The sequence below is a fragment of the Micromonospora sp. CNZ280 genome (genome assembly GCF_011759515.1).
Genome location: NZ_JAAOYP010000002.1, coordinates 737,097 through 794,767, shown reverse-complemented (window position 1 = coordinate 794,767; position 57,671 = coordinate 737,097). Strand labels below are relative to the sequence as shown.

Genomic DNA, 57,671 nt, shown 5'->3' with positions numbered 1-57,671 from the left:
GGCTCGGTCCAGCTGCGCGGCCGGGAGCTGCTCACCCTGCCGCGCAGGCAGCGCGAACGGGTCAGCGGTGAAGAGATCGGCATGGTTTTCCAGGACGCGATGGCCGCGCTCAACCCGGTCTTCACCGTCGGGCACCAGATCATGGAGGTGCTGCGGGTCCGGCGGGGCATGTCCAGATCCGACGCCCGCCGCCGGGCCATCGAGCTGGTCGACCGGGTGCGGATCCCGGCGGCCAAGGACCGGGTCCGGGACTACCCGCACCAGTTCTCCGGCGGCATGCGCCAGCGCATCATGATCGCGTTGGCCATCTCCCTGGAGCCGGACCTGCTGATCGCCGACGAGCCCACCACCGCCCTGGACGTGACCGTGCAGGCCCAGGTGATGGAGTTGCTCGCGGAGATCCAGCGGGACAGCGGGATGGGCCTGCTGCTGATCACCCACGACCTCGGGGTGGTCGCCGAGGTCGCCGACGACGTGGCGGTGATGTACGCCGGCCGGATCGTCGAGCGGGGCACTGTCGAGCAGATCTTCGCCGGTCCGGCGCACCCATACACCGAGGGGCTGCTCGCCTCGATGCCCCGGGTCGACCGGCGCGACGACCAGCTCTACGCGATCCCCGGCGCCCCGCCCAACCCGGCCCGGCTCCCCGCCGGCTGCCCGTTCCACCTGCGTTGTCCAAGGGCCACCGACGAATGCCTGGTGACCCTGCCGCCGTTGCGGGCGCTGCCGGCCGACCGGGCCAGCGCCTGCCACCACCACGAGGAGGTGCTCGGTGCCACCCAGCGATGACGTGGTGCTCAGGGTCGAGAACCTGGTCAAGCACTTCCCGCTCAAGGGCCGGATCCCGTTCACCACCGGCGGGGTGGTCAAGGCTGTCGACGGGGTCTCCTTCGACCTGCGCCGGGGCGAGACGCTCGGCGTGGTGGGCGAGTCCGGCTGCGGCAAGAGCACCCTGGCCCGGATGCTGGTTGGGCTGGAACAGCCGACCTCCGGCGCGGTGCGCTTCGGCACGTCGGTGGTGCACCAGGCCAAGGGGCGGCAGTTGCGGGCCCTGCGCCGGCGGATCCAGATCGTGCTTCAGGACCCGTACACCTCGCTGAACCCCCGCCGCACCATCCGGGAAATCCTGCTCCAGCCCTTCGAGATCCACTCTGACGTGCCGGACCGCCGGCGCCGGACCGAGCGGATCAGGGAACTACTCGATCTGGTCGGCCTCGACCCCAGCCTGCACCTGGACCGCTACCCGCATCAGTTCTCCGGCGGCCAGCGCCAGCGCATCGGCATCGCCCGGGCGCTCGCGCTGAACCCCGACGTGATCGTCTGCGACGAGCCGGTTTCCGCACTGGACGTCTCGGTCCAGGCGCAGGTGGTCAACCTGCTGGAGCGGCTCCAGGAGGAGCTCGGCGTGGCGTACGTCTTCATCGCCCACGACCTGTCGGTGGTACGCCACATCTCCGACCGGGTCGCCGTGATGTACCTCGGCAAGCTCGTGGAGACCGGCCCCGAGATCAACCTCTACGAGTCGCCCCGGCACCCGTACACCAGGGCACTGCTCTCCGCCGTGCCGGTGCCCGATCCGGCCGGCCGCCGACAGCGACAGCGGATCCTGCTGGCCGGCGACCCGCCCAGCCCGGTCGACCCGCCCTCGGGCTGCCGGTTCCGGACCCGCTGCTGGCAGGCGACCGAGACCTGCGCCACCACCGAACCGCCGCTGGCCGCCGGTGCGCATCCGGTCGCCTGCCACTACCCGCTGGCCGCGTGACGGCCGGCGACCCGTCCCAAAGGAGAAGGTGTCTTGCTGCAAGAACCCGCCCCCCGGTACCAGGGCCACAGGTCGTACTCGTACCTGGAGCCGCACTCGGACTACCGGGTGTTCACGTTGGCGAAGGAGATCGGTCGGGTACCGGAGCACGACCTCGGACTGACCGACGCCCAGCGTGAGCGGGTGACGCGGCTGCTCACCGAGCACGCCGCGATCTCGCTGCACGAGCACCCGGTGATCCTGCCCGAGGACGTCCGCGAGTTGCGCGCCTACAACCGGACCGCGCGCCAGCGCACCGGCTACGAGGGCCTGGCCCGCTCCGGTCTGGCCGCGGTCTTCGACAACTTCATGGCCGGGGCCTCCTGCGTGACCAGCGAGAACGGCTGGAAGTGGAACGACCTCATCTACGCCCTCGGGATGCGGATGAGCGATCTCTACAAGCAGGACCACGTCTTCCTGGCCACCTCGCTGGCCGACATCCACACCGCGAAGCGAGACGGCCGGCTGGCCCTGGTCGCCGGCCTGGAGTGCAGCAGCCCGATCGAGAACGAGCTGGACCGGATCGACATCCTGTACGGCTTCGGTGTCCGCCAGCTCGGTATCGCGTACAGCCAGGCGAACATGCTCGGCGGCGGCCTCTCCGAGAAGCACGACGGTGGGCTCACCCACTTCGGTCGGCGCGCGGTGGACCGGATGAACAAGCTCGGCATCGCCATCGACATCTCGCACTCCGGCGACCAGACCTCGCTGGATGTGATCGAGGCAAGCCGGGTCCCGGTGTTCATCACCCACGCCGGTGCCCGTTCGGTCTGGAACACCTCCCGGATGAAGCCGGACGAGGTGATCCGGGCCTGCGCCGAGCGCGGTGGCGTGATCGGCATCGAGGCCGCCCCGCACACCACCCTCTCCGAGGCGCACAAGCACCACTCGATCGAATCGGTGATGGACCACTTCACCTACTGCGTCGACCTGGTCGGTATCGACCACGTCACGTTCGGCCCGGACACCATGTTCGGTGATCACGTCGGGGTGCACAACACGTACGCCGGCAACTACGCCCACGACGCCGGCAATCGGCCGGAGCACCCTCGGGTGGAGTACGTGTCCGGGCTGGAGAACCCGGGCGAGGCGTTCGGGAACATCGTCGGCTGGCTGGTCAAGCACGACTACTCGGACGACGAGATCGCCAAGGTCATCGGCGGGAACACCATCCGGGTGCTCGAACAGGTCTGGTAATGCCCTCCCGGCCGTTCGGCCGAGTAGGGACCGACGAACTACACTCCGTACGCCGCTGATGGCGGCGGGGAGCGATGAGGTGAGGGCGGATGGTTCGGCGCGAAACCGCGCTACAGACCGCGCACGGTCGGCTGCGGGAGCTGATCGGCAGTGAGTTCCGGTCGGGCGACAAGCTGCCCAACGAGCGGGACCTGGCCGACCGGTTGAAGGTCAGCCGAGCCACCGTGCGTGAGGTGCTGGGCCAGCTCGCCGCCGAGGGGGTGGTGACCCGTACCTGGGGGATCGGCACCTTCGTGCACGACGGCGCGGAACGGGTGCCGGTGTCGATCGGTGACGTCACCGCTCTGCGCGACCGGATCACCGCCTCGGGGCACCGGCCGACACTTCAGGACGCCGCGGTCAGCCGGGCGAAATGCCCGGCTGACTGTGCCAAGGTGCTCGGGGTGGAGCCGGACTCGCCGGTGTGGCGGGTCGACCGCCTCTTCGCCGTCGACGGCGTCGCGGCGGCCTGGATCCGGGACCATCTGCCGCTCCGCTTCGACGGCCGTGACCTCGATCCCTCCGGCCTGGTCAGCATCGACCTCGACATGTTCGAGTTCCTCGCCAGTGCCACCGGCATGCCAGTTCGGCGAGCGGAGATCGAGCTCGCCGCCGTCCTCGCCGACGAGGAGGCCAACGCCCGGCTCGGCGTGGCGGTCGGGCATCCGCTGGTTACCGCGACCCAGATCGGCTACGGAACGGGTGACGCGGTCCTCTTTCACGGACACATCACGGTCCGTACCGATGTGCTGACCCTGCGGATCAGTCGGGGAGGGGAGCCCCAGCCGACGCGGTGACCCGCAGGCTGCCGGTGAGGTGCCGGCCTCCTATGCCGGCGTGGACCCGCGGGAGCAGGGCACCGGGGTCCTGGCCGTCGAGGACCCAGGCCACCGCGAGTTGGCCGTGCACATCCGCCGTTCGGCCAGGTCGTGCGAGCCGTCCTCGACGACGCCGCACCATCGGTTCGGTTGACCTACCCGTCTACCGTGTAGCCGTCCATCCGTGGACATCGCTGTTTCGTCACCGGCTGATACCCGCTGGGAGTCCCGCCGAAGCGGTGCGGCACATGCTGCCGAGGGGCGCTGCGCCGGGTGAGGGTCGGGCCCGGCATCCCGTCGACGTCGACGGAGCCGGGCGATCGCACCGAGAGGAGCCGCCGTTGTCGATCGAGGTTCGGACGGCGCTGGCGGCCAGCGGCGCGACGGTCGTGGTCGCGGCCATGGACAGCTCGGACGATCCGCGGTGACCGCCGTCGACGGCGCGCCCGACCAGTGGGGGCGCACACCGAGCGCGCACCAGCAGGTGTTCGTCGAGAACGGCTTCGGCTACGGAGTGATCGGGGCCGACCTGCACGTCTTCGGCGACGGCCGACCCGTGTACCTGCTCAGCGAAGCCGGCCGGCGGCCGGGCCTGAGCCTCGCCGTGGACGGCCAGGGGCTGCCGGCTCAGCCGAGCCACCTGCTCAACGCCCGGCACGCCGTCGTGGACTTCACCGGCCGGCACGGCGAGGTCGGCGATCTGACCGCCTGGCGCGACGGCGGTGGCGGCCGCGCGGTCCGCTGGTTGCACGCCCCCGGTGGCCAGGGCAAGACCCGTCTGGCCAGCCACCTCGCCGGGCTGGCGGCCCGGGACGGGTGGAAGGTGATCGTCGCCGAGCACACGCCGGCCCGGGTGGTCGATCTCAACGAGCCGACCAGCCACGACCTGCGCGTCGGGGGCGCCCGAGGGTTGCTCATGGTGGTCGACTACGCCGATCGGTGGCCGCTGGCCCACCTCACGTGGCTGTTCAGCAACAAGGTGTTCGACCAGAACGTGCCGGTGCGGGTGCTGCTCCTCGCGCGCAACGAGCACATCTGGGTCGCCCTGCGCCACGCCCTCGCCCAGGCCGGCTGGTCGCCCGAGGGTTGCACCAGCCAGGCGTTGGGCGCTCTCCCGCGCACCCGTGACGCCCGAGGCAGCATGTTCGTCGCCGCCCGGGACTGCTTCGCCCGCCGCTACGGACTGCCGGACGCCGCCGCGATCGGCGTACCCGACTGGCTGGAACGCGACGAGTTCGGCCTCACCCTCGCGGTGCACATGGCGGCGCTGGTCGCCGTCGACCGCCACGCCCGCAGCGCATCCCAGCCGGAGGTGCCACGCGAGGGCATGACCGCCCTGACCGCCTACCTGCTGGAACGCGAGAACCTCCACTGGCACGCCATGCACGCCAGCGGCGACCCGCTGACGGGCGGGCGTACGACGTTCACCACCACCCCGACCCAGATGCGCCGGGCCGTGTTCACCGCCGCCCTCACCGGCCCCCTGGCCTACCGGGACGCCAGGGCGGCCCTGGACAGGGTCGGCGTCGGCGACGCCGACCAGGTGCTCGACGACCACACGTTCTGCTACCCGCCCGCCGACCCCCGCACCGCGCTGGAGCCGCTCTATCCCGACCGCCTCGCCGAGGACTTCCTGGCCCTGTGCCTGCCCGGACACGACCTGCCCGGCCACGCGTCGGACGCCTGGACCCACGGCGTTGCCGAGGTGCTGCTCACCCCACCGGCCGGCGACAACCGGCTGCCGCCGTACGCCGCGCGCGCGTTCACGTTCCTCACCGCCGCCAGCGAGCGTTGGCCCCACCTGATCGCCACCCTGGAAGGGCTCGAGCGTCTGCTGCCGGAGGATCCGCACGACGCGGCCGGCGACCTGACCGTCGCCGCCGCCGACCTCGCCGAGCGCCTGGCGCGGCACCGCCTGCCGACCGTCACCGACCCCGCCGCGCGCGCCGAGCTGCACGACGTCCTGGGTCGCTGGCTCGACCGGGCCAACCGGGAGGAAGAGGCCGCCGACGCGCTCAGGGAGGCCGTACGGCTGTACCGCGCGCTGGTCGCGACCGATCCGCGGTCCTTCGAGCCCAAGCTCGCCTGGGCGGCGCTGAACCTCGCCCAGGTGCTGGTCGGCCTGAACCTCGTACCCGAGCCGGGCGTCTTCCGGCATCTGTCGGTCGGCGGTGACGCGTTACGGCCCGGCCCGGCCCGTCGGGACGAGGCGCTGGCGGCGTTCCGCGAGGCTGTCGAGATCCTGCGGCGGTTGGCCCGCGACAACCCCGCCGAACACGAGAAGGACCTCGCCGCGGCGCTCTCGGTGGTCGGCGTCTTCGGGCCGCATCTCGGTGCGGCCGAGGAGTCACGGGCCTTCGCCCGCGAGTGCGTCGAGATCGTCAGCCGGCTGGCGCGGGACGATCCGGACGAGTACGCCGACACCATGCCGCTCATGCTGGCCAACCTCGCGGGCAACCTGGTGACGTCGGAGCCGGAGCAGGCGGCGGCGCTCGCCGCTGAGGCGGTCGAGGCTGCCCGCCGGCTGGCGGGCGACGATCCGGCGGATCCCGAACAGCAGGAGGCGCGTCGGTTCGCGCTTCACTTCACCCTGGTGGTCCAGGCTGGAGTGCTGTTACGGCTGGGCCGGGCCGAGCCGGCCCTCGCCGTGCTCGACGAGGCGGTGGGAATCGCCCCGACTCGGCGGGCGGACGACCCGGACGGCAGCGATGCCTGGGCCGAGACGGTCTCCCTGACGCTCGGCCTGCTGTGGGTGCAGGGGTCCGAGGACGACGCGGGGGCCGGCCTGGAAGGCGCCATCCACGTGCTCCGCCGCCAGGCGCGCGCCAACCCCACCGCTCACCGGCTGGCGTTGTTCCACGCCTCGCTGGTGCTCGACTACATGCTGCGGCAGCTGGAGCGATGGGATCTCGTCCTGGCCGTGCAGCGCGACCTCATCGACTTCCTCAAGTCCGCGGACGACGATCTCCGGTACGACGTCATCGGCGTAATGGCCGCCAACGGCGCCGTCCTGGTGATGCTGGGGCGGTGGGACGAGGCGCTGGACGTGATCGGCGAGATCGCCGAGGAACTCCGGCGGGAGGGCACCGCCAGTGGGCTGGAGCACGGTCTCGGCGGAGCGCTGGTGGCGGTGGCCACCAACGGGGCGGGGGTGACGCCGGAGGAGTCGCCCGACGACAGCGGCTACGGGCAGGTGGCCCAGGACGAGACCGTTGCCACGCTGGACCAGATAGCGGCGGCGTACCGCCAGCGGGCCGGCGGCGACCCGCACGACGAGCACGGCCTGGCCGTGACGCTGAAGCTGCTGGCCGAGGCGCTGTGGATCCTGGACCGGCCAGGGGAGTCCCTGGCCGCCGGCCGGGAGGCCGTCGCGGTCCGCCGTCGCCTGGCCCGCGACGGGTCCACCGAACACCACGATCACCTCGCGTTGGCGTTGCAACGCCAGGTCCGGAGGCTGGAGCGGGTCGGGCAGCACCGAGAGGCGGCGGTCGCGGCGACGGAGGCGGTCGACATCTACGAGCGGCTCGTGCGCGTCGACGCCGCCACCCACGAGCCGGCGCTCGCCGCGACGCTGTATCTCCTGGCGGTCAACCGGTGGCGGTTGCGCCCGGCAGCGGCCGTGGAACCAGCCCGACGAGCCGTCGAGATCGTGGAACGACTGGCGCGGGAGGATGCGGCCGTGCACGGACAGAACCTCGCCAACGCGCTGGAGGCGCTCGCCGGGATCCTGCGCGACCTGGGGCGGGAAGAGCAGGCGCGCGCCGCGGCGAGCCGGGCGGCCGAGGTACGCGATCGGTCGGCGGCCCGCCGCTAGGGCGGCGAACCGCAGCCGCGCCGGGTCAGCAGGTGGAGGCGTATTCGTCGCCCGTGGCAAGATCTGCCGGTGCAGATCAGGATGCTCGGACCGTTCGAGGTTCGCCTGGCCGACGGCGTCCACGCCGACGTGCCGGGCGCCCGGCTGCGCGGCCTGTTGATCGCCCTCGCGCTCGAATCCGGTCGCGTGGTCCCGAAGGCGACCCTCGTCGACTGGATCTGGGGTGAACACCCGCCCTCCGACGCGGCGAACGCCTTGCAGCGGCTGGCTTCCCGGCTACGCAAAGCGCTGCCGGACGGGTCGGTCGAGGGGCGGCCGGACGGCTACCGCCTGACGGTGGAACCCGACGCCGTCGACGCCGTGCGCTTCGAACGCCTGGTCCGCCAGGCCCGCGACGACGAGGGTCCGCAGCGGGTACGGCGGCTGCGCGAGGCCCTCGGACTGTGGCGCGGTGCGGCCATGCAGGACGTCGGCCTGTCCGACAGCGCGGCCTTCGACGCGGCGGTCACCCGCCTCGAGAGGCTGCGCCTGACGGCCGTGGAGGACCGGTTCGACGCGGAGATCAACCTCGGCCACGGCGCGGAGCTGGTCCCGGAACTGACCGACCTGGTGGCCGCGCACCCGGTGCGGGAACGGCTCGTCGCCGCACTGATGCGCGCCCTCGTGGCCACCGGCCGCGACACCGACGCGCTGCTCGTGTACCAGCGCACCAGGGAGGCCCTGGCCGACACGCTGGGCGTCGACCCCTCACCGGAGCTGTCCGCACTGCACGTCGCACTGCTGCGGGGCGGGTCGGGCCGGCGGGAGGAGAACCGGAACACCAACCTGCGCGAGGAACTCACCAGCTTCATCGGCAAGGAATCCGACGTCGTCGCGGTGGCCGGACTCGTCGCCGAACACCGGCTCACCACCCTGATCGGGCCGGGCGGCTCGGGGAAGACCAGGCTGGCCACGGAGACCGCGCGCACCCTGCTCCGCGACCTGCCGGACGGGGCCTGGCTGGTGGAGCTCGCCGCCATCGGCGCCGACGGCGACGTGGCGCAGGCGACGCTCGCCGGGCTCGGCCTGCGGGACGCGCTGCTCGGCGAGGCACCGAACGTGGAGCCGACGGACCGGCTCATCGCCGCGATTCGCGAGCGGGAGGCGCTCCTGATCCTGGACAACTGCGAGCACGTGATCGAGTCGGCGGCGGCGGTCGCCCATCGGGTGCTCGGGGAGTGCCGGCGGCTGCGGATCCTGGCGACGAGCAGGGAACCACTCGGCATCACCGGTGAGGCCCTGTGGCCGGTCCTGCCGCTGGCCCTGCCCGGCGGGGGCGCCGGTCCCGCCGAGATCGAGTCCTCGCCGGCCGTCCGGCTGCTGCGGGACCGGGCGAGCGCGGTGCGCAAGGATCTGGCGGTCGACGTCGACACGTTGTCGACGATGGCGCGCGTCTGCCGGGCGCTGGACGGGATGCCGCTGGCGATCGAACTGGCCGCGGCCAGGCTGCGCACCATGTCCATCGACCAGCTCGCCAACCGGCTCGACGACCGGTTCCGCCTGCTGACCGGCGGCAGCCGCACCGCGCTGCCCCGGCACCGGACGCTGCGGGCGATGGTCGACTGGAGCTGGGAGCTGCTGACCGACGGCGAACGGATGGTCCTGCGCAGGCTCTCGGTGTTCTCCGGCGGCGCGAGCCTGGAAGCGGCCGAGCGGGTCTGCGTCGGCGACGCGGTCGAGCGGGCGGAGGTGCTCGACCTGCTCACCGCGCTGACCGAGAAGTCACTGCTGGTCGCGGAGGGCCGCAGCGCACCCCGCTACCGGATGCTCGGCACGATCAAGGAGTACGCTGCGCACCGCCTCGCGGAGGCGGGGGAGTCGGAGCTGGCGCGCCACGCGCATCTCGCCTACCTCACCGAACTCACCGAGACCGCCGACCCGTGGCTGCGCCGCGCCGAGCAGCTGGAATGGCTCGCCACGCTCAATCTCGAGCACGACAACATCAGTGCTGCGCTGCGTGGCGCGCTCGCGGCCGGCGAGGCGCAGGCGGCGATGCGGCTCGCGGCCGGCGCCGGCTGGTACTGGTGGCTCAGCGGGCACAAGGCCGAAGGCATCGAGTTGCTCATCGCGGCCACCGAGACGCCCGGCGAGGTGACCGACGAGATCCGGGCCATGGTGTACGCGCTGATCGTGCTGTTCGTCAGCGGCGGGCGGGGCGACGAGCACCAGGCGGCGGAGTGGATCCACAAGGCGTACCGGATCAGCCAGCGCAGCCGGTCCCGCCAGCCGCTGCTGGGGCTGGTCGTCCCGCTGGAGCGCATGTTGCGGGCGCCGGACGCCGTCGTGCCCGCCTGGGAACCGTTGCTGGCCGACGAGGACCCCTGGGTCCGCGCGCTGGCCCGGCTGCAACTGGGCAAGATGCGGATCCTGCTCGGCCAGAGTGGGCGGGACGCGGACGCCCACCTCGAGCTGGCGCTCGCCGAGTTCCGGGCGATCGGCGAACGGTACGGGATCTCGATCGCCCTGAGCGAGCTGGCGGAGCGCATCGCCACGCGCGGCGAGTTCGCCGCCGCCTGCGAGCACTACGAGCAGGCGATCGCGGTCGTCACCGAGGTCGGCGCCGTCGAGGATGTCATCCGGATGCGGTCCCGACAGGCTCAGCTGTACTGGCTGCTGGGCGATGAGGAGTCGAGCGCGGCCGCCACCGCCGAGGCGCAACGGTGCGCGGAACGGGTCACCTGGCCAGACGCGCTGGCCGTGCTGGCCCTGTCGAAGGCGGAACTCGCTCGGTGGAGCGGTGACGCCGAGGAGGCGTACCGGCAACTCGATGTCGCGATGACCCTGCTGAGCGACGACGCGGAGCTGGCGAACGTCCGTGCGGTGACCCACGACCTGCTGGGCTACCTCGCCGACGATCTCGGCGAGGCCCGGAAGCACCACGCCGCGGCCTGCCGGGCCGCGGCCGAGACGGGGCATGCCGTCGTGGTCGCGCGGACCCTCGTCGGCGTCGCGGACCTGGCACTGCGCCGCGACCAGTACGAGCAGGCCGCCCGGCTGCTCGCGGCGAGCACCGCCTTGCGCGGACTGCCGGATCTGTCCCATCCAGACCTGACCCGGATCGAGCGGGCAGCGCGGAGCCGCCTCGGCGACGCGGGGTTCGCCGAGGCGGCTCGGGCGGGCACGCGGACGAGCTGGAGTCAGCTCGTCGAGGTCACGCTCGCTTCTTGAACGTGGCGGACGCCCACAGGTATCCGACGAGAGCGATCCCGACGCACCAGGCGACGGCGACGATCGCGTCGGTGGCGGACGGTGCGCCGTTGAGCAGTCCGCGCAGGGTCTCGATGATCGGCGTGAAGGGCTGGTACTCGGCGAACTCCCGCAGCCCGGGCCCCATCTTCTCCGCCGGTACGATCGCGCTGCTGAAGAACGGCAGCATGACCAGCGGCACGGCGGCCAGACCCGCCGTTTCCACGGACTTCGCCGCCAGCCCCAGGGCGACCGTGAGCCAGCCGGCCGCGAAACCGAGCAGCACGACGATGCCGACCACGCCGAGCCAGTCGAGGAAACTCGCCGACGGGCTGAATCCCAGCAGGAAGGCCACCCCGACGAGGGCCGCGATGGCGACCAGGTTGGTCAGCACGGTGGCGACGACGTGACCGGTCAGGACCGCCCCGCGGGAGACGTGCATGACTTTGAACCGGTTGATGATGCCCTTGGTCATGTCGGAGTTCACCGCCGTCGCGGTGGCCCCCAGCCCGTAGCAGACGGCCAGGAGCATCAGTCCCGGCGTCGCGTAGTCGATGTAGTCGACACCGACGTTGAAGGCGTCGCCGAACATGTACACGAACATCAGCATGATCACGATCGGCATCAGGACCGCGTTGAACACCGAGGTCGGGTTCCGGGCGAGGTGCTTGAAGTTGCGACGCAACATGACCATCGAGTGGGACTTGGCGCTCATTTCGCGGTCACCTCCGTGGTGCGGCCCGTCAGGGCGAGGAAGACGTCATCGAGGTCGGGTGTGTGTACGGAGAACTCGTCGGCGGTGAGTGAGTACTCGTCGAGGCGGTCCAGCAGAGCCCGCAGGGATCTCGTCCCGGCATCGCTGGGCACCCGCAGGGTCAGCGCCTCGTCGTCCCGGGTGGCGTCGGTGAAGATCCGTGCGGCCGCGCCGAGTTGAGCGGCGGTGGTGAACCGGAGCCGGACGTGGGTCCCGGGGATCTGCCGCTTGAGGTCGTCGGGAGTGCCCTGCGCGACCAGGCGGCCCTGGTCGAGCACCGCGACGTGGTCGGCGAGTTGGTCGGCCTCCTCCAGGTACTGGGTGGTGAGGAAGATGGTCACCCCGTCGGCCACCAACTCACGGATGATCGACCACATCGTGCGACGGCTGCGCGGGTCCAGTCCGGTCGTCGGCTCGTCCAGGAAGATGATCCGTGGGTTGCCGACCAGTGTCATCGCCAGGTCGAGCTTGCGGCGCATGCCACCGGAATAGGTCGACGCGGGCTTACCCGCCGACTCGGTCAGCTCGAACCGTTCCAGCAGCTCCGCGACGACCCGCCGGCCGCCGGAGGCCGCCCGGTGCAGGTCCACCATCAGCTGCAGGTTCTCCTGCCCGGTCAGCAGCTCGTCCACCGCCGCGAACTGGCCGGTGACCCCGATCGCCGCGCGCACCGCCTTCGTCTCGGTCGCGATGTCGTGCCCGGCGACCCGTACCGTCCCAGCGTCCGGCTTCATCAACGTGGTCAGCACGTTCACCGTCGTCGTCTTACCGGCCCCGTTCGGGCCGAGCAGGGAAAAGATCGTGCCCACCCGGACATCGAGGTCGATGCCGTCGAGCACGACCTTTGGGCTTCCCCCTGAGATGTGGACACCCTGAGACTGGATGTTGGTCCAGAGGAAGGGGTGTCCCCGTTGGGGCGTCCATCGAAGTACACGGAAGAGTTCCGGCGTGACGCGGTTGACCTGGTCCGTTCGTCGCAGCGGCCTATCAACCAGGTGGCGCGTGAGCTCGGGATGAGTCACGAGACGCTGCGCAACTGGGTCCGCGCCGCCGAACGCCAGACCAAGGCCGCCGAGCCCGTCTCGGGTGGGGACGGGCTGTCGGTGGCCGACAAGGACGCCGAGATCGCCCGCCTGCGGCGTGAGAACGCGGAGTTGCGGCAGGAGAAGGAGATCCTGCGCAAGGCAGCCGCCTATTTCGCGAAGGAGATGGATCGGTGACCAGCCGCTTCCGGTTCATCTCCGCCCACCGTGCCACGTTCGGCGTCAAGCGGCTGTGCCGGATCCTGGCGGTGTCCCGCTCCGGGTTCTACCGCTGGACGGCAAGCGAGCCGGCCCGGCAGGCTCGCGCCGCCGACGAGGATGCCCTCGCCGAGCAAATCACCAGGATTCACGCCGACTCCGGTGGCACCTACGGATCCCCTCGGGTGACCGTCGAGCTGCACGAGCGGGGTGTGCGGGTCAACCGCAAACGGGTCGAGCGGATCATGCGGCAACGGGATGTCGTGGGTCGGCACCTGCGCCGCCGCAAACGGACCACGATCCCGGATCCTGCCGTCCCGCCGGCGCCGGACCTGATCGGCCGGGACTTCACCGCCACCGCACCGGACCAGCGGTGGTGCGGCGACATCACCTACCTGCGCGTCGGTGCCGGCTGGTTGTATCTGGCCACGGTCATCGACATCGCCACCCGACGGCTGATCGGCTGGTCGATCAACATCCACATGCGCACCGGCCTGGTCATCGACGCCCTGGACGCCGCGGTCGCCGCCCGCGGCGGCCGGGTCGACGGCGTGATCTTCCACTCGGACAGGGGCGCCCAATACGGCAGCGGCGACTTCGCCGACGCCTGCCGCCGCCACGGTGTCCGCCGCTCGATGGGGCGGATCGGCTCGTCGTATGACAACGCCCTGGCCGAGGCGTTCTTCGCCACCCTCAAGCGGGAACTCGACGTCGACCGCCGCACCTGGACCAGCGAAGCCGACGCCCGCCGCGACGTCTTCCGCTGGATCGCCTTCTACAACCACCGACGCCGCCACTCCGCACTCGGCTACCTCAGCCCCGCCAACTACGAACAAACCCTGCAACCGACTACGCTGCAACAGATCGCGGCATAACCCGGTGTCCACATCCCGGGGGGAACCTCACTTGTCCCCGAATGCCTTTCGCAGCCCGGAAACCGCAATCGCTGAATCTGTCATGTGACCCACCATCGGCGCCCGGCCTGACACCCCGCTGACACGCCCCTGACACGACCGCTGACACGGCGCCCGCGTTCCGCCGGCTCCGGGCGGTGGTCTTATCGTACGACGTACGGTACACTGTACGACGATGGTGGATACCGGTCGGCGGGCGGACGTGAGCGGCCCGGAAGATGCGGTGCGACCCGGACGGCTCGCGGTCGTCTTCGAACCGGGCGATCCGCCCCGGGCCGGCACGGTCAGCTTCTACGACCCGGCCGGCGGCCGGTTGTCGGCGGAGTTCGACGGGCTGGGGGAGGGCGGTGAGCTGCACCTCGCCCTGCCCGCAGCGGGTCGCGTCGCGGCCCGGCGGGTTCCGGCGCGCGCCGTCCCGGTCGGCGACGCGGTCCGGCGCCTCGTCGCGCTGCGGGACGCCGACGACCTGACTCCGGCCGCCGCATTCTGGTCGGCGGTGGCGGTGGCCGGGCTGCACCTGGTCGCCCGGGGACGGCTGCTACCCGGGGTCTCGCCCGAGGGCTACGACGCCTGGCGGGTAGGTCCGTTGGACGTGGCGGACGCGGAGCGCATTCGGGCGCTGGCGGCGGCGATGCCGCCCGAGGCCCGTGCGGTGCCGCTGGATCCCGCCGCCGAGCGGCTCATGGTGCCCGATTCGGAAGGGTTGGTCCGGGCGTTTCTCGACGCGGTGGCCGACACCCTGCCGCGCACCCCGGCGGCGTCCTGGCTCACCGGCGACCCGCGTTTCACCGGTCCGGCGCCCGAGCCGGTCGGCGACCTGCGTGACTGGGCGCGGAAGGTGTCCGCGGGCGTGGACACCGGCCTGCGGGTGGCCCTGCGGCTGGAGCTTCGGCCAGACCTCGACACCGCCGGACTCAGGGCCCTGGTGCGGATGCGCAGCCTTTCCGAGCCCACCGTGGTCAGCGACGCGGCGGCGCTGTGGGAGGGCGACGCGCACGGCCTCGGTGAGCGGGCCACCTTCGAGGCGATGCTCGCTGTCCGGCGGGCCGCGGCGGTGTGGCCGCCGCTGGGGCGGCTGCTCGATGAGGCCGCGCCGATCGCCCTGGACCTGTTCGACGAGGACGTCGTCGACCTGCTCGGCGGCGCCGAGGCGCGGCTCGTCGCCGCCGGCATCGACATCGAGTGGCCGCCGCAACTGGCCCGTGACCTCCACGCCCGGGTGCTCGTCAGCGCCCCGCCGGAGCAGCCTGTCGACGTGGCAGCGCACCTCCGCTCCGCCCCGCCGATGCCGCTCAGCTGGCAGCTCACCCTGGGCGGCGCGTTGCTGAGCGAGGCGGAGGCGGACCTGGTCGGCAAGTCCCGGCCGATCGTCCGGCTGCGGGACCGGTGGATCGCGGTCGAACCGGAGCTGGCCCGCAAGGCCCGCGACCGGCAGCTGCCGCCCCTGGCGGCGTACGACGCGCTGGCCGCGACCCTGATCGGCAGCACCGTGATCGAGGACGAACGGGTCGAGGTGGTGGCCGACGGCTGGCTGGGCGCGCTGTGCGAGCGGATCGCCGAACCCGACGGCGGGCCGGAGCCACTGGAACCGCCGGCCGGCCTGCACGGCGCCCTACGCGAGTACCAGCTGCGCGGACTGCGGTGGCTGGAGCGGATGACCTCGCTCGGCCTCGGCGGCTGCCTTGCCGACGACATGGGCCTCGGCAAGACCATCACGGTCATCGCGCTGCACCTGCGTCGCCAGGCCGATCCGGCGACCGCCGGAGCGACGCTCGTGGTCTGCCCCGCCTCGGTGCTCGGCAACTGGGAACGCGAGATCCACCGGTTCGCCCCGGGCGTACCGGTCCACCGTTTCCACGGCACCGCCCGCTCGCTGGACCCGGTGCCCGACGGTTTCGTGCTCACCAGCTACGGCACAGCGCGGCTCGACGCCCGCGTCCTGGCCGGTCGAGCCTGGGGCCTGGTGGTCGCCGACGAGGCGCAGTACGTGAAGAACCGGCTCAGCGACACCGCGAAGGCACTGCGGCGGATCCCCGCCCGGGCGCGGCTCGCGCTCACCGGCACACCGGTGGAGAACAACCTTTCCGAGCTGTGGGCCATCCTCCACTGGACCACCCCCGGCCTGCTCGCCGACGTCGTCGCCTTCCGCGCCCGCTGGGCCCGCCCGATCGAGGTGGACCGGGACGCCGCGGCCGTGGACATGCTGTCCCGGCTGGTCCGCCCGTTCCTGCTGCGGCGGCGCAAGGCCGACCCCGGCATCGCCCCCGAGCTGCCGCCGAAGACGGTCACCGACCACCTGGTGTCGCTCACCGGCGAGCAGGCCGACCTGTACCAGCGGGTGGTCGGTGAGGTGATGGCCGAGATCCGGGGCGGCGCCAGCGGCATCGGCCGCCGCGGTCTGGTGCTCAAGCTGCTGGTCGGCCTGAAGCAGGTGTGCAACCACCCGGCGCACTACCTGAAGGAGCGGCACGGCACGCTCACCGGCCGGTCGGAGAAGCTGCAACTCCTCGACGACCTGCTGGAGACCGTCCTCGCCGAGGACGGTGCCGCGCTGGTCTTCACCCAGTACGTCCAGATGGGCCGACTGCTGCGGCGGCACCTCGCCGAGCGGGGCGTGCCGGCGCAGCTGCTGCACGGCGGCACGCCGGTGCCCCAGCGGGAGGAACTGGTGCGCCGGTTCCAGGTTGGCGAGGTGCCGGTGTTCCTGCTGTCGCTCAAGGCGGCCGGCACCGGGCTGAACCTGACCCGCGCGGATCACGTCATCCACTACGACCGGTGGTGGAACCCGGCGGTGGAGGAGCAGGCCACCGACCGCGCGTATCGGATCGGGCAGACCAAGCCGGTGCAGGTGCACCGGCTGATCGCCCAGGGCACGCTGGAGGAGCGCATCGCCGCTCTGCTGGAATCCAAACGGGAGCTGGCCGACGCGGTGCTCACCGGCGGCGAGAGCGCCCTGACCGAACTCTCCGACGCCGAGCTGCTCCGCCTCGTACAGCTGCGGGACGAGCGATAGGAGCGGGACGTGGACTTCGACTTCGACTTCCCCGACGAGCTGGACGACGACGAGCTGGGCGACGACGCCGAGGCGGCCGAGGGCGACGAGCGGGCCCGCACCTTCCCGGCGTTCGGGCCGGGCAAGCGGATCGGCAGGAAGTTCGCCGACACCTGGTGGGGCAACGCGTGGATCGAGGCGATGGAGCGCGGCGCGCTCGACGGCGAGCAGCTCCGCAAGGGCCGCCGGTACGCCTTCGCCGGGCAGGTTGGATCGATCACGGTGAGCCCGGGCCGGATCTCCGCCCCGGTGCACGACGGCGACCAGTACACGCCGCACGGCACGGTGGTGCGCATCGGGGTCCTCTCCGACGGCGAGTGGGACCGCCTGCTGGACAAGTTCGCCGCGAAGGCGGGACACATCGCCGCCCTGCTCGACCGGGACATGCCGCACGACCTGATCGACGCCGCCGACGACGTCGGGGTGCGCCTGCTGCCCCGCTACGGCGACCTCGAACCGCTGTGCGACTGCGCATCCTGGGACCATCCGTGCCGGCATGCCGCCGCGCTGTCGTACCAGGCGTCCTGGCTGCTCGACCGGGATCCCTTCGTGCTGCTGCTGATGCGCGGGCGGGCCGAGTCGGAGTTGGTCGAGGAGTTGCGCCGGCGCAACACCCGCCGGTCGGTCGCCGCCGCGGACGGGGGCGACCCGGCCGGCACCCGGGCCGACAAGGCGTACGCCGCCGTGCCGGCGCCGCTGCCGGCACCGCCGGGGCCGGTGTGCGGGGAGCCGATGGCGCTCACCCCGCTGCTCGCCGCGCACGAGGCGGCCGGTGTCGACGCCGACGCGCTCGGGGTGCTGGCCGCCGACGCCGCACTCCGGGCCCGACACCTGCTCACCGCGTCCCGCGGCGTGGATCCCGCTGTTGAGCAGGACCCCTGGCAGGACGCGGTGCGCTTGGCGAGCCGCCGGCCCCGGTCACCGGCGGCGAAGCGGCTCGGCGAGGCCAGCGGCCGGGCCGCCGAACTGCCCCGCGCGATCAGGGCCTGGGAGTACGCCGGCGCGGCCGGTGTGGACGCCATGGACGCGGTGTTCAGCCCACCGAAGGAGGTGGCTTCCCGGGCCACGCACGCGCTGCGCGGGGCGGGGGAGGGCGACGGCGCCGCGCCCGCGGTGACGACCTGGCGCAACCGGTGGACCGTGGGGCGGGACGTGCAGGTGCGGTACGGCCGCGATGGCCGCTGGTACCCGTTCCGGCGGCGTTCCGGGGACTGGTGGCCGGCCGGTCCGCCCAGCCCCGACCCGGTCGACGCCCTGCTCGAGCTGCGCCAGGACTGACGGTGAGCAGGGCGGCGTCGGTCACGCGGGTCAGATGGTGATGACGACTTTCGCCCGTGCGTGTTCGCCTTCGAGGTACCGGATGGCCTCGGGCACCTCGTGGAGCGGGTAGGTCCGGTCGATGACCGGGGTGAGGCGGCCGGTCTCGACGTGGGCGCGGAGCGTGTCGAGGTGGTGCCGGCCGGGTGCCGTGGTGAGGGTGACGATGCGGTGTCGGACGACGGGTGCCAGCAGCCGCCCGCGCGCGATGAGCCAGACCGGTCCGATGAGACTGCCGCCGCGGTACACGCCGCCGCCGGAGAGCACCAGCGTCCCGGTCGGGACCAGCGCCCGCCGCAGCGCGGTGAGTGAACGGTTGCCGACCAGGTCGAACACGAGGTCGTGGCGGCGGGCGTGCTGGGTGAAGTCGTCGCGGGTGTAGTCGACGACGTGGTCGGCGCCGAGCGAGCGGACCAGGTCGACGTTGCGGGTGCTGCACACCGCGGTCACGGTCGCGCCCAGCACCTTGGCCAGTTGGACGGCCAGGGTGCCGACGCCGCCGGATGCGCCGTTGATGAGGACGCGCTGTCCGGGCTCGACCCGCCCGGCGTCGCGCAGGCCCATGAGCGCGGTGATACCGGCCAGCGGCAGGGCGGCGGCCTGCTGCGGTGTCAGGTTCGCCGGCTGCGACGCGACCAGCGTCTCGGGCACGCACACGTACTCGGCGAGCGCGCCGTTGGCATCGCCGAGGTCGCCGAAGACGGCGTCGCCCGGGCGCACCTGTCGGACGCGGGCGCCAACGGCCTCGACGCGGCCGGCGAAGTCGCGGCCACGGATTCGCGCGCGGGGCCTCGACCGGCCCATGGCCAACCGCGCCATCCGTGGATCGCCGCGCATGGCGTGCCAGTCGTACGCGTTGAGCGCGGCGGCCTCGACCCGCACGAGCACCTCGTCGGCGGCGGGCACCGGCGTGTCGACGTCCACGAGCGCGAGCGTCTCCGGCCCGCCGTATCGGTCCTGGACGATGGCTTTCATCGGATCCCTCCCTGACTCGGCCGGCTGGCACGACGTCCGGCTGGTTGAGGTGTACGGCGTACACCTGCTGAGAGCAGCGTAGGTGTACGCCGTACACCGGTCAAGACGGTTATGGTTTCAACCGCCACCGGAAAATGAGGATCAAGATGGCTGAGCAGGTCGAGACGCTGCGCCGGGCGCCGTTGAGCAGGGAACGGATCTTGCGTGCCGCCGTCGCGCTCGCCGACGAGGCGGGGATCGAGTCCCTCAGCATGCGCAACCTCGCCAGGGATCTCGGCGTCGTGCCGATGGCCCTCTACAAGCACGTGGCCAACAAGGACGAGCTGCTCGACGGCATGATCGACGTGGTCGTCGGCGAGATCGACCCGCCGGTGCCGGACGCCCACTGGAAGCACGTGGTCCGCGGGCGCATCCTCTCGGCCCGGCAGGTGCTGCGACGCCACCCCTGGGCGCCGCTCGCGATCGAGTCGCGGAACACGGCGACGCCCGCCATCCTCGCCTACCTCGACTCGATGATCGGCACGTTCCGGGCCGGCGGGTTCTCAACCGACCTCGCCCACCACGTGATGCACGCGATGGGTAGCCGGATTCTGGGCTTCAGCCAGGAACTGTTCGACGCCTCCCGGCGCGCCGGCCGGGCCGGCGCGACCGACCCGGAGCCGCCGGCGCCCCTACCACCGGAGGTCGCGGCCAGGTTCCCGCACGTCGCGGCGATCGCCATGGTGGCATCCCACGACGACGCGTCGGTCGTGGGACAGGGCTGCGACGACCAGTTCGAGTTCGAGTTCGCGCTGGACCTGCTGCTGGACGGCATCGAACGGCTGCAACGGCAAGGCTGGACATCGTCGCGCCGACCCCGGTAGGCGGACGGCGAGGCCCGGGACCCGCCAGGCGGTGACCCACCGCAACGGGTGTGTCTCCACCGTGCCGACCATCAACTCCGACTGAACACTGCGTTGCCGAGGTCGGCGTTGATCCGGAGACCGGGGTGGCGGACGCTGGCAGGCGTCACAGGACGGAGCGGACCGGTGATCGTGGCCGGCGCACCAGAGGTCAGGGGCGAATCGTCCCGGAGAGAGGCACGGATGCAGTTCACGTTGATCGGGATGGCGGTCGCGGCGGAGGACCCGCCCGCGAGCGCGGCATGGTTCGCCGAGCACTTCGGGTTCAAGGCCGGCATCGACCTGGGCTGGTACGTGAACACGCAGCACCCCGACCACCCGACGGTGAGTCTGGACTTCGTCCAGCGGGACCACGACTCGTGGCCGGAGGCGACCCGGGGCAGGAACATCGTCGGGACGCTGCTGGCGTTCCTGGTCGCCGATGTGGACGCCGAGTTCGAGCGGCTGACCGCGGCCGGGCTGGAGGTGGTCATGCCGCTGGTGACCGAGGGGTGGGGACAGCGCCGGTTCCAGGTCGCCGGCCCGGACGGACTGCTGGTGGAGGTGCTGCAGATGGTGGCGCCGGACCCGCGGTGGCTGGCCGACAACCGCCTGGCCGGATGATCCGCGCATCAGCCCGCACGCCCAGCAGCCGCTCGACCGGCCCTCGCGCGTTCTCGCGCTGACCACTGGGCAGCGGACCGGGCGCGGCGGCGATCCGAGGAGACTCCCCGGTGGAGCGCCGCCGCGTCGCGGCCGACGGACGACCCGCGATCAGGCCCGCCTGCGATCTCCGGTGGGCCACCGGGCCGTACCCGCCGGATGCCGTCGAGGAGCTGTCGCTCGCCGCGTCGGACGGTCGACGGCATCCGGCGGGTCCGAGCCGAGTTCGGACAGGGCGGGTCTAGACGCGGGTGATCCGGACGGCGTCGGCCACGACATAGCCGGTGGCACTGGTCCACCGGCTCACCGCGACCAGGTTGCGGTCGCCGGCGGCGAGCGAGAAGGTGCCGAGCGAACGCCAGACGCCACCGTTGGAGCGCTGGTCGACGTTGACCGTCCGGTTGCCGGAGGCGGTGACGACGACGTGCGGGGCCGAGCTGTTGTAGCCCGGGTCGGCCGGGTGCCGTACCTCGACCCGGTAGTTGCCGGCCGCCGGGATGTCGACCTTGAACCAGGCGGCGTCGCTGGCGAGGGTGGGGTTGGCGAAGCGGTAGTCGGCACCGTAGCGCTGGCTGGAGTAGGACGACGTCCCCCAGTTGGTGCTCGCCGTGAACCGCCCGGCGGTGGCGTTGTCCACGATGACGCTGAAGGCGGGCGGGTTGGTGGTGCCCAGCCCCAGGTAACTGGCGATGCCCTGCGCGTGCCCTTGGGCGGTGGCGGTGATGAAGTCGGCCCGTTTGAGCAGGTTCGCGTCGGCCAGGGTGTCGATGAAGAGGTTCTCGGTGAGCACCGCGGGCATCGTCGTCTCGCGCAACACGTGGAAGTTGGCTGTCTTCAGCCCCCGGTCGGTGACCGAGCCGACCGACCGCATGCCGGCGATCACCCTCGGGTGCAGCGCGTTGTGCAGGTTGATGGTGGCGGCGTCCGTCGTCGGGTACCGGTAGCTCTCGAAGCCGGTGCCGCCCCCGGAGTTGATGTGCACACTGACGAAGATGTCAGCGCCCCAGGCGTTGGCGTCGTCGGTGCGGTAGGTCAGGCTGCGGGTGATGTCGGTCGTCCGGGACATGCGGACGTCGACGCTCCAGTTGGCCAGCAGGATGCTGCGCAGTTGCAGGGAGATGTCGAGCGTCAGCGCCTTCTCCTGCAACCCGTTGCCGACCGCCCCGGAGTCGGTGCCGCCGTGGCCCGGGTCGATGTAGACCTTGGGCACGGCGGCCCGGGCGGGACCTCCGATGACGGGGACGGCCGCGGCGCCGGCGAGGGCCGCCAGCAGGGTACGCCGCCGTAACGCGGAGTCATCGAACATGTGCACCTCTCATGGGTGTGAGTGGAGGAGATCATCGATGCCGGCAATATAACGAATCGTCGATGCACATGAAAGATGTCTACGGCTCTCCAGCTAGCTGTCGGAGGTTTTCGCCTCCGCGCCTCTGGTTCTTTGCAGCCGTCGGGGCAGCAAGCACGGACGGCCGGGCCGGCGAACCGGTCCCGGCCGTCCGCGTTCCGCCGGCGGAACTAGCGGTCGAGCGGCTCGATCCAGATGTTGCGGTACTGGACCGGGTTGCCGTGGTCCTGCAGCCGGATCGCGCCCGCCGCCGGCCCTTCGGGGCGGCTGCCGCCGGTCGGGCCGAGGATCTCGACGTCGTCGTGCACCGTGACGCCGTTCCACACCACCGTGACGCGCGGGTTCGCGACCTTGTTGCCAGCCGCGTCGTAGCGGGCCTGCCGGTAGACGATGTCGTACGTCTGCCAGGTCTCCGGCCGCAGCGCCGCGTTCACGTCGGGGGCCTTCTGGTTGTAGATTGCCGCGGCGTCGTTGACCTGCGGCGGGTCGATGCCGAACGAGTCCAGGACCTGGATCTCGTAGCGGTCCTGCAGGTACACGCCGCTGTTGGCGCGGGCCTGGCCGGTCACGTCCGGCGGGTACAGCGGGAGGTTGAACTCCACGTGCAGGCGGAAGTCGCCGAAGGCCTCCAGCGTGCGCAGGTCCCCGTTGCGTACCGTCATGGCGCCGTCGGCGACGGTCCACTGGGGTTCGCGCCCGTCGGTGTGCTGCCACTCGGTGAGGTCGCCACCGTCGAACAGCGTGATCCGCTGCCCGTGCGGCCGGACGGCCAGCACGTCGAGGTTCACGTGCCCGGAGTCCGCCGCCTCCTTGCGGTACTCGACCAGGTTGCGCCCCTCGCGCAGGCGCACCGTGGTGCTGACGGTGCCCCACTCCTCCCAGGTCACCGTGGAGGGGAAGACCGTTTGCTCCACCCGCTCACCGTTGACGTACAGGCTCAGCTGCTTCGCGCCGGAGTAGGGGTTCGGGCCGTTGCTGTAGCGCATCGCCAGGTCGTACGTGCCGCTCTCGCGCACGTCGACCGAGATGCGGGTCGACGAGCCGTCCTGGGCGAATCCGGCGGCGAAGCCGGCGCCGGAGTAGGCGGCGTGGTCGGTGGCCATCCCGACGCCGACGGTGCGGCCCTCCTCGGCCTCGAAGAACGTCTGCGGCTGCACCACGCGACCCGGGATCTCGTTGAGCGTGTACCAGGCCTCAGTGTTCCACAGCTCCTCCCCGCCGGCGGACGAGAACGGGCGCGGCGATCGGACGTGCACCACCCGGTTCTCCTTCAGGCCCGGGATCCGGAGCTTCACCGTGCGGCGGTCGGCCGACAGCTCGGCCCCGGCCACGTCGAGCGTCTCCAGGTCCAGCTTCGGACCGCCGTACTGGCTCGTCGCGCCGTAGCGCCACTGCGTCACCTGGTACGCGTCGACGAGCTCCTGCGCGGTCTCGGCCGACAGCGGCTCGGTGTACTCCAGCTCGAACCCGACGTGCGAGGCGCGCATCCGCTTCACCTCGAAGACCGAGGTGCCGTTGGGGGTAAGCTTCTGCAGGCCGTAGGTGAGCTTGCCCTCCTGGCCCCAGTTGCCGCCGGCGCCCAGGCCGCCCACGTAGAGCGCGCCGTCGGGGCCGAGGGCCACCTCGTTGATGCCGGACTCCAGGCCCTGCGTGTGCCGGAACACCGCGCCCTGGTACTGGCCCTCGACCTGCTCCAGGAAGACGCGTTGCAGACCCCCGTAGGTGACGTCGCCGACGACCAGTTGCCCCGCGTACGGTCCCTTCTCCAGCAGCACCGGCGTGGACGGCGAGTTGGCGATCTCGTTCTGCGGGAGCCAGACGATGGGGCGGGTCACCGGCCGGTCGTCGAACGGGCCGGCGGGCGTCGTGTAGTGGTTGTAGAACGCGCCCGGCTTGATCTGGACCAGCTTCGACGCGGGAAGCCAGCCACCCTGGTTGTCGGTGACGAGGACCTCGCCCGCCGGCCCCCAGCCGATCCCGTTCGGGGTACGCAGCCCGCCGGCGACGTAGGTGATCTCACCGGTCCGGGCGTTCACCTTGATCGAGGTGCCGCGGTTCGGGGCGGGCTGGGGCACCGTGGTGGCGCCACCGTAGTTGATGGCAACGGAGAGGTTGAGGTAGAAGTACCCGTCCCGGTAGAGCAGGCCGAATGCGAACTCGTGGAAGTTGCGGCCCCACGGCCAGGTGGCCACGGTCCGGTGGTCGTCCGCCTCGCCGTCGCCGTCGGTGTCGCGCAGGGCGGTCAGCTCGTGCTTCTGGCTGACGTAGACGGTGCCGTCGACCACCGCCACCCCCTGGGGCTCCCGCAGGCCCTGCGCGAACCTGCGGTAGGTCACCTGCTCGGGCCCGGTCGTCCCGGTGGTGCCCTCGACCACGTAGACCTCGCCGGTGGCGTTGTCGGTGCCACCCCAGGTGGAGACGACCAGGTCGCCGTCGGGCCGGAAGGCCATCCCGGTCACCTGCGGCTGGAACCCGTCGGGGCGCAGGTCGGTGAGGGTGTAGCCCGGGTGCACGCGGTCGAGCGGCAGGCCGTCACCGGCCGAGTCGGTGGCACCCTCGCAGTACTTCCAGCCGGGTGCGGTGACGCGTACGACGCCGGCGTCGGTGCTCAGCGCGGTGGTCGGCACCAGCTGGAAGTCGTCGGCGCCGGGGACGCGCCACTCGAGCCGCAGCACCTGGCCGCCGCCGTTCTCGAAGAACTCGACGAACAACGGATGCAGGCCGGCGCTCAGGGTGACCGATCCGTCCTTGGAGGTCTCGCCGTGCAGGCCGTCGTGGTCGACGACGAGCTGGTCGCCGATCGTGAGGCGCGACCCGTCGTCACTGGTCAGCCGGAACGTGTAGGCACCGTCGGCGGGCACGGTGAGGTTGGCGACGACGTGGCTGATGAAGCGGTCGGCGAGGCCGAACTCGTCCGTCGTGGTCCAGTTGATCTGCGGCATGAGCTTGTCGACGTTCGGGGTCTGCGCGGCCTTGAGGGTGCACAGCGCCGACAGCGGGACGCCCATGTCGTACGAGCGCAGGGTGACGCCGGGCTCCTGTGGCGGCACGTCGGCGGCGACAGGTGCGGCCGTCGCCGGGGTGGGGAGTGCGGCGACCAGCGTCGCCAGGGCTGCGGCTGCCGCCGCGGGGATCAGACGGCGTCGTCGCCGTCGGTTCGGTGTGGTCATGGTTCCTCCTCCCGGTAGGGAAGAAGCCGTGCCACTTTCTCCCCCACGACCAGTCACTACGATCTCGCTGCGCGAAAGATCGATCGCAGACACTAGCACTTTCCATCGATCAAAGAAAACTTTTTGATATTCGAGGGAAAGTTCGGTGTGATGTTCCGGGCGAAGGTGGCCGGACGACGGTCAGCGGAGGCCGTAGACCTCGACCTCGAAGACCCGTGCCAGACCGTCGGTGGGGCTGGGCTCGGTGAACACGACGCGGACCTGCTCGACCCCCGCCGGTGCGCCACTCAGGTCGACGTTCGCCGGGCTGGCGATGTTCTGCTCGACCGACCCGACCGGCCGCCAGGCCCCCTCGACCAGGACCTCCACCCGGAAGGCCCGTACCCGCAGCGCGTCGGAACCGGCCACGCCGCTGTAGAGGGCGAGCCGGGACAGCGTCGCGGGCCGGCCGAGGTCGAGGGTGAAGGTCGGCGACGGGTCGCCGGATCCGGAGATCCACCGGGCGCCGGTCCGGTTGCCATCCACCGCGTTGACCGCGACGTTGGTGGAGAGCACCGAACTGGCCGTCACGCTGGCGTCCCGAGCGAGGTTGTCTCCGCCCGTACGGATCTGCACGGTCAGCGGTACCTCCAGTCGGTGCCCGCCCCGCGTGTACGAGACCGTCAGCGGGATCTGCCCGTCCTGCTCCGCACCGGCGGGCACTCGCACCTCGATCGTGGCGGTGGCCGACTGCCCGTCGGGCAGCCGCTCGACGTCCTGCCGAGTCCGCGTCTGCCACCCGGCTGGCGCCTCGGTGCGGACCGCGAGCCCGGTGACCGGACCGGGACCGTCGTTGCGGATCCGCAGAACGGCGGAGCCCGACCGGCCGGGTAGGACGGTGATCCGGGAGCCGTCCAGCCCGACGTACAGTCCGGCCGGGGCGGGTGGCTCGTTCGCCGAACCGACGGCCAGGTACGCGACGTCCAGCTCCGGCACCGTGCGTCCGGTCGCCACGTCGGCGATGGTGGCCCCCCACCTGGTGTTCGCCACGTTGGTGGGGCGGTAACCCCGGGTGCCGCGGATCACGATCCCGCTGCTGTCGCGGATGCCCATCGCGTACGGATAGGGCCCGAGGACCGTCGCCACCCGGAAGAACACCGTGTTGGCGAAGAGCACGTCGTGGACGTCGTCCAGTTCCACCGCCTGGGAGCGCCACCCGTAGATGTGGTCCTCGGTCTGCAGAGCGTGCAGCTCCCAGTTGCGCACCCGGCGCAGCACGACCTCGCGGTGCTCGTGGTGCTCCACCGACACCTCGTACATGCGGCCCCGGACGGCGGTCTCCTCGACCAGGAACCCGTTGTCCGCCCAGCCGGCCACGCTCCAGATGTTGGCGAACGTCCCGCCGCCGCCCTTGACCCAGAAGCTGTACTTGTGGCGGCCCCGGTACTGATAGCCGGGGTCGCCCGCGCCCGGGTCGTCGGGGTCGGTCACCTCCGGAGCCCACTTCACGAACTGGGTCGCGATGTCGGCGAGGTGGCTGTGCGCGCCGGACTGCCAGAGCACGTGCACGGAGCCCGCGGTCTGCCGCGCCGAGTCGAGGCCGAGACCGACCACCTGGTTGGCACCGCCGGGCGGGGTCTGGATCATCGGCCGGGGACGGTCCGGGTCGGCGAACGCCGCGTGACCATCCGGCAACTTGAGCCACGTCTGGCGCGGGTGCAGGCCGATCAGGTTGCTCTGCGGTCGCAGCCGCAGCGTGTCCCCGATCAGGTACTCGCCCATCGGCACGTACACGGTGTCGTGCTGGTCGATCGCCTGCTGGAAGATGGCGTGGTCGTCGCTGGTGCCGCTGCCCACCGTGACGCCCCGCGCGGCCGCGAACTCGGCCAGGTTGACCCAGTCGTCGCTCGGCGGCGGCAGCGGGATGTCGGAGCGCAGCAACCGGTGGAAGCTTGCCGGTGCGGCCGGTGTCGCCGTAACCAGCACCTGGTCGCTGCGCCGCTCGCCGTCACCGAGCGCGTCGCTGACGCGCAGCCCGAGCGTGGCGTCCCGGACCAGGTAGGACGGGCCGGGGCCGGCCCAGGTGCGTCCACTCGGGGCGGTGGTGAGGAGGGCACCCACCCCGGCCACTCCGGTCCGGACGACGTTGAGCTGGTTCTGGGCACGAACCAACTCCGGCTCCTCGGTTGCCGGGACCGAGTCGCTGTCGTTCAGTGTGATCGCCGCCCCGGCGATGTCCTCGAAGACGGATTCCTGCACGTAGAGCCGCTGTGTCTGGCCGGCGACGGCGACGATGCCGGCGGGCGTGTGGGCGATGTGGTTGCGGATCAGGCTCAGCTTGCTGTCGGTGTGCAGCTTGACGGCTGCGTCGCGTTGGCCCTCGAACGTGGTGTCGAGCACGGTCGTCTGCCAGCCCGGTGAGGCGGCGTAGGCCAACATGCCGAACCGACCGCCGTGGACCTTGACCCGCTGGATCAGGTTGGCGTTGTGGTCGATGCCGGCATAGCCGTCCCCGACATGGATGTCGAGGTCCTGCAGGAGGAACATCTGGGCGCCGCTGAACCGGACCGCCACGGCGGCCGGGTTGCCGGCGTCGATGCGGATGTCGAGGTTGACCAGGCCGGTGCCAAAGGTGTCGTTGTTGCCGAAGGTGCGGGTTGTGCCGGGCTGGTAGGGCCGGCGCACGGCCGTGAACAGGAAGGACTCGGTGCCGTCCTGGAAGCCCGGGGTTGCTTCGCCGAGCAGGAACTCGGGCCGGGTCGCACCGAAGCCGATCACCCGTACCGAGGCGTGCAGGTCCACGCGTCGGGAGAGGCGGTAGCGGCCCTCCGGCACGAAGACCACACCGCCGCCGTCGCCAACGGCCACGTCCCGCGCCCCGCCGACGATGTTGCCCAACCAGTTCTGCCCGCCGCGGCGGGACGCCTCGTCGATCGCCGCCTGCAGCGAGGCCGTGTCGTCGCCGATGCCGTCGCCGTGCACCGGGAACTGCTCGCTGCCGAGGACGACCGCCGTCGGATCGGTCGGCATCGTCCGGTAGACCGACGTCGACGACGCGGGTCGAGCCGCGGCGGCGGGGCCGGTCGGCGGGACCGCCGCCGTCGCGGCCAGGAGGACGAGGCCGGCCACCAGGCTGACCGCCGTCCGTCCGGGCGCGGGTCGGGCCGCGACGGTCCGCCGGGGTGGGGATTCGATCATCGTACGTCTCCCTACGGGTGGCTCGGACAAGGCGGCGGACGGCGACGGCGGCCGTCCGCTCAGGACAGTCGCAGCCGGGGCTCCAGCGTCACCTCGAAGAGCCGGTCCCACGGCAGCTCGACCGGGCGGTCGTCCAGGGGCACCAGCGCCACCGCCGGCTGCCGGTCGCGCGCCGCGGCGGACGCCGGTCGGCCGGTCGTCGCGGCGCTCAGGCCGGCGGCGCCGGCGGCCAGGAGGGTGCGTCTCCTCATCTGCTCTCCCTGTTCTCCGGGGCGTTCCCCGCGCGGGGGGTCGCCGGTACGAGCCGGCGGGTGATCCACAGTGGCGAGGTGACGGCGTTGCCCGTCACCACCGCGTGGGCGCCGGCCTCGAACGCCCGGCGGATCTGCTCGGTCGTGCGGTACCGCCCTTCGGCGAGCACCGGCACCGGCAGCTGGGTGACCAGTCGGGCCAGGAGTTCGAGGTCGGGCCGGTCGGACCGGGGACTGGCCGCGGTGTAGCCGGACAGCGTGGTCGCCACGGCGTCCGCGCCCGCCTCGACGGCGGCGACGCCCTCCGCGACGGTGGAGACGTCGGCGAGCACCAGCGCGCCGGTCCGCTCCCGGACCGCCCGGACGGTGTCGGCGAAGGTCCGTCCGTCCGGTCGCGGCCGGTCCGTGGCGTCGACCGCGACGATTTGCGCCCCGGCCAGCGCCACCTCGACCGCGTGGGCGGCCGTCGGGGTGATGAAGACGCCGTCCGTGCCGTGCTTGTACAGCCCGATCACCGGCACGCCGACCATGGCGCGGACAGCGCGGATGTCGTCCGGCCCGTTGACCCGGACCGCGACCGCGCCGCCGCGTACCACCGACGCAGCGACCCGGGCCTGGACGTACGGATCCCGCATCGGGTCGTCCGGCTCGTCGGGCAGGGGCTGGCAGGACACCACCAGCCCGCCGGCCAGCTCGTCGAGGGCGTTCACCTGTCTGGTCCTTCCGTTCGTCCCGCTTCGTCCAGGGCCAGCCGGGCGGCCCCGACCACTACCGCGTCGGCCCCGAGCGCGGCGGGCCGCAGCGGCACGTCGGCCCAGCCCGCCGGCAGTTCGGCCGCGTAGGCGGTCGATGCGGCGGGCAGCAGGGCTTCGGCCGCGCCGCCGGCGACCAGGACCGCCTCGGGATCGAGCAGGGTGACCAGCCCGGCCAGGGCGGCACCCAGGGCGGCGCCGGCCCGGTCCAGCACCCGCCGCGCGGCGACGTCCCCGGCGGCCGCCCGTTCCGCCACGGCCCGCCCGGTGACGGGCGAGCCCGTCTGCCCGGCGTACGCGGCGGCCAGCCCGGTGCCCGAGGCGATCGCCTCCAGGTGCCCGTACCGGCCGCACCCGCAGCGCAGCCGCTCGGCGCCCGGGGCCGGCAGGTGCGCGACCTCGCCGGCGGCGCCGCGGGCGCCGGCCTCGACCCGGCCGTCCCGGACGACCGCCCCGCCCAACCCGGTGCCGACGGCGACCAGCAGGACGTCGCGGCAGCCCCGTGCGGCACCGGCCCAGCATTCGCCCAGCGCGGCGGCGTTCACGTCGTTGGTGACCCGCACGGGCCGACCCAGCCGCCCGGCCAGGGCGTTGACGACCGGGGTGCCGGTCCAGCCGGGCAGGCTGTCGGTGGCGTACCGGATGGTGCCGGTCGCCGGGTCGACAGTGCCGGCGGTGCCCACCCCGACCGGTCCGGGGCCGGCGGCGTCGAGGAGGTCGGCGGCCAGCCGCGCGGCGGTGTCCAGGACGGCAGCTGGCCCGGACCGGGCGGGGGTGGCCGCCTGGCGGCGGGCGAGCACGGCCCCGCCCGGTCCGACCAGAGCCGCGGCGGTCTTCGTGCCGCCGATGTCGACGCCGACCACGGGTTCGCTCACCCCTTGAGACCGGTGTGTGCGAGGCCCTCGACGAACTGCTTCTGCGCGATGACGAAGACCACCAGCACCGGCAGCGCGGTCATCGAGGCCGCGGCGAGCTGGACGTCCCACATCGGGCCGCCGTAGGCGTCGACGAACTGGGTGAGCGCCTGCGGCAGGGTGAACTTCTCCGGCGAGGAGAGGAACACGATCGGCTCCAGGTAGAGGTTCCAGCTGTGCAGGAAGGTGAAGATGGCGACCGCGCCCAGCGCGGGCCGCGACAGCGGCAGGGCGATCTTCCAGAAGGTGGCGAACCGGCCGAGCCCGTCGACCCGGGCCGCTTCCTCCAGTTCGCCGGGGAGGCTGATGAAGAATTGCCGCATGATGAAGGTCGCCAGCACGCTCGGTGCGCCGAGGATCGGCACCAGGATCAGCGGCCAGTGGGTGTTGACCAGGCCGAGCCTGAAGAACATCTGGAACAGCGGCACGATCGTCACCTCGCTCGGGATGAGCAGGCCGGCGAGGACGACCAGGAACAGCACGTTCTGCCCGCGGAACCGGATCCGCGCGAAGGCGTACCCGGCCAGGGCCGACACGGCCAGGGTGCCGACGGTGACCACCAGGGCGATGTAGAGGCTGTTCAGGTACTGCTGGCCGAACGGCTGCAACTCGAACACCCGCTGGTACGCGTCCAGCCGCGGGTTGACCGGCAGCAGTTGCGGCGGGAAGGCGAAGATGTCCGACACGGGCTTCAGCGACGAGGTGACCATCCACCAGGTCGGGAAGACGAACGGGGTCGCCAGGACCAGCAGCACCCCGTGGAGCACCAGCTTGGTCCGCGGCGACAGGTCACGACTCATGGAAGACCCACCTCTTGCGCATCTGCCACTGCAGCACGGTGAGCGCGAGCACGATGGCGAACAGCACGATCGACAGCGTGGCGCCGTAGCCGAAGTGATGGAACTGGAAGGCCTGCTGGTAGAGGTAGTAGACGAGCACCGTGGTCGAGGTGCCCGGACCACCCTGGGTGAGCACCGCGATCTGCGCGAAGACCTGGAGCGAGCCGACCACGGTGATGATCGAGGTGAGCAGGATCGTCGGGCTGATCAGCGGTACGGTGATCCGCCAGAACTGGCGCATCCGGCTGGCCCCGTCCACCTCGGCGGCCTCGTACAGCTCGCCGGGCACGCCTTGGAGGGCGGCGAGGAACAGCACCATGTTCAGGCCGACGTTCTTGAAGACCTGCACGACGATGACCGACAGCATCGCGGTGCCGTCGCCGCGCAGCCAGTTCGGGCCGTCCACCCCGACCGTGTCGAGCAGCCCGTTGACCCCGCCGTTGTCCTGCAGCAGGAAGCCCCACACGATGGTCCAGGCCACCAGCGACACGACGACGGGGGAGAAGAACAGGGTGCGGAACACGATCGTCCCGCGCAGTTTCTGGTGCAGCAGGACCGCCAGCAGCAACGCCAGGGCGAGGTTGAACACCACCAGGCCGACGGAGAACAGGCCGGTGGCCCGCAGCACCGACCCGAGGTTGGGGTCCTCCGCCAGGGCCGCGTAGTTGTCGGTGCCGACGAACTCGAACGTGCCGGCGAGCACGTTCCACTCGTGCAGGCTGTACCAGACGACGAGGATCAGCGGCAGGATCACGAACACCGCGCTGCCGATCAGTTGCGGCGCGATGAAGAGGTATCCGGTGAGGTGGTCGCGGCGGCGGCTGGTCCAGAACGGCCGCGCCGGGACCAGGGCGGGCCGGGCCTCGACCGGGCCCACCCTGGTGTCCGTACGGGTCATCGGGTTCCTTACTTCGCGAGCAGCGGCTGGATCTTGGCGCAGACCCCGTCCAGGACGGCCTTGACGTCCGCGTCCGGCTTCCACAGCGGGTCCAGCCCGGCGCGGACCTGCTGGCTGATCTCGGCCTGCCCGGCGTGGCTCGGCTTGACGACGCCGCTGGTGATGCCGTCGATGACGACCTTCTGCAACTGCTCCGGCTTGAGCTTCGGGTTCGTCTTGGCCAGCGTCTCCGCGGTCAGCTGGGACTGGCGCGGCGGCGGGAAGAACTGGGCCAGCTTGGCCGAGTTGGTGGGGTTGGTCAGGAACGCGAGGAAGTCGGCGGCGACCTCGGCGTGCGGGCTCCGCTTCATCACCCCGATGCCGGCCTGCCCGACCACCGCGTACGGCCCCTTCGGCCCGGCCGGCAGGGGCACCAGGTCCCAGGCGAAGCCGTCGTCCTTCAGCAGCGAGGCGCGGGAGATCTGGGTGACCGTCATGGCGGCGTCACCGGCGAAGAAGTCTGCGGTCGTGCCCGGGCCGGGCAGCGCCTTCGTGGTGAAGATCGCCTTGTGCAGGGTGGTCATCGCGTCGGCCATCTCCGGGCTGGCGAAGCCACAGGATTTGCCGTCCTCGCTCCAGGCCCGCGCGCCCCAGCCGGTCCAGAAGGTGGAGAGGTTGTCCCAGCCCTTGTAGTCGAAGTCGCGGATGACCAGGCCGGCCTTGCCGGTGGCGGTCTGGGTGGCGCCGGCGGCGGCCAGTGCGGCGTCCCAGGTCCACTGGCCGGCGGCGATGAGCTCGGCCGGGGTCTTCTGGCCGGCCTGCTTCAGCAGGTCGTTGTTGACGAAGACCCCGAACGGCGAGGTGGAGAACGGGTACGCGTACAGCTTCCCGTCGTGCTGCCAGAGCTTCAGGGTGGCCGGGGAGATGTCGTCGTACTGGTAGCCCTCGGCCTTCTTGAGGGTCTCGTCCAGCGGCAGCAGCGCGCCCGAGGCGACGAAGTCGGGGGCGGAGTTCTCGAACACCCAGGCCAGGTCGGGGGCGTTGCCGCCGGCGATCTGGGTGGTCAGCGTCGTGGTGTAGTTCTCGAACGGCAGCGGGTCGAACTTGATCTCGGCGACGTCGGGGTGGCTCTTGCGGTACTCGTCGGCGATCTCGTTGAACAGCTTCAGGTGCGCCTCGTTGGCCGACCAGACGGTCACCCGGAGGCTGGCCGGGCCCTTCTCCTCGGCCTCGCCGCCGCCGCAGGCGGACAGGGCGAGGGCGCCGGTCAGCGCCGCGGCGACAACGCGTAGGCCCTTTCCTGTTCTCATATCCTTCTCCTCACCGGGGTTCAGTAGCCCGCGATCCGCGGCCAGCGGCGTTCGACGCCGGCGGCCGAGACACGGTCGGTGAATTCGGCCAGCAGGCGGGGGGTGCCGCGGACCGCGCGCGGGGACTCGCCCCGCGCCAGACAGAAGTCGGCGAGCAGACCGGCTACCTCGCCGACGTTCCACTCGACCGGGTGCAGCCGGTAGCTGCCGTTGGTGATGTGCGTGGTGCCGATGTTCTTGCCGGCCGGCAGCAGGTTCTCCATCCGCTGCGGGATCAGCGCGCCGAGCGGGATCTCGAACGGGCAGGAGCCGACGTCGATGTAGTTGTCTCCGCCGGTCGACGGGTGCAGGTCGATGCGGTACATCCCCACCCCGATCGAGTCGGGGTACCGGACGGCGCCGTGGTCGCCCCGTACGGCCAGCGAGAGGTCCTGCTCCACGACCGTGTACTCGGCCCGGATGCGGCGGGACTCGCGGATGTACGGCGCCTGCGCCAGGCCGTCCCGGCTGCCGGTCACGTCACCGCGCAGGCGCAGCCCCGGGAAGCCGGTGCCGCCGTCCGGCCGCGGCGCCTCCGTCTGCAGCCAGTACAGCACCGAGTACGACAGCTCCCGGGCCTTGGCCAGGTGCCAGGAGGCGTTCGGCACGTCGATGACCGGACCCTCGAAGTAGTCGATCATCGGCCAGTTCACCAGGGTGATGTCGCTGCCGTACGACCCGTCGGTGAAGTTGCGCCGGGCCGCGATCCGCCGGAACGTCCACAGGTTGCCGTCGCCGGGGTTGAGCCGCTGGTCGGCGTTGACGCTCAGCGGGTCGTCGTCCGGGTTGGGGGTGAAGCTACGCTCGACGATCTCCAGGGTGCGCGGATGCGGCGACCGCCAGGACAGCAGCCGGTCACCCCAGAAGTCCGGCTTGTAGTCCCGCCAGAAGTCGTAGCCCGCCGGACGGTCGATGGTGTGGTCGCCGTCGACGTGGTCGATCGCGAAGCAGACCGAGACTGCCTGCATGTTCATCGGCTGCGCCGCGGCGGGTGCGCTCGGCTCCCCGGTCTGCGCCTGCGACTCGAACCCGGTGACGTACTCGGTGCCGGTCAGCGGCAGCAGCTCGCCGGTCTCGGTGGCGTCCAGGACGTACGGCGCGGTGACGTCGATCCGGTCGTCGCGGTCCCGGTGGGCCAGCGTGACCCCGGTGACCCGGTCCCCGTCGGTCTCCGCGGCCACCGGCCGGTACGGCTGGAGCACGGTCAACCGGCCGGCCCCGCGGTACGGGGCGAGCATCTGCTCGAGGACGGCGACGGCCACCCGGGGCTCGTGGCAGATCCGGCTCACCCAGCCGGCACCCGGGTTGAGGTCGGTCCAGGAGCGGGAGCGCTCGGTCAGCGGGTAGTAGCGGCGGTAGTAGTCGCGGATGCCGTTGCGCAGGGCGCGGTAGCTGGCGGTGGCCCCGAACTGCTCGATCCAGGAGTGCTCGTCCGGCGGGACGGCCTGGCTGGTGAGCTGCCCGCCGAGCCAGTCGAACTCCTCGGTCAGGATGACGGACCGGCCGACCCGGGCCGCGGCGAGCGCGGCGGCCACGCCGCCCAGTCCGCCCCCGACGACGAGGACGTCCGCACGCATCTGTACCACTTGCTTCCTTCCAGTTGAGCGGCCCGACCGCCTCAGCGGCGGTCGACCGCCGGATCGGGGGTGCCGAGGGTGTCGCCCTCGACGAGTTCGCAGGGGAGGAGTCGTTGCTGCACGCCGGTGGCGCTGCCGTCGATGACGCCCCGCAACACCTCGACGGCCTGCCGGCCCATCTCCTCGCGGGGAATGCGGAACCCGGTGAACGCGATGTCGGTGGGAACCGGCACCGTCGGGTCGCCGAGGGTGATGACCGACAGGCCGCCCGGCACGGTCAGCCCGCGCCGCCGGGTGGCCGACTCGAGCGCCACGGCGGTGGCGAAGTCCTCCACGAGGGCGACGGTCGTCCCGTCGGCGAGCAGGTCGTCGAGGACGCTGTCGGCGTCCCGTGCGGTCGCCGTCAACTGGCGGGCGTTCTCCGCGGTCGACACGGCGACGTCGAACCCGCGGCGGCGGTCCTCGGAGGACTCCGCGGTGCCGCCCATGCTCAGGTAGGCGAGGCGCCGGTGGCCGCGGCGCAGCGCCAGCTCGACGAGCCGGCTCACCGCCGTGGCGTAGTCCGCGCCGACGTAGGGGACCGGCCCGCCGGCGTCGTCGCGGCGACCCACGGCGACGTACGGGTACCCGTCGCGGTTGAGCCGCAGCAGCTCCGCGCCGTCGATCTCGCGTCCGAGCAGGATGCACCCGTCGGCCAGGCGCAACCGGTTGTCCTGGTGGAAGATGCGTCGCCGGCCCTCGACGACGGGTGCGCTGGTGAACAGCAGCAGGTCGCAGCCGACGCGCTCGGCGTACTCCTCGATGCCGAGCAGGAACGGATGGAAGAAGTCCCGGCTGCCGCTGGGGAACGCGGGCTCGTAGGTGAAGACACCGATGATCCGGTTGAACCGGGCGGCGAGCCGGCGGGCCACCGGGTCCGCGGCGTACCCGGTCTCGGCGATCGCCCGCAGCACCCGGTCGCGGGTCTCCGGAGCGATCCGGACCTCGGCGTCGGCCCGGTTGTTGAGCACCAGGGACACCGTCGCCTGACTGACACCCGCCAAGCGGGCGATGTCACGCTGGGTGACGCGTCTGGGGGGAGTGGCCACGACGGGTCCTTCCGGTGGGCTAATGCGTATTAGCGCTCGGGGTTGGCAAGGAGCCTGGCCTGCGCTCGCGCCGGTGTCAAGAGGGTGGGGCGAGATTTCGGCTAGCTGAAGTCCCTGGAGTAATGCGCATTAGCCCCGCCATGGCGGGGCCCCGCCGGCTGGCCCGGCTGACCGACGGGTGAGTGGCAAGGTGGACGGTGCCGCCTCTTGACAGGACGCCGTCCGAGCCCGCAACATTCGAGAAACATAGATGCTAATACGTATTAGCACCGTGGACCTGTCGGACGGTCGACGGTCGAGCCCTCGCGCATCCTTACCCAGCGTCACCGTGTGTCGATCGGCGGCCGTGGCGGAACGATCAGCCGCTGGCCCGGCCGCCGGCGTCGTGCGCCCGGGGACCGGCTCCGACCATCCGACCAGGACAGTCCAGCGTTCGACCGATCCGACCGAAGAGGAAGACGCATGACGAGAGCACCTGTCTCAGTACCCCGGCGCGCCGTCACGGCGGCGACCGGCGCCGGCCTGCTCGTCGCCACCCTGGCCGGTGCCGCGCCGGCCACCGCCGACCCGGCCGTCGACTTCCCGCGGTTCACCTACGCGGGGACCGCCTTCGACAAGAGCACCCTCGGCTACAACCCGACGAACGAGTTCATCTTTCCGAGTGTCATCCGGGCCGCCGACTACTTCCCGAACCCGCTGGGGACGTACTACATGTACTACGCCCCGCACGAGCGGCCCGGCGGGATCGCCCTCGCCTACGCCGACTCGATCGACGGCCCCTGGACCGAACATCAGGCCAACCCGCTGATCAGCAACACGTGGCTGCCGCACTACTCGACCGTCAGCCACGTGTCCTCCCCGCACGCGGTCTGGGTGGAGGGCGAGCGCAAGCTGTTCCTCTACTACCACGGCGAGAACTCGATCACCCGCTATGCCACCTCCGACGACGGCATCCACTTCAGCTACGGTGGGACGGCGGTCGCCCGGGACGGGACGACCGGTGGCGAGACCTCGTACGCCCGGGTGTTCGAGCAATCCGTACCGCGCCTGGGCACCCGCTACCTGATGGTCTTCATGGACAATCCCACGGCGGCGCCGCCCGGACCGACCGGCCCGGTGTCCCGCCGGATCCGCTGGGCGGTCTCCAGCGACGCGCGGACCTGGGCCATTCAGCCCGAACCGATCGTGACCCCGCAGGGCGTCGAGGGGCCCAACGCCTCCGGACCGTTCTTCCTGCGCTGGAACGGCCGCAACCTGGTGATCTTCCACGCCGCCGACGGCAACATGCACGCCGTCGACGTGGGGGAGGACTTCGACCAGGAGATCCACCTCGGCGTGGTGCACGACTCGATGAGCGCCGCACCCGACCTGGGCCGGTCGGCCGCACCGACGTTCTACGTCGACGGACGCACCATGCACATGTACTACGAGGCCGGCGGGCGGCTCACCGCGACGATCGGCCACGCGGTCGCCACGCTGCCCGAGCCGGTGCCGCGGCGGCAGCTGGACTGTTCCGTGGACCGGCCGGTCCTGTGGCCGCCGAACCACGAACTGGTCGACGTGGCCGTTACCGTGGACCTGCGTGACGGCGTGCTCGGTCCGAACGCGTTCGCCCTCACCAGCGTGACCGGTGGCGATGCCGCGGACGTCAGCGACTTCACCACGGGCACGGCGGACACCGCGGGCAGGCTGCGGGCGGAACGGGCCGGCAACGGCGGGGACCGGGTCTACACGCTGACGTACGGCGGCCACGACGAGATCGGCCGACCGGTCGGCTGCAGCGTCACCGTCACCGTCCCGCACGACCAGGGCGTGCGGTAGTCCGACGCCGGTTGAGCCGGTTCGGCGTCCCACCTGGTGCGCCATCGCGCAGGGTGGGACGCCGTCCGGCTGCGCTCGGGCCGCTCGCCGCAAGCTTCTCCGCGAGCTACGCCAGAGGTGGCCGACGAGGGAGGAGTCCGGCATACGCCCGCCGCACCGCCCGGCCCCATGCGTGCTCAGCTGGGAACGCGACCTCCGGGCGGCGTGAAGGCGGCCAGGACGGTCGCTGTGATGAACGCCGCGGCCCGGTCAGGGTCGAGGCGCCCGGCGTTGATCTCGTCGGCGGCGTTGTGCATGACACTGTGCATCACGCCGACCAGCCATGACGTGGACAGGTCGCGGCGGAACACCCCTTCCTCCTGGCCGCGCTCCACGAGGCCTTCGACGCGTTCGACCGGGCCGGCGTGCAGGTCGCGGATCCGGCCGGGTGGAAGGACTCCCTGGGCGGCGAGCAGGAGTGAGCGGGACCGGTTGACCAGTTGCCAGCTGGAGTGGATCAGCCGGCTGAGCGCCTGCCGGGTGTCGCCGGTCAGGTCGACCGCATCGAGTGCGGCGTGGCCCTGTCGGATGGCGCTGGCGAGCGCGGCCTCGACGAGGTCGTCCCGGTTCGGGAAGTGACCGTAGAGGGTGACCCGTCCGACGCCGGCCGCCTTCGCGATCTCGCTGACGCTGGCATCCGGGTTGCGGCTCAGGGCGTTCACCGCGGCCTCGAGTATCGCCGCGATGTTGCGCTGCGCGTCCGCTCGCCTGACCGGCGACCTCGCTGGCATCGGACCCGTCACGCAAACTCCCGTTGTTGAACAGCGTTGTACGAGTTACTGTACCCGACACAAGTCAAACACTGCTGTTCGAATTGGAGGCGACGCCGTGACCGTTCAGGCCGTCGACCAACCGGAAAACACCGCCACCGACCCCCGCCGCTGGCGCCTGCTGGCACTGCTCGGCGTCGCTCAGTTCATGCTCATCCTGGACGTCACCGTTGTGGCGATCGCACTTCCGCACATCGGCGCGGACCTCGGCCTGCAACGCGACACGCTCACCTGGGTGGTCAGCGCCTACACGTTGATGTTCGGCGGCCTGATGCTGCTCGGCGGGCGGGCGGCGGACCTGTTCGGTTCCCGGCGCGTGGTGCTGCTCGGCCTGCTCGTGTTCACCGCCGCGTCCCTGGTCACCGGTCTGGCCACCGAGGCCGGGATGCTGATCGGCGGTCGCGTGGCGCAGGGCGTCGGTGCCGCGATGCTGTCCCCCGCGGCGCTGTCCGTGGTGGCGAGGATCTTCCACGGAGACGAGCGCAACAAGGCGCTCGGCATCTGGTCGGCGCTGGGCGGTGGCGGGTCGGCGATCGGTGTCCTGCTCGGTGGTGTCCTGACCGCCGGGCCCGGCTGGCAGTGGGTGTTCTACATCAACGTGCCCATCGGCCTGGTCGTGCTGGTGGCGCTGGCTCGGATGCTGCCGGCGGAGCTGCCGCACGCAACGCGGGCGCGCCTGGATGTTCCGGGCACCATCCTCGTCACGGCCGCGACGGGCACGGCGATCTACGCACTGATCAACGCCGGCGACCGGGCCTGGTTGAGCGCCGCGACCCTTGGGACCCTGGCCGGTGCGGTCCTCCTGTACGTCCTCTTCGCCGTCGTGCAACGCACCGTGCGGTCGCCGCTGATGGACCTGCGGATCCTGGCCCGTCGGTCGGTCGCCGGTGGCACGTTCCTGATCCTGGTGGCGACCGCGTTGATGATCGCCGTGTTCTTCCTCGGCTCGTTCTACCTGCAGCACCACAAGGGCTACGGCGCGCTGCGGACCGGGCTGCTGTTCCTGCCGGTCGCCGTGGCGACCATCGTCGGTGCGCAGGCCGCCGGTCATGTCGTTGGCCGCCTCGGCGCCCGGCCCGTCGCGATGACAGGTCTCGCGATCGCGGCCCTCGGCACCGCGGTACCCGCGTTCTGGGACGGTTCGGCTGTGGTGGTGGCCGGGATCAGCGCCGGCGCGGCGGGAATCGGCGCCGCCTTCGTCGCCGCCTCCACGACCGCGCTGGGACAGGTCGCCCATCACGAGGCAGGAATCGTGTCGGGTCTGCTCAGCACCTTCCACGAGTTCGGCGCCGCCCTCGGCGTCGCCGTGGTCTCCAGTATCGCGGCGGCGAGCATCTCCGGCAGCGGCAGCATCGGCTTCGCCCGTGGCTTCACCTTCGCCGCGATCGTGGCCGTGGCCTCCGCTGTCCTGGCACTGCTCATCGTGCCGGCCGTGAAGCCAGCCGCAGGCGTTCAAGCCCACGCGCACTGACCGGCCGCAGCCTGACTCCGTTCCCCGGTATCCCGCCGGCGTCCGCAGATCTCTGCTCCTTCTTCTCCTCAGCCGGTACGGACGGGTGACCGAGGGCCGGCGCCCTCGGTCACCCACATTCCCGGTTGTCCCGCCGGGCGGTCAGACGCCGGCGTGCAGCGTCTGCCAGGCGCCGTACCCGCCGAGCAGGTCGGAGACGTCGGTCCGGCCCGCGTTGCGGAGCAGGCTGGCAGCGACGGAGGAGCGGTACCCGCCGGCGCAGTGCACGACGACCGGGCGGTCGGTCGGCACCTCGTCGAGGCGCCGGGGCAGCTCCGCGACCGGGATGTGCAGCGAGCCGTCGATGGCGCCCTGCTCCCGCTCGCCGGCGTTGCGGACGTCGAGCACCACCGGCGGCTCGGGGGTGTCGAGGGCCGCGCGCAGGTCGTTGGCGGTGAGCCGGCTGGCCCGCGCCATGTCGGCGACCATCTCCAGGAAGGCCCCTTCGGGCTCGCGCAGGTAGCCGACGACCTGGTCGAAACCGATCCGGGCGAGGCGTACGACGATCTCCTCCTCGCGGTCCTGCGGGGCGACCACGAGCACCTTGCGGTCCGGCGCGACGACGCTGCCCGCGGTCTCGGCGAACCGGCCGTCGGCGGGGACGTTGATCGCCCCCCGCACGTGGCCGGCGGCGAACTCCTGCGGGTCGCGGGCGTCGATGACCACCGCACCCTCGGCCCGGGCCCCGGCGAACTCCGCGGCGCTGAGCGGCCGGGGGGCCTTGCTGTGGTCGAACAGTTCGCGAGCCTTGCGGTTGAGTACCGCGTCGAACGCGAAGTAGCCGGGCGCGGCCGGCTGCCCGCCGGTGACCAGCGCGAGGAACTGCTCCTCGCTCATCGGGGCGCAGGCGTAGTTGGTGCGGCGCTGCTCGCCGATGGTGGACTGCCGCTCGGTGGAGAGGTTCTTGCCGCAGGCGGATCCCGCGCCGTGTGCGGGGAAGACCCGTACCTCGTCGGGCAGGCCCATGAGCTTGCGCTGCACGCTGTCGTAGAGCATGCGGCCCAGCTCGTCGGCGGTGACGCCGAGCGAGGCGAGCAGGTCCGGCCGGCCGACGTCGCCGATGAACAGGGCGTCGCCGGTCAGCACGCCGTACGGCACGGCGTCGTCGGCACGCTCGTAGACCAGGATGCTGATGGATTCCGGCGTGTGGCCAGGGGTCTCCATGATCTCCAGGGTCACGTCACCGAGGCTGATCCGGTCGCCGTCGTGCAGCTTGCGGCTCGGGTACTCGGTCTCGGCCCGGTGTCCGTAGCCGATCCAGGCGCCGGTGGCCGCGGCGACCTCGAGGTGGCCGGCGAGGAAGTCGGCGTGGAAGTGGGTGTTGACGACCCCTTCGATGGTCAGGCCGTGCGCCCGCGCGTCGGTCAGGTATTCGTCGATGTCCCGACGCGGGTCGACGAGCACCGCACGTCCGGTGGTGTCGTCGGCGACGAGGTACGACGCCTGGGACAGGCAGTCCAGGTAGTACTGGGTGAACAACATGGTGCTGAACTCCTTCGCAGTGATGACCGGCGATGCACCCAACAATAGCGCATACCCACGGGGGTATTCTCTGGGCCGAAGGTCCCGCCCTTCCGGGACTCCGCGCCCAGGTCTGTCAGATCAAGCGGCCCGGCCGGCGACCCTTCGCCTCACGCCTCCACCCCGGTCACCACCGGACGGCCGCTGCGGATCCACCCGCCGGTGCCGCCGCCGACGGAACGGGCGTCGAAGCCGGCACGGGCCAGGAACTGCGCGGCGGTCAGGCTGCGGTTGCCGCTGGCGCAGATGACATACACCGGGCGGCTGCGGGGAAGGTCCCCGACTGCCGCAGGCAGTTGGGCCAGCGGCACCGACCGGGCGCCCGGCACATGACCCTCGACGTACTCGAACGGCTCGCGGACATCCACCACGACGGCGCCCGCGGCGTGCGCGGCGGCGAAGTCCGCCAGGTTCACCTCTCGCATGGTCCCTCCTTCTCTCCATATACCCCTGGGGGTATTGCATCGACCGTAACCCATGGTGCCCGCCCGCGCATTCCTCTCGGCGGCGTGCGCGGCCATCGGGAATATATACCCCCTGGGGTATGTTGCCCGGGCTGGAGAACGCCGTCGAGACACGGAGGTGGGACATGGCGAGCGTGGCATTGACCGCGACCGACTTCGAGGAGATCGTGAGCCGGGACGGGATCGTCCTGGTCGACTTCTGGGCCAGTTGGTGCGGACCCTGCCGCAGCTTCGCGCCGGTCTTCGAAAAGGCCAGCGAGAAGCACCCGGACATCGTGTTCGGCAAGGTCGACACCGAGGCCGAGCAGGGCCTCGCCGCGGCAGCCCAGATCCGGTCCATCCCGACGCTGATGGCGTTCCGGGACGGCGTCCTGGTCTTCGCCCAGCCTGGCGCCCTGCCGGCGGCCGCGCTGGAGCAGGTGATCCAGGCCGTCCGCGACCTCGACATGGACGAGGTGCGGGCGAAGCTGGCCGCGAGCGCGGCCGGCCGCTGACCCGGCCCTCGGCGGGGTGCGGGCCTCGGCCCGCACCCCGCCGGGCGTCAGCGCGACACGGCGTCCAGCGCCGCCCGCAGCCGCGTGGCGGCCTCGTCCGCGACCGTCGGCAACCCGGAGGCGTCGCTGAGCTGCACCATCACCTGCGGGTCCATGGCCTGCACCAGGGTGCTGTCCGGTCCGTCGGCGCGGACGACGACGTTGCACGGCAGGAGAAGCCCGATGCCCGGGTCCGCCTGCACCGCGCGGTGCGCCAGGGGAGGGTTGCAGGCGCCCAGGATGACGTACTCCGCCAGATCCACCCCGAGCTTCTCGCGCAGCGTCGACCGCAGGTCGATCTCGGTCAGCACCCCGAAGCCCTGCTCCTTCAGCGCCGCGCGGACGCGCTCCAGGGTCGGGGCGAAGCCGGCGGACACTCGGATCGTCATCGCATAGCTCATGGTTCTCTCCTCACTTGACATCATGCCGGCCGGCGGAGCCGGCCGGCATGATGCGCCGATGCCGGGCTGCTCAGGCCAGGCCGCGGAGCATCCCGTGCCAGTACATGGCTGGCAGGCCGTAGCGCTTGAGCAGCCACATGTCGTAGCGCGGCCGCATGGTGTCCAGGAACGGGAAGCTCGGCCTCGGCTGGTGCTCGTAGTCGAACTCGGCGAGCAGCATCCGGTTGCGGGCGGTGACCAGCGGGCAGGAGGTGTAGCCGTCGTAGTGGCCCGGCAGCGGTTCGCCCCGGCGGGCCGCGAGCAGGTTCGCCACCACGACCGGCGCCTGCTTGCGGATGGCCGCCCCGGTCTTCGAGGTGGGCAGGTTGGCCACATCTCCGAGCGCGAAGACCTCCGGCCAGCGCTCGCTCCGCAACGTGTGGCGGTCGACCTCCAGGTAGCCGAACGGGCTGCCCGGGTCGGCCAGCGGGCTGCCCTTCAACCAGTCCGGAGCGCTCTGCGGCGGTACGGCATGCAGCAACTCGTAGTCGATGGTCTCCGTGGTGCCGGACCCGTTGTCGGTGATCACCGCCTGGCGGCTGGCGCCGTCGACCTCGACGAGCTGCGACCCGTAGCGCACCTCGATGCCGTAGCCGGCGGCGACGCGACTGAGGACCCTGGCCCAGTCCGGCTGGCCGAAGATGGTCGCCGTGGGCAGTACCAGGATGATCCTGATCCGGTCCCGCACGCCCTGCTGGCGCCACCAGTCGGCCGCCAGGTAGGCGATCTTCTGCGGTGCGCCGCCGCACTTGATCGGGCCGGGCGGCATGGTGAAGATCGCGGTGCCACCGCGCACCGCCCGGATGAAGTCCCAGGTGCGGGGGGCGAGGTCGACCCGGTAGTTGCTGGACACCCCCCGCTGGCCCACCGACTCGGCCAGGCCGGGCACCGCGTCGAAGTCGAGTTGGAGCCCTGGTGCCATGACCAGCTGGCGGTAGCCCACCGTCCCGCCCTCGCCGAGCGAGATGCTCCGGTTGTCCGGATCGACCCCGACGGCTCGGTCGCGGACCCAGGTCACACCCTTGGGGATGAGCGTCCGTTCCGGCCGTGCGGTTTCCGCCGTGGTGGCCAGGCCGCCACCGACGAGCGTCCAGAGCGGCTGGTAGTAGTGGTGCGTGGCGGGCTCGATGAGGGCGATGTCCTCGACGCCGGCTCGGCGCAGTCGTGCCGCCACGCTGATGCCGGCGGTGCCACCCCCGACGATAACCACCTCGTGTTGCTGTCTCGCGGCCACGGAACCTCCTGGGTTGACGGGTCGGCCGCCGGCAGCGCATTCGACGGCGGGAATCCACCGGCGGCCCTCGCAGTTGAGCATACCCCGGGGGGTATATCCGGACCGGCTGGCAGAGCAGGTACCCCCTGGGGTATGTTGGAGTGCGGGAGGTAGTGCGGTGAAGCTTCGACCTGAAATGACCAGCGAGGCCCTGACCCGGCTGAAGCGGGCGCGCGGCCAGCTCAACGCGGTCATCGAGATGATGGAGAGCGGTCAGGACTGCCGTGAGGCACTGACTCAGCTCGCTGCGGTGTCGAAGGCGATCGACCGCGCGGGCTACAAGATCATCGCTTCGGGCATGCGGCACTGTAACGCCGCCCGTGACCGTGGTGAGACGCCGGAGATGACCGAGGAGGAGCTGGAGAAGCTCTTCCTGGCTCTGGCCTGAACGGAAGATGACCTGACCCACGCCGGGTAGGCGCGGCGTGGGCGGGTAGGCGTCTGCCGAATCGAGTCGGCGCAGAATTCTGTTTCCTGTATACCCCCCCGGGTATCTAGAGATTGGGAAGGAGAACGGCAATGGCAGTAGAGGTGTCCGTCATCGCGACGTCCTCGCTCGGCGACCGCAGCTACCTGGCCTCGGACGGGCAGGTCGGCATCGTGGTCGATCCGCAGCGCGACATCGACCGGGTCCTGTACCTCGCCGGCGCGAAGGGGGTGCGGATCACCCACGTGGTGGAGACGCACATCCACAACGACTACGTCTCCGGCGGACTGGAACTGGCCCGGGTGACCGGCGCCCACTACCTGGTTGCCGCGGCCGACGAGGTCGGCTTCGCACGTCGTCCGGTCTCCGACGGCGACGTGGTGCCGGTCTCGGACGGCCTCCGCCTGCGCGTGGTCGCCACCCCGGGCCACACCTTCCACCACCTGTCGTACGTCCTCGACGAGGCCGTCGACGGTGACTGGCGCCCGGCGGGCGTCTTCACCGGCGGGTCGCTGCTGTTCGGCACGACCGGACGCACCGACCTGCTCGGCAAGCAGCACGCCCACGAGTTGGCCCACCACCAGCACGCCTCGGCGCAGCGGCTGGCCGACCTGCTGCCCGACGGGGCGCAGGTGTGGCCGACGCACGGCTTCGGCAGCTTCTGCTCGGCGAGCCAGGCCGACGCCCCCGAATCGACGATCGGTCGGGAGAAGCAGGCCAACCCGGTGCTGCGCCTCGCCGCCGACGAGTTCGTCACCGAGACGCTCGCCGGGCTCGACGCCTACCCGGCGTACTACGCCCACATGGGTGTGGCGAACTTCGCCGGCCCAGCCCCGGTGGACCTCACCCCGGTGACCCGGGCCGACGCCGCCGCGCTGCGCGAGCGGATCGCCGCCGGCCAGTGGGTCGTTGACCTGCGGCACCGCAAGGCGTACGCGGCCTCGCATCTGGCCGGCACGGTCAGCCTCGGGCTCGACGGTCCGATGTCCACCTGGCTCGGCTGGCTGATCGACTGGGGCGTGCCGATCACCCTGCTGGCGGAGACGCCGGAGCAGGTCGCGGACGCCCAGCGCGAGCTGGTCCGGATCGGCATCGACCGGCCGGCCGCCCAGGCCACCGGCGAGGCCGAGCGGTGGGCCGCCGAGCCCGGCCAGCTCCGCGAGCTGCGGATGGCCGACTTCCCGGCGCTGGCCGCCGCCCACGCGGGGAACCTCCCGGCCGGCCTGCCGGCCCCGGACGTGGTCCTCGACGTGCGGATGACCAACGAGTGGCGCGCGGGCCACATCGAGGGCGCGGTACACATCCCGCTGCCCGACCTGCCCAAGCGGCTCGCCGATGTGCCCGCCGGCGCCGTGTGGGTGCACTGCGGCTCCGGCTACCGAGCCACCGCGGCGGCGTCGCTGCTGGCCAACGCCGGCCGCGAGGTCGTCGTCATCGACGACAAGTTCGACCGGGCCGAGGCGGCCGGCGTCGCCATGGCCGACAACGCCTGACCCGTGTCCGAGCCCGGCCGGCGTCATTGCGCGCCGGCCGGCACACACCCCTGCCGTCACATCCACCGGTTCTTTCTGAAAGAGGAGTTATGAGCACTTCCGAGACCACCAGCCCGGCCACCCTCGACGCCACCACGCTGCGCGAACTGATCGCCGCCGGGCGGCCGCCGCGGCTGCTCGACGTCCGCACCCCGGCGGAGTTCGAGACCTCCCACATCCCCGGCGCCTACAACGTTCCGCTCGACCTGCTGAAGGAACACCGCGAGGAACTGCGCAACCACCTCGACGAGGACGTCGTCCTGATCTGCCGCTCCGGTGCCCGGGCCACCCAGGCCGAGCAGGCCCTCGCCGGGGTCGGCCTGCCGAACCTCAAGGTCCTCAACGGTGGCATGCTGGCCTGGCAGGCGGCGAACGCCCCGATCAAGCAGGGCAAGCAGCGCTGGGACCTGGAGCGTCAGGTTCGCCTCGTCGCCGGCTCGATCGTGTTGGCCAGCGTCCTGGGCTCCATCTTCGTGCCCGGCCTGAAGTGGGTCGCCGGGTTCATCGGCGCAGGCCTCACCTTCGCCGCTGTCACGAACACCTGCGCCATGGGCATGCTGCTCGGCAAGCTGCCGTACAACCGGGGCGCCAGCTGCGACCTGGACACCATCGTCGGCCAACTGCGGGACGGCACCGGGGAGCGCGCATGAGTGCAACCCTGCTGTTGACCGTCGCGCTGGCCGTCGCCATCGGCATCAGCCTCGGCCTGCTCGGCGGCGGCGGCTCCATCCTCGCCGTACCACTGCTGGTCTACGTCGCCGACCTGCCGGCCAAGGAGGCCATCGCCACCTCGCTGCTCGTCGTCGGCGCCACCAGCGCCGTGGGAATGCTGCCGCACGCCCGGGCCGGCCGGGTCCGGTGGCGCACCGGCCTGATCTTCGGCCTCGCCGGCATGACCGGCGCCTACGCCGGCGGCCGGCTCGCCGAGTTCATCCCGGCCGGCATCCTGCTCACCGGGTTCGCGATCATGATGCTGGCCACGGCGGTCGCGATGATCCGCGGCCGGCGCTCCGCCGAGGGCAAGCCCGCGCCGCACGAGCTGCCGGTCCTGCGGGTGATCCTCGACGGCGTGGTGGTCGGTCTGGTCACCGGCCTGGTCGGTGCGGGCGGCGGATTCCTGGTGGTGCCCGCCCTGGCGCTGCTCGGTGGCCTGCCGATGCCGGTGGCGGTCGGCACCTCGCTGGTGGTCATCGCGATGAAGTCGTTCGCCGGCCTCGCCGGCTACCTCTCCAGCGTGAGCATCAACTGGGGACTGGCCGCCGCGGTCACCCTCGCCGCCATCCTCGGCAGCTTCGCCGGCGGCCGGCTGGCCGGGAAGATCCCCGCGGATGTCCTGCGCAAGGCGTTCGGCTGGTTCGTCGTGGTGATGGGCGTCTTCGTCCTCGCCCAGCAACTGCCCGGCGACCTGCGGAGCAACCCGCTGCTCTGGGCCGGCGTCGGCGGTGCCGCCGCCATCGCCGTGGCGCTCGCCCTGGGCGGCAGGCGCAGGTCGGGACCGCGCGAGCCGATGGCATCGGCGACGGCGGGATCCTCGTCCCGCCGCTGATCCCCGGTCACGAGGGACGTCCGGCAGCTTCGGACGTCCCTCGTTCCTACTAATTCTTCTAGTACTAGACTTCTTAGTACTAGCGTTAATAGTAGTAGTGATCCCGTGGATGGAGGAGACGTGCCAGGTACGACGAAGCCGTCGCGCAGGAGTGACCGCCGGACGACCCCGATCCGCCGCGCGGCCGGCTGGCTGGCTCCGGTGGTGGTCATCGCGATCGTCGCCGTGCTGGCGATCCTCGCCCGGCCCGCCGACCAGCCGGCGGCCCCCAACGACGGGGCCACGGCCGCAGGATCGGGCGGTGGTCAGGAGGCGAATCCCTTCGCCGCTCTGGCCCGGCGGACACCCGGCGACCCGCTCGCGCTCGGCGAGCCGGACGCCCCGATCGTGATCATCGAGTACGCCGACTTCCAATGCCCGTTCTGCGGGCGGCATGCCCGGGAGACCGAACCGAAGCTGGTCCGGGAGTACGTCGACAAGGGTCTGGTCCGCATCGAGTGGCGCGACCTGCCCTACCTCGGCGCGGAGTCGACCGACGCGGCCGCCGCCGGGCGCGCCGCCGCCGCACAGGGGAAGTTCTGGGAGTTCCACAGCGCCGTGTACGCCAAGGAGCGCCGGGTGAACAGCGGTTCCCTCGACGAGGGCGCGCTGCGTGACATTGCCGCGCGGATCGGGCTGAACCTCGCCAGGTTCGATGCCGATCGCGGTTCCGCCGCTACTCGGGCCGCCGTCCTGCGCGACCGGCAGGAGGCGACCTCGATGGGTCTCACCGGCACTCCGGCATTCATCGTCGGCGACACACCCGTCATCGGCGCCCAGCCGTACGAGGCCTTCAAGCAGGCCATCGACGAGCAACTGGAAGGGGTGAAATGAGCGACATCGGCTACCTCGCCGCCCTGCTGGGCGGAGTCCTCGCCCTGCTCAGCCCGTGCAGCGCCATGCTGCTACCCGCCTTCTTCGCGTACGCCTTCCAGCACCCGCGGCAACTGCTCGCCCGGACCGGCGTCTTCTACCTCGGCCTGGCGGCGGTCCTCGTACCCCTCGGCGCCGGTTCCTCCGTCGTGGCCGGCGCCTTCTTCCAGCACCGCGACACGCTCATCCTGGTCGCCGGCTGGTCGATCATCGCCCTCGGCGTGATGCAACTGGCCGGCAAGGGCTTCGCCTTCGGGCCGGCGCAACGGTTGATGGGCCGCATCACCGGCGAGTCCCCGCTGTCGGTGCTCGCCCTCGGCGCGGTCTACGGGCTCGCCGGGTTCTGCTCCGGCCCGATCCTCGGCGGGATCCTCACCGTCGCCGCCACCTCGACGCGACCCGCTACCGGCGGCGCCCTGCTGGCCGTGTACGCCCTGGGCATGACGGCGCCCCTGCTGCTGCTCGCCCTGGTCTGGGACCGATGGCGCATCGGCCAGCGGCGCTGGCTGCGCGGCCGTCAGTTCTCGCTCGGACGGCTGCGCCTGCACACCACCTCGACCGTCTCCGGGCTGATCTTCGTCGCCCTCGGCGTGCTCTTCCTGGTCTTCGACGGCACGGCGGCGCTGGCCGGCGGCTTCGGCCTGACCGACATCGAGGGCGCCGCGCAGGAGTGGGTCACCGCGACCGTCGGCGGCGTACCGGATGAACTGGTCCTCCTCGTCGCGGGAGCGGCCGCGGTCACCGTGCTGCTGCTGCGCCGGCGTGCTGCCCGCACGCCGGACACCGATGCCACCCCACCGGCCCGGGCCGGAGTGGCCGGGATGACCGTCACCACCGGCCCGGCGGCCTGGCCGGCGCGACGGTGGGTGGCAGCGGTCGCTGGCGCCGTGACGACGACGGTGGTGATCGCCGTGCCCACCGACCTGATCGACACCCCGTACTTCAGCCGCGACGTGGCCGTCACCTGGTGGGCCTGGCCGGTGCTGGTGGTGACCGCGGCGTTGTCCGGGCTGCTGCTGGCGACCTATGTCGCTGCCGGCGCTGGAACCGGCGAGACAGCGGTGGGCCGTGGGGAGCCGCGGACCGGCGTGCTCGGGGCGACCCTGTCCCTGTTCGCGGTCGGCTGTCCCGTCTGCAACAAGATCGTCCTGGTCGCGCTCGGCTACAGCGGCGCGATGAGCTGGTTCGCCCCGGCGCAGCCCGTACTCGCCGCGGCCTCCGTCGTCCTGCTCGCCTGGGCCCTGCGGCGTCGGCTCGCCGCCGAGCGGGCCTGCCCGGCTCCGGCCACGTCGGTGCCGACCGCCGCCGGTAGGGTCGACCGGTGAGCCGACCTCGACGGACGGACCCGGGCAACGACCGCCCGCTGGGTCCACTCGAATCCGCGGTGATGAACGCGTTGTGGGAGGCGCCGGGTCCGCTCACCGTGCGGCAGATGGTCGACGCGATGGCGGACCGCGGCCTCGCCTACACCACGGTGATGACCGTCCTGGACAACCTGCACCGCAAGGGCTGGGCGGAGCGCGACCTCGCCGGCCGCGCCTACCGCTACCGTCCGAAGACCAGTCGGGAGGAGCACGTGGGACGGCTCATGGCGGAGGCGCTCTCCTCGGCCGCCGACCAGCAGGCCGCACTGGCCCGGTTCGTCGACGCCATGACGGTCGAGGAAGCCGCCGCCCTGCGCGAGCTGCTTCAGCGGCGCGGAGAGCCCGACTCATGACCAGCCTGGCACTGCTGGGCTGGGCGGCCGCGGTGGTGACCCTCGCCCGCCCCGTCCTCACCGCACCGTGGTTGGCGTCCCAACCACGGCTCGCGGTGTGGCTCTGGCTCGGCGCGGAACTCTCCGTCACCGGCGCCGTCCTCGCCGCCGGGCTGCTCGTCGCCGTACCTCCGGCCGCGCTCGCCGCGGGCCTGGCCGGCATCGTCGCGGCCTGCAAGCAGGCGTTGGCGGACCTCGGCGCACCCAACGCGACGCTCGCCGTGGTCGGACTGGTGGCCACCTCGGTCCTCGCCGCCCGCCTAGTGGCCGCTCTGGTCGGCACGTTCACCACCGCCCGGAGCTGGCGTCGTCGCCACCGCGCCGCACTCCTACCCCTGGCCAGGCAGGACGTCGGTGCGGGTTGGACGGTCGTCGAGCACACCGCGCCCGTGGTCTACTGCCTGCCCGGCCGCCCGGGGCAGGTCGTCGTCACCAGCGCCGCGCTCGACGCGCTCACCGAGGCCGAGTTCGCGGCCGTGCTGCGGCACGAGCGGGCGCACCTGCGCGGCCGACACCATGTCCTCGTCGCCCTCGCCGTCGCGTTCCGTCGCGCCCTGCCAGGGCTGCCGATGGCTGGTGCGGCCGAGACGGAGATCCGCCGGCTGGTGGAGCACCTGGCCGACGACCGGGCGAGCGAGCGGCACGGCCGGCACGCCGTGGCCACCGCCATCGTTCAACTCGCCGACCGTACTCCTCGGCACGCTCTCGGGGCGGCCGGCGCCGCCGACCGGGTACGTCGGATGCTCGCCCCACCGACCCGACCCCGGGCCCGCCACCGCCTCGTCGCCGCCGGTGCCATCGGGCTGCTCCTGGCCGGCCCGCCGGCCGTGGCGGTGGCCTCCGCCGGCCTCGCCGTCGAGCACGCGAGCTGCTCGACCAGTTCCTCGCCGCCGACGGCCGGTCCGGCCGCCAACCGCTCGACCACCGGGTGAACGACTCGCCTGGACCCGGTCGGTACGAGTGACGCCGGACGAGCAGCCGCCCCGCGGCGCTGGCTCAGCGGGCGGCGAGCAGCTCGTCCCGCGCCGCGCCGGCGAGCTTCTCGTCGTGCTGCCGGCCCAGTTCGCGCGCGAGCTCGACGGTCCGGTCGAGCAGTGCCAGCGCCTCGTCAGGGCGACCCGCGGCGCGGCACGTCTCGGCGTAGGTGTGCAGGAAGTCGATCTCCAGCTGCACCTCGGCCAGCGGCTCCAGCAGCTCGAAGGCCCGCCGGTGGTGTGCGAGCCCCTCCTCGGGTGAGCCCATGAGCCGCCGCGCGACCCCGAGATAGTTGTGGCACAACGCCTGGTTGTGCTGGAGGTTGTGCTGCTCGGCCAGCCGTAACGCCTCGTGCAGGGTACGCAGCGATTCGGCCGGGTCGTCCGAGGCCAGGGCCACACCGAGGGTGACCAGCCCGGTGATCTGCGCCGGCCCGTCCGCCAGGGCGACGGATGCCCGGGCGAGTTCGACGGCTTCGCCGGGCCGCCCGAGGCGCAGGGTCACCCATCCGTCGAAGGCCAGCGCCTGGGACTGCCCGGCGCGGCGTCCGAGCTTCTCGAACAGCGTGCGCGCCCGCCGGAAGTGCGCCTGCGCCGCTTCGAGGTCACCCAGATCCCGGCGGACGAGACCGATGCGCAGCGCCAGCGCGGCGGCGGCCTCGTCGTCCGGCCCCGACCGCTCCGCCGATTCGTAGGCGGCGAGCGCCTCGGCGAGGCGTCCGGCGGCGGCCCGGGCGTAGCCCAGGTCGGCGAGCAGGGCGGCCCGTTGCCGGTGGCGGCCGAGCCGTGCCGCGGCGGCCGCGGCCCCGTCGAGCAGGCGTACCTGGTCGTCGGTGCCGCGGTGCCGGAAGAACCAGACCCGCATGGCCTGCGGCAGTTCGGCTACCACCTCGTCCAGACCGAGCCGCACGGCGGCGTCGAAGCAGGCCACCAGGTTGGCGTACTCGAGGTCGAACCAGGCCATCGCCTTCGCCGGGTCTCCCGGCGCGGGCTGCGGGCGGTGCGGCGAGGGCAGCGTCCGGTCGTGGGCGACCGCCTGCGCCAGGTAGTGCCGCAGGACCCGGTACACGGCGGCGTCGGCCTGGGGCTCCTCGTCGGCGGCGAGGTCCGCCGCGTACTGCCGGATCAGGTCGTGCATCCGGTACCGCCCGGGCGAGGGCTCCCGAACCAGGTGGGCGTCGACCAGTTCCTCCAGCGCTGCGCCGACCCGGCCGGGCGGCAGGTCGGTGAGCGCGCCTGCCGCCGCCGCGTCGAAGTCGGCGCCCGGCAGGACGCCCAGCAGCCGGAACACGCGGCGCTGGACCGCGTCGAGCTGCCGCAGCGACATCCCGAACACGGAGTCGAAGCGGTTGGTGGTGTCGGCCAGCCGCTCGGCCAGCACCGCCACCGTCCAGCCCGGGCGGTGACGAAGCCGGGCGCCCGCCATCCGGAGCGCCAGCGGGAGCCCGCCGCACTGCGCCAGCACCTGGCCGACCGCTTCGCCGTCGGTCGGCGTGAGCCCGGCCGCCCGGCCGAACAGGTGCGCCGCGTCGTCATCGGTCAGCGGTTCCAGGGACACCGGCGGCACCCCGTCCAGGCTGACCAGCCGGTGGCGGCTGGTGATCAGGACCGCGGACTTCCCGGCTCCGGGCAGCAGCGGGCGCACCTGCTCCGCGTCGACCGCGTTGTCGAGCACGACGAGAACCCGCCGGCGGGACAGTTCCGACCGCCAGAGCGCCGCGCGTTCGGCGACGCCGGCCGGCGGGTGCGTCACGTCCAACGCGGCCAGCAGCCGGCCCAGTGCGGACTGCGGATCCAGCGGCTCCTGGCCCGGAGTGAAGCCGTGCAGGTCGAGGTAGAGCCCGCCGTCCGGATACGTCGCGGCGAGCCGATGGGCCACGTGCACGGCCAGGCTGGTCTTGCCCACCCCCGCCATGCCGTCGATCGCGACCGCGGCAGTGGTGTTCAGCAGCTCCTCGACCAGCGCGGACTCGGCTTCCCGGCCGGTGAAGTCGAACAGGTCGGCCGGCAGGTCGTTGCGGCGCGGGGCGGGCGCCGCGCCGGCCCGGTACGCCTCGGCCCACCCCGCGCGCAGCGGCCGGGGATCGCGGCCCACTGCCCGGCACAGCGCCACGACGGCCTCCCACGGCGGCACGAGCTGACCGGTCAGGTACCGCGACAGCGACGAACTGCTCAGCCCCGCCTGACCGGCGAGGGCACGCAGGCTGAGCCCGCTCAGCTCCTTGATCCCGGCGAGCTGAGCCACCAGTCGCTCCTGGGGGCTGGACACCTGAAACACCGTACCGTCCCGGCCCACGACCCCGGATCGGCGACCTGTTTGCGCTGCTCGACCCGCGTCTGGGTGTCCCACGGTGTCCCACGGACGGCGCGCGATGCGGCCCGCCGCTGATCGGATGACTCCCGTCAGCGACACCGAGGACGAAGGAGAAGCGATGTCGACCGAGCGCATGCCGAACCCGGCGGTTCTGGTCCCCGAGGCGATGGAGGCCCTGATGGCGGTCAACCGGGCCGTCGCGGGCGTCGGGGTGGACGGCAAGCTGCTGGCGCTGAGCCACCTGCGGGCCAGCCAGATCAACGGCTGCGCCCCCTGCGTCGCCGGGGGCGTCCACCAGGCCCGCCAGGCCGGCGCGAGCGCCGACCAGGTGCACGCCGTCGCCGCGTGGCGGGAGACGCCGTGGTTCAGCGACGAGGAGCGGGCCGCGCTGGCCCTGACCGAGGCCGTGACCCGGCTCGCCGACCGGTCGGACCCGGTGCCGGACCAGGTGTGGGACGTGGCCGCCACCTACTTCGACCAGAAGGAACTGGCCGCGCTGCTGCTCACCATCGCCATGACCAACGCCTTCAACCGGCTCAACGCGCCGACCCGCCAGCAGGCGGGCACCTGGTGACCTGATCATCCGCCGAAGAGATCCACGAACCCGGTCAAACGCCGGGGCGCCATCGAACCGTACCGCCCGATACCCACTCGCCAGAAAGAGGAAGTTGTGATGTCGACCAGGACCAAGACCACCACCGCCAACAAGTACGACGGGTTCACCGACGACGAGCGCAGCGCGATGAAGGAGCGCGCCAAGGAGCTGAAGACCGCCGCGCGGCGGGGCGCCAAGGCCGACACGGAAACCGAGGTGCTCGCCAAGATCGCCGAGATGTCGGAGTCCGACCGGGTGATCGCCGAGCGCCTGCACGCCGTGATCAAGGCCAGCGCGCCGGGTCTCACCGCCAAGCTGTGGTACGGCATGCCCGCGTACGCCCGCAACGGCAAGGTGGTCTGCTTCTTCCAGAGCGCGGCGAAGTTCAAGACGCGGTACGCGGTGCTCGGCTTCAGTGACGAGGCGAACCTCGACGAGGGCGTCATGTGGCCGACCTACTTCGCGCTGACCGAGCTGACCGCCGACAGCGAGGCCCGGATCGCCGCGCTGGTGAAGCAGGCGGTGAGCTGAGGTCCGGGCGCTCCGCGGCGGGATGTCGGAGGTGCCCACCCGACATCCCGCCGGGGCCGGCCGGGCTCAGAGCCAGGGTGGCGGACCCTCGAAGGTGAGCGCGTGCACGTCGAACAGGACCGCCGCCTCGACGCCCAGCGCCGGCCCGCCCTGCCGCGCCGCCCAGGTGAGGAACGGCCCGGGTTCGGGGCCGGCGACGCCCAGACCCTTGGTGTACTCGGCGTGCGCGGCCAGCGAGGCGATACCCCGCCGCAACGGCTCGCCGGTGACGTCCACCCCGTGCGTGGGCCGCTCGGCGCCGGCGAAGCAGACGTAGCGCACACCGCCCCAGGGTGGCAGCCCCTCGTCCACCAGCTCCGGGAAGATCCACCGGTTGCCCGCGTCGCGGCCGGCGTCCAGCGTGGCCAGTCCCACCGCCCGGTGGTCGGCCTGGTTGGTCATGCCACCCACCATCCGGATGGTGAACGCGCCCGAGACGATGACCTCTGGCCGGTGCCGGCGGATCGCGCGCACGATGTCGCGGCGCAGCTCCGGGCCGTACTCGACGACCCCGTCGCGGTGGTCGAGGAACTCCACGACGTCCACCCCGACCTCCCGGGCCGCGGCGCGTTGCTCCTCCTCGCGCAGCGGCCCGGCCTGGTCCGGGTGCATCGCGTCGATGCCCGCCTCACCCCGGGTGGCCAGCAGGTAGGTTACCTGCTTGCCCTGCGCGCTCCAGCGGGCGATCGCCGAGGCCGCGCCGTACTCGATGTCGTCAGGGTGGGCGGCCACCGCGAGGCAGCGCTCCCAGTCCTCCGGCAGCGCCGGTAGCAGCTCATCCACGGTCCACACGGTAACCGCCGACGCGCCGGGCAGTCACCGCCCGTGTCGGCAACGTCGACCTCAGTCGAGCGGCGATAATTCTCGGGTGGACCCCGACCGGCTGCACCCGCAGGCGCGGGCGGCGATGCACGTCCAGCAGCGTGTCCCGCTCACCCGGGCGACCCTGCCGGCGGCGCGGCTCAGCATGGTCCAGGCAACGCCCGACGAGGTGGGCAGCGGACCGCGGATCCGGTCCGTGGTCACCGTCGACGCCGGCGGGGTCCCCGCCCGCCTCTACCGCGACAGCGATTCCGGCGCGTTGCCGGTGGTCCTGTACGCGCACGGCGGGGGATGGGTGATGGGCAGCGTGGACACCCACGACGGGCTGTGCCGGCACCTGGCGGCCGCGTCCGGCTGGGCCGTGCTCTCCGTCGACTACCGGCTCGCCCCCGAGCATCCCCACCCGGCCGCGGTCGACGACATGGCGCGAGCACTCGACTGGCTGCGGGGGCCCGCGGCGGCTCGGTACGACCTCGACCCGGGCCGGACAGCGGTGGCCGGTGACTCCGTGGGAGGGCACCTCGCGGCGGTGACCGCCCGACGCGCCCGGGATGCCGGGATCCGGCTCGCGGGACAGATCCTCATCTGCCCGGTCCTCGACCCCGCCGCCGACTATCCCGCGCTGGACGAGTACGGCCTGGACCGGGAGGAGATGCGGTTCTTCTGGGACGCGTACGCCCCACCCGGGGTGGACCGGACCCAGCCGGATCTGGACCTGCTGCGGGCCGACCTCGCCGGTCTGCCGCCCGCCGTGGTCATCACCGCCGAACTCGACCTGTTGGCCGCCGAGGGGAAACGGTACGCCGCCCGGCTGCTGGCGGCCGGTGTTCCCGTCACCGCGGTTCGGTACCAGGGGCTCAACCACAACTTTCCCCGGAAACTGGCCATCTTCGACGCCGCCCACATCGCCCTGGCCCAGCTGGCCGCCGCGCTGCAGCGTTGGTGATCGGTCGGTACCCCATCGGTGCCGAGGCAGGTTGGCGCCTCACTCCAGGTGGGCCGCGAGCCTGCCGACCTGCTCGGACAGTCGGTGCAGCTGGTTGCTCAGCTCCTCCCTGCGCCGTTGCAGATGTGCCCGTAGTTCGTCGCACATCTCGAGATCCGGTCGAGGGCCACGGGCACAGGGAAGGAAGCGGCGGATCGCGTCCGAGTTCAGTCCCGAGTCCAGCAGCGCGGTGATCTGTCGCACGACCAGCGGCGCGTCGTCGGCGTACTCCCGATATCCATTGGCGCTACGCCTCGTGACGAGCAGCCCCTGTTCCTCGTAGTAGCGAAGCGCTCGCCTACTGACCCCGGTCATCGCGGACAGTTGCCCGATGCGCATCCAACCTCTCCCGTCTTGACCTTGACGCCGACGTGAACCCCTACGGTCTCGCTGTGCCTACCTCAACCTCACCCAGTACGTCTGCTCTTCCCGTCCGGCGGGTGTTCATCGTCCACGGCTACGGGGCAACGCCCGACAACCACTGGTTCCCGTGGCTCCGCGACCTGCTCACCGCCCACGGCGTCGAGGTCACGGTGGTCCGCCTACCCGAGCCCCAGGCGCCCTCCGCGACCGATTGGCACAAGGCCGTCAGCGCCGCGGTGGACCGGATCGACGACGAGACCTGGATCGTCGCGCACAGCCTGGGCGCGATCACCGTGCTGCGGCGCCTCGCCGAGTTGCCAGTCCCGTGGTCGCTGGGCGGTGCGGTCTTCGTCGCGGGCTTCACCGGCAGACTCGAGGTGCTGCCCGTCCTGGACGCCTTCCTCGCCGACGACGTGGACGTCACCGCGATCGCGCCGAACATCCGGCACCGCCACGTGATCCATTCCGACGATG

Annotated in this window: 48 protein-coding genes (2 of these 48 cut by a window edge); 26 read left to right on the top strand and 22 right to left on the bottom strand. The window is 72.0% G+C overall.

All coding sequences use genetic code 11. From position 1 onward, the window contains the following. The 6 genes from FHX32_RS18655 to FHX32_RS18630 form a co-directional block, all read left to right on the top strand. A protein-coding gene (locus FHX32_RS18655) for an ABC transporter ATP-binding protein (RefSeq protein ID WP_167184556.1) crosses the window boundary here: on the top strand, positions 1-789 show its 3' portion. It extends 195 nt beyond the left edge of the window; the window shows 789 of its 984 coding nt (coding positions 196-984); its start codon lies off the left edge, out of view; it ends in the stop codon at positions 787-789. Beyond that, positions 773-1,762 (top strand): dipeptide ABC transporter ATP-binding protein, encoded by a 990-nt coding sequence (locus FHX32_RS18650; RefSeq protein ID WP_167184554.1) that lies wholly within the window; start codon positions 773-775, stop codon positions 1,760-1,762. Before FHX32_RS18655 ends, FHX32_RS18650 begins: the two co-directional genes overlap by 17 nt. Before the next feature lie 33 nt (positions 1,763-1,795). Further along, positions 1,796-2,998, top strand: a complete 1,203-nt coding sequence (locus FHX32_RS18645) for a membrane dipeptidase (protein ID WP_208418859.1) — start codon at positions 1,796-1,798, stop codon at positions 2,996-2,998. Between the two features lie 89 nt (positions 2,999-3,087). After that, positions 3,088-3,834: a GntR family transcriptional regulator gene (locus FHX32_RS18640; protein ID WP_167184552.1), complete on the top strand. Its 747-nt coding sequence runs from the start codon at positions 3,088-3,090 to the stop codon at positions 3,832-3,834. A gap of 445 nt (positions 3,835-4,279) precedes the next feature. Next, positions 4,280-7,669: a hypothetical protein gene (locus FHX32_RS18635; protein ID WP_167184550.1), complete on the top strand. Its 3,390-nt coding sequence runs from the start codon at positions 4,280-4,282 to the stop codon at positions 7,667-7,669. Positions 7,670-7,738: 69 nt separating this feature from the next. After that, the gene (locus FHX32_RS18630) at positions 7,739-10,876 is read left to right on the top strand and encodes a BTAD domain-containing putative transcriptional regulator (protein ID WP_167184548.1); all 3,138 of its coding nucleotides are present in this window, start codon (positions 7,739-7,741) and stop codon (positions 10,874-10,876) included. On the opposite strand, the gene FHX32_RS18625 is transcribed toward FHX32_RS18630, so the two are convergent. After that, a complete protein-coding gene (locus FHX32_RS18625) occupies positions 10,860-11,609 on the bottom strand; it encodes an ABC transporter permease (RefSeq protein WP_167184546.1) in 750 nt (249 codons plus the stop codon). The two genes, FHX32_RS18630 and FHX32_RS18625, sit on opposite strands and share 17 nt — an antisense overlap. Next, positions 11,606-12,532, bottom strand: a complete 927-nt coding sequence (locus FHX32_RS18620) for an ATP-binding cassette domain-containing protein (RefSeq protein WP_167186158.1) — start codon at positions 12,530-12,532, stop codon at positions 11,606-11,608. Before FHX32_RS18620 ends, FHX32_RS18625 begins: the two co-directional genes overlap by 4 nt. 27 nt (positions 12,533-12,559) lie before the next feature. Between FHX32_RS18620 and FHX32_RS18615 the strand changes: the two genes are divergently transcribed. The 3 genes from FHX32_RS18615 to FHX32_RS18605 all read left to right on the top strand — a co-directional run bounded on the left by FHX32_RS18615 (position 12,560) and on the right by FHX32_RS18605 (position 18,133). Further along, positions 12,560-13,764 (top strand): IS3 family transposase gene (locus FHX32_RS18615; RefSeq protein WP_486481175.1). Its coding sequence is split into 2 segments (ribosomal slippage): positions 12,560-12,791 and positions 12,791-13,764, totalling 1,206 coding nucleotides; the frame shifts between segments, so codons are not numbered across the junction. Between the two features lie 214 nt (positions 13,765-13,978). Then, positions 13,979-16,816: a DEAD/DEAH box helicase gene (locus FHX32_RS18610; RefSeq protein ID WP_208418858.1), complete on the top strand. Its 2,838-nt coding sequence runs from the start codon at positions 13,979-13,981 to the stop codon at positions 16,814-16,816. A 9-nt stretch (positions 16,817-16,825) separates the two neighbouring features. After that, a complete protein-coding gene (locus tag FHX32_RS18605; protein ID WP_486481174.1) occupies positions 16,826-18,133 on the top strand; it encodes an SWIM zinc finger family protein in 1,308 nt (435 codons plus the stop codon). A gap of 30 nt (positions 18,134-18,163) precedes the next feature. Here the strand turns inward: FHX32_RS18605 and FHX32_RS18600 are convergent, their stop codons facing one another. Beyond that, positions 18,164-19,147: an NAD(P)-dependent alcohol dehydrogenase gene (locus tag FHX32_RS18600; protein ID WP_167184544.1), complete on the bottom strand. Its 984-nt coding sequence runs from the start codon at positions 19,145-19,147 to the stop codon at positions 18,164-18,166. Between the two features lie 146 nt (positions 19,148-19,293). Between FHX32_RS18600 and FHX32_RS18595 the strand changes: the two genes are divergently transcribed. Next, entirely contained in the window at positions 19,294-20,010 is a 717-nt protein-coding gene (locus tag FHX32_RS18595) for a TetR/AcrR family transcriptional regulator C-terminal domain-containing protein (RefSeq protein WP_167184541.1), read from the top strand. Positions 20,011-20,232: 222 nt separating this feature from the next. Next, a complete protein-coding gene (locus tag FHX32_RS18590) occupies positions 20,233-20,652 on the top strand; it encodes a VOC family protein (protein WP_167184538.1) in 420 nt (139 codons plus the stop codon). A gap of 280 nt (positions 20,653-20,932) precedes the next feature. Here the strand turns inward: FHX32_RS18590 and FHX32_RS18585 are convergent, their stop codons facing one another. From FHX32_RS18585 to FHX32_RS18535, 11 genes are all read right to left on the bottom strand, one after another. Next, entirely contained in the window at positions 20,933-21,997 is a 1,065-nt protein-coding gene (locus tag FHX32_RS18585) for a golvesin C-terminal-like domain-containing protein (protein ID WP_167184535.1), read from the bottom strand. Positions 21,998-22,206: 209 nt separating this feature from the next. Continuing rightward, positions 22,207-25,206 (bottom strand): 3-keto-alpha-glucoside-1,2-lyase-like domain-containing protein, encoded by a 3,000-nt coding sequence (locus FHX32_RS18580; protein ID WP_167184532.1) that lies wholly within the window; start codon positions 25,204-25,206, stop codon positions 22,207-22,209. 180 nt (positions 25,207-25,386) lie between these two features. Then, on the bottom strand, positions 25,387-28,383 hold the full coding sequence (locus FHX32_RS18575; protein ID WP_167184529.1) for a glycosyl hydrolase family 28-related protein: 2,997 nt from the start codon (positions 28,381-28,383) through the stop codon (positions 25,387-25,389). Between the two features lie 59 nt (positions 28,384-28,442). After that, a complete protein-coding gene (locus FHX32_RS18570) occupies positions 28,443-28,634 on the bottom strand; it encodes a hypothetical protein (RefSeq protein ID WP_167184526.1) in 192 nt (63 codons plus the stop codon). Continuing rightward, positions 28,631-29,344, bottom strand: coding sequence for an N-acetylmannosamine-6-phosphate 2-epimerase (locus FHX32_RS18565; RefSeq protein WP_167184523.1), 714 nt, complete (start codon positions 29,342-29,344; stop codon positions 28,631-28,633). The genes FHX32_RS18570 and FHX32_RS18565 overlap by 4 nt, the downstream gene beginning before the upstream one ends. Next, positions 29,341-30,261 carry an ROK family protein gene (locus FHX32_RS18560; protein WP_167184520.1) on the bottom strand — a complete coding sequence of 307 codons (921 nt, stop codon included), beginning with the start codon at positions 30,259-30,261 and terminating at the stop codon, positions 29,341-29,343. The genes FHX32_RS18565 and FHX32_RS18560 overlap by 4 nt, the downstream gene beginning before the upstream one ends. Further along, positions 30,258-31,100 carry a carbohydrate ABC transporter permease gene (locus FHX32_RS18555; protein WP_167184517.1) on the bottom strand — a complete coding sequence of 281 codons (843 nt, stop codon included), beginning with the start codon at positions 31,098-31,100 and terminating at the stop codon, positions 30,258-30,260. Before FHX32_RS18555 ends, FHX32_RS18560 begins: the two co-directional genes overlap by 4 nt. After that, the gene (locus FHX32_RS18550; protein WP_167184514.1) at positions 31,090-32,037 is read right to left on the bottom strand and encodes a carbohydrate ABC transporter permease; all 948 of its coding nucleotides are present in this window, start codon (positions 32,035-32,037) and stop codon (positions 31,090-31,092) included. Before FHX32_RS18550 ends, FHX32_RS18555 begins: the two co-directional genes overlap by 11 nt. 8 nt (positions 32,038-32,045) lie before the next feature. Beyond that, positions 32,046-33,326: an ABC transporter substrate-binding protein gene (locus FHX32_RS18545; protein WP_167184512.1), complete on the bottom strand. Its 1,281-nt coding sequence runs from the start codon at positions 33,324-33,326 to the stop codon at positions 32,046-32,048. Positions 33,327-33,346: 20 nt separating this feature from the next. Then, positions 33,347-34,942 (bottom strand): FAD-dependent oxidoreductase, encoded by a 1,596-nt coding sequence (locus tag FHX32_RS18540; RefSeq protein WP_167184509.1) that lies wholly within the window; start codon positions 34,940-34,942, stop codon positions 33,347-33,349. Between the two features lie 41 nt (positions 34,943-34,983). Then, the gene (locus tag FHX32_RS18535) at positions 34,984-36,030 is read right to left on the bottom strand and encodes a LacI family DNA-binding transcriptional regulator (RefSeq protein ID WP_167184506.1); all 1,047 of its coding nucleotides are present in this window, start codon (positions 36,028-36,030) and stop codon (positions 34,984-34,986) included. A 462-nt stretch (positions 36,031-36,492) separates the two neighbouring features. Here FHX32_RS18535 and FHX32_RS18530 point away from each other — a divergent pair, with 462 nt between their 5' ends. After that, complete coding sequence (locus tag FHX32_RS18530) at positions 36,493-37,851, top strand: glycoside hydrolase family protein (RefSeq protein ID WP_208418857.1); 1,359 nt, start codon at positions 36,493-36,495, stop codon at positions 37,849-37,851. A gap of 176 nt (positions 37,852-38,027) precedes the next feature. On the opposite strand, the gene FHX32_RS18525 is transcribed toward FHX32_RS18530, so the two are convergent. Beyond that, on the bottom strand, positions 38,028-38,621 hold the full coding sequence (locus FHX32_RS18525; RefSeq protein ID WP_167184503.1) for a TetR/AcrR family transcriptional regulator: 594 nt from the start codon (positions 38,619-38,621) through the stop codon (positions 38,028-38,030). Between FHX32_RS18525 and FHX32_RS18520 the strand changes: the two genes are divergently transcribed. Beyond that, entirely contained in the window at positions 38,575-40,131 is a 1,557-nt protein-coding gene (locus tag FHX32_RS18520; RefSeq protein ID WP_486481173.1) for an MFS transporter, read from the top strand. The two genes, FHX32_RS18525 and FHX32_RS18520, sit on opposite strands and share 47 nt — an antisense overlap. Before the next feature lie 141 nt (positions 40,132-40,272). Here FHX32_RS18520 and FHX32_RS18515 read toward each other — a convergent pair whose 3' ends face one another. Together FHX32_RS18515 and FHX32_RS18510 are read right to left on the bottom strand one after the other, a co-directional pair. Continuing rightward, on the bottom strand, positions 40,273-41,652 hold the full coding sequence (locus FHX32_RS18515; RefSeq protein WP_167184500.1) for a rhodanese-like domain-containing protein: 1,380 nt from the start codon (positions 41,650-41,652) through the stop codon (positions 40,273-40,275). Positions 41,653-41,801: 149 nt separating this feature from the next. Further along, positions 41,802-42,116 carry a rhodanese-like domain-containing protein gene (locus FHX32_RS18510; protein WP_167184497.1) on the bottom strand — a complete coding sequence of 105 codons (315 nt, stop codon included), beginning with the start codon at positions 42,114-42,116 and terminating at the stop codon, positions 41,802-41,804. Positions 42,117-42,280: 164 nt separating this feature from the next. On the opposite strand from FHX32_RS18510, the gene trxA reads away from it, so the two are divergent. Next, complete coding sequence (trxA, locus tag FHX32_RS18505) at positions 42,281-42,649, top strand: thioredoxin (RefSeq protein WP_167184494.1); 369 nt, start codon at positions 42,281-42,283, stop codon at positions 42,647-42,649. A gap of 47 nt (positions 42,650-42,696) precedes the next feature. Here the strand turns inward: trxA and FHX32_RS18500 are convergent, their stop codons facing one another. Together FHX32_RS18500 and FHX32_RS18495 are read right to left on the bottom strand one after the other, a co-directional pair. Next, positions 42,697-43,089, bottom strand: coding sequence for a DUF302 domain-containing protein (locus FHX32_RS18500; protein ID WP_167184491.1), 393 nt, complete (start codon positions 43,087-43,089; stop codon positions 42,697-42,699). Between the two features lie 70 nt (positions 43,090-43,159). Next, entirely contained in the window at positions 43,160-44,362 is a 1,203-nt protein-coding gene (locus FHX32_RS18495; RefSeq protein WP_486481172.1) for an NAD(P)/FAD-dependent oxidoreductase, read from the bottom strand. Positions 44,363-44,519: 157 nt separating this feature from the next. On the opposite strand from FHX32_RS18495, the gene FHX32_RS18490 reads away from it, so the two are divergent. From FHX32_RS18490 to FHX32_RS18450, 8 genes are all read left to right on the top strand, one after another. Then, entirely contained in the window at positions 44,520-44,789 is a 270-nt protein-coding gene (locus FHX32_RS18490) for a metal-sensitive transcriptional regulator (protein WP_088993193.1), read from the top strand. A 131-nt stretch (positions 44,790-44,920) separates the two neighbouring features. Next, positions 44,921-46,321: an MBL fold metallo-hydrolase gene (locus FHX32_RS18485; RefSeq protein ID WP_167184485.1), complete on the top strand. Its 1,401-nt coding sequence runs from the start codon at positions 44,921-44,923 to the stop codon at positions 46,319-46,321. Between the two features lie 89 nt (positions 46,322-46,410). Beyond that, positions 46,411-47,010, top strand: a complete 600-nt coding sequence (locus FHX32_RS18480) for a rhodanese-like domain-containing protein (RefSeq protein ID WP_167184482.1) — start codon at positions 46,411-46,413, stop codon at positions 47,008-47,010. Next, on the top strand, positions 47,007-47,906 hold the full coding sequence (locus FHX32_RS18475) for a sulfite exporter TauE/SafE family protein (protein WP_167184479.1): 900 nt from the start codon (positions 47,007-47,009) through the stop codon (positions 47,904-47,906). Before FHX32_RS18480 ends, FHX32_RS18475 begins: the two co-directional genes overlap by 4 nt. 120 nt (positions 47,907-48,026) lie before the next feature. Next, a complete protein-coding gene (locus FHX32_RS18470; protein ID WP_167184476.1) occupies positions 48,027-48,779 on the top strand; it encodes a thioredoxin domain-containing protein in 753 nt (250 codons plus the stop codon). Then, positions 48,776-50,143: a cytochrome c biogenesis CcdA family protein gene (locus tag FHX32_RS34565; protein ID WP_208418855.1), complete on the top strand. Its 1,368-nt coding sequence runs from the start codon at positions 48,776-48,778 to the stop codon at positions 50,141-50,143. Before FHX32_RS18470 ends, FHX32_RS34565 begins: the two co-directional genes overlap by 4 nt. Beyond that, positions 50,140-50,535, top strand: a complete 396-nt coding sequence (locus FHX32_RS18455) for a BlaI/MecI/CopY family transcriptional regulator (RefSeq protein WP_167184473.1) — start codon at positions 50,140-50,142, stop codon at positions 50,533-50,535. The genes FHX32_RS34565 and FHX32_RS18455 overlap by 4 nt, the downstream gene beginning before the upstream one ends. Beyond that, positions 50,532-51,506 (top strand): M56 family metallopeptidase, encoded by a 975-nt coding sequence (locus FHX32_RS18450; RefSeq protein WP_167184470.1) that lies wholly within the window; start codon positions 50,532-50,534, stop codon positions 51,504-51,506. Before FHX32_RS18455 ends, FHX32_RS18450 begins: the two co-directional genes overlap by 4 nt. Before the next feature lie 64 nt (positions 51,507-51,570). On the opposite strand, the gene FHX32_RS18445 is transcribed toward FHX32_RS18450, so the two are convergent. After that, complete coding sequence (locus FHX32_RS18445) at positions 51,571-53,817, bottom strand: ATP-binding protein (RefSeq protein WP_486481171.1); 2,247 nt, start codon at positions 53,815-53,817, stop codon at positions 51,571-51,573. 163 nt (positions 53,818-53,980) lie between these two features. Here FHX32_RS18445 and FHX32_RS18440 point away from each other — a divergent pair, with 163 nt between their 5' ends. Together FHX32_RS18440 and FHX32_RS18435 are read left to right on the top strand one after the other, a co-directional pair. Continuing rightward, positions 53,981-54,436 (top strand): carboxymuconolactone decarboxylase family protein, encoded by a 456-nt coding sequence (locus tag FHX32_RS18440; RefSeq protein WP_088993201.1) that lies wholly within the window; start codon positions 53,981-53,983, stop codon positions 54,434-54,436. A 99-nt stretch (positions 54,437-54,535) separates the two neighbouring features. Further along, positions 54,536-54,988: a DUF1801 domain-containing protein gene (locus tag FHX32_RS18435; protein ID WP_167184464.1), complete on the top strand. Its 453-nt coding sequence runs from the start codon at positions 54,536-54,538 to the stop codon at positions 54,986-54,988. A 66-nt stretch (positions 54,989-55,054) separates the two neighbouring features. Here FHX32_RS18435 and FHX32_RS18430 read toward each other — a convergent pair whose 3' ends face one another. Continuing rightward, positions 55,055-55,810 (bottom strand): PIG-L deacetylase family protein, encoded by a 756-nt coding sequence (locus tag FHX32_RS18430; protein ID WP_167184460.1) that lies wholly within the window; start codon positions 55,808-55,810, stop codon positions 55,055-55,057. An 85-nt stretch (positions 55,811-55,895) separates the two neighbouring features. Between FHX32_RS18430 and FHX32_RS18425 the strand changes: the two genes are divergently transcribed. Next, positions 55,896-56,795: an alpha/beta hydrolase gene (locus FHX32_RS18425; RefSeq protein WP_486481170.1), complete on the top strand. Its 900-nt coding sequence runs from the start codon at positions 55,896-55,898 to the stop codon at positions 56,793-56,795. 39 nt (positions 56,796-56,834) lie between these two features. On the opposite strand, the gene FHX32_RS18420 is transcribed toward FHX32_RS18425, so the two are convergent. Beyond that, positions 56,835-57,173 carry a MerR family transcriptional regulator gene (locus tag FHX32_RS18420; protein ID WP_167184457.1) on the bottom strand — a complete coding sequence of 113 codons (339 nt, stop codon included), beginning with the start codon at positions 57,171-57,173 and terminating at the stop codon, positions 56,835-56,837. A gap of 101 nt (positions 57,174-57,274) precedes the next feature. Here FHX32_RS18420 and FHX32_RS18415 point away from each other — a divergent pair, with 101 nt between their 5' ends. Further along, positions 57,275-57,671, top strand: partial view of an alpha/beta hydrolase gene (locus FHX32_RS18415; RefSeq protein WP_167184455.1) — the 5' portion only. Its footprint extends 170 nt past the window's final position; only the first 397 of its 567 coding nucleotides appear in the window; the start codon lies at positions 57,275-57,277; its stop codon lies beyond the right edge, outside the window.

Coding starts and splice junctions, on each gene's coding strand:
- FHX32_RS18640 (WP_167184552.1), top strand. CDS start 3,088: ATGGTTCGGCGCGAAACCGCGCTACAGACCGCGCACGGTCGGCTGCGG.
- FHX32_RS18500 (WP_167184491.1), bottom strand. CDS start 43,089: ATGAGCTATGCGATGACGATCCGAGTGTCCGCCGGCTTCGCCCCGACC.
- FHX32_RS18585 (WP_167184535.1), bottom strand. CDS start 21,997: ATGTTCGATGACTCCGCGTTACGGCGGCGTACCCTGCTGGCGGCCCTC.
- trxA (WP_167184494.1), top strand. CDS start 42,281: ATGGCGAGCGTGGCATTGACCGCGACCGACTTCGAGGAGATCGTGAGC.
- FHX32_RS18625 (WP_167184546.1), bottom strand. CDS start 11,609: ATGAGCGCCAAGTCCCACTCGATGGTCATGTTGCGTCGCAACTTCAAG.
- FHX32_RS18610 (WP_208418858.1), top strand. CDS start 13,979: ATGGTGGATACCGGTCGGCGGGCGGACGTGAGCGGCCCGGAAGATGCG.
- FHX32_RS18595 (WP_167184541.1), top strand. CDS start 19,294: ATGGCTGAGCAGGTCGAGACGCTGCGCCGGGCGCCGTTGAGCAGGGAA.
- FHX32_RS18450 (WP_167184470.1), top strand. CDS start 50,532: ATGACCAGCCTGGCACTGCTGGGCTGGGCGGCCGCGGTGGTGACCCTC.
- FHX32_RS18440 (WP_088993201.1), top strand. CDS start 53,981: ATGTCGACCGAGCGCATGCCGAACCCGGCGGTTCTGGTCCCCGAGGCG.
- FHX32_RS18420 (WP_167184457.1), bottom strand. CDS start 57,173: ATGCGCATCGGGCAACTGTCCGCGATGACCGGGGTCAGTAGGCGAGCG.
- FHX32_RS18475 (WP_167184479.1), top strand. CDS start 47,007: ATGAGTGCAACCCTGCTGTTGACCGTCGCGCTGGCCGTCGCCATCGGC.
- FHX32_RS18530 (WP_208418857.1), top strand. CDS start 36,493: ATGACGAGAGCACCTGTCTCAGTACCCCGGCGCGCCGTCACGGCGGCG.
- FHX32_RS34565 (WP_208418855.1), top strand. CDS start 48,776: ATGAGCGACATCGGCTACCTCGCCGCCCTGCTGGGCGGAGTCCTCGCC.
- FHX32_RS18510 (WP_167184497.1), bottom strand. CDS start 42,116: ATGCGAGAGGTGAACCTGGCGGACTTCGCCGCCGCGCACGCCGCGGGC.
- FHX32_RS18480 (WP_167184482.1), top strand. CDS start 46,411: ATGAGCACTTCCGAGACCACCAGCCCGGCCACCCTCGACGCCACCACG.
- FHX32_RS18550 (WP_167184514.1), bottom strand. CDS start 32,037: ATGACCCGTACGGACACCAGGGTGGGCCCGGTCGAGGCCCGGCCCGCC.
- FHX32_RS18435 (WP_167184464.1), top strand. CDS start 54,536: ATGTCGACCAGGACCAAGACCACCACCGCCAACAAGTACGACGGGTTC.
- FHX32_RS18540 (WP_167184509.1), bottom strand. CDS start 34,942: ATGCGTGCGGACGTCCTCGTCGTCGGGGGCGGACTGGGCGGCGTGGCC.
- FHX32_RS18575 (WP_167184529.1), bottom strand. CDS start 28,383: ATGATCGAATCCCCACCCCGGCGGACCGTCGCGGCCCGACCCGCGCCC.
- FHX32_RS18570 (WP_167184526.1), bottom strand. CDS start 28,634: ATGAGGAGACGCACCCTCCTGGCCGCCGGCGCCGCCGGCCTGAGCGCC.
- FHX32_RS18520 (WP_486481173.1), top strand. CDS start 38,575: ATGTTGCGCTGCGCGTCCGCTCGCCTGACCGGCGACCTCGCTGGCATC.
- FHX32_RS18525 (WP_167184503.1), bottom strand. CDS start 38,621: ATGCCAGCGAGGTCGCCGGTCAGGCGAGCGGACGCGCAGCGCAACATC.
- FHX32_RS18515 (WP_167184500.1), bottom strand. CDS start 41,652: ATGTTGTTCACCCAGTACTACCTGGACTGCCTGTCCCAGGCGTCGTAC.
- FHX32_RS18485 (WP_167184485.1), top strand. CDS start 44,921: ATGGCAGTAGAGGTGTCCGTCATCGCGACGTCCTCGCTCGGCGACCGC.
- FHX32_RS18555 (WP_167184517.1), bottom strand. CDS start 31,100: ATGAGTCGTGACCTGTCGCCGCGGACCAAGCTGGTGCTCCACGGGGTG.
- FHX32_RS18600 (WP_167184544.1), bottom strand. CDS start 19,147: ATGAAAGCCATCGTCCAGGACCGATACGGCGGGCCGGAGACGCTCGCG.
- FHX32_RS18590 (WP_167184538.1), top strand. CDS start 20,233: ATGCAGTTCACGTTGATCGGGATGGCGGTCGCGGCGGAGGACCCGCCC.
- FHX32_RS18545 (WP_167184512.1), bottom strand. CDS start 33,326: ATGAGAACAGGAAAGGGCCTACGCGTTGTCGCCGCGGCGCTGACCGGC.
- FHX32_RS18580 (WP_167184532.1), bottom strand. CDS start 25,206: ATGACCACACCGAACCGACGGCGACGACGCCGTCTGATCCCCGCGGCG.